We start from the raw sequence: 57,671 nt of genomic DNA on the forward strand, positions 1-57,671 counted from the left end.
CGCCGATGGCTCGCTCAGCCTCAAGCAGTAATCGGGCTCAGACAAGGCCGGCAATGACGGGTGCCAACTGCGGCTTCTCCTCAGCGATGCGATAATGCGCAGCAAGTGCGGCCGCCGCCCGCTCCGCCGCGGCCTCATCGGCGGCATGAACGAGGGCGATCGGATCGCCTGCATTGACGCGGGAGCCGAGCGGCAGGAGTTCCGAGAAGCCGACGCGGTGGTCGATGCGGTCGGCGGGATGGCGTCTTCCGCCGCCGAGATCGATGACGCCGACACCGATGCCGCGCGCATCGCAGGCGGCAAGCCAGCCGGACCGGGCGGCCGGGACCGGTTTTTCCACAGGCGCTTTGGCAAGATATCGATCGGGGTTTTCGATGAGGTCGGAAGGACCGCCGAGCATAGACACCATGCGTGCGAAGACTTCGGCCGCCTTTCCTGATGACAGGACTTGGCGCGCCATCCTCTCGCCTTCGTCAGACGAAGCGGCAACGCCCGATTTCACCAACATCTCGGCGGCGAAGGCAAGAACGACGGTATCGAGCCGCGTATCCTTTTTCCTGCCCGCCAGGAAATCCAGACAATTGCGCATCTCGACGGCATTGCCGGCGCTGTCGGCGAGTGGCTCGTTCATGTCGGTGATCAGCGCGGAAGTCTTCACGCCTGCGCCATTGGCTACCTCGACCAGCGAACGCGCCAGGATCTCTGCCTGGTCGCGATCAGGCATGAAGGCGCCATTGCCGACCTTGACGTCGAGCACCAGCGTCTGAAGCCCCGCCGCAAGTTTCTTCGAAAGGATGGAGGCAGTGATGAGAGGAATGGAATCGACGGTGGCGGTCACATCGCGCACGGCATAGAGCCTGCCGTCGGCTGGGGCCAGGGCTCCGGTCTGACCGATGATGGCGCATCCCGCCTCCTTCACCACCTTGCGGAAGAGGGCCGCATCCGGGGTGATCGTATAGCCTGGAATGGATTCGAGCTTATCCAGCGTGCCGCCGGTATGGCCGAGGCCGCGCCCCGATATCATCGGAACGGCGAGGCCGCAGGCGGCGACGATCGGCGCCAGCATCAGGGAGACATTGTCACCGACACCTCCGGTCGAATGTTTGTCGGCGATCGGGCGATCAATATCGGCCCATTCCAGCCTGTCGCCGGAGTCGGCCATCGCCAGCGTCAGGGCCACGGTTTCAGCCCGAGACATGCCCTTGAACCAGACGGCCATGGCGAATGCGCCGATCTGGCCTTCCGACAGTCGACCGGCAGCGAGCGCCTCGATGAAAGACACGATATCGGCGGCGGCGAGTTCTTCGCCGTCGCGTTTGCGCCGGATGATCTCCTGAGGGATCATTTCAATAGCTCGACGCCACAGCAGGTGCCGGCTGCGCTCCACTCAGAACCGCCAGGATATCGTCAAGCAAGCCGGAGGCGCCGAAGCGGAAGGTCGAGGGCATCGCCCAGTCCGGCGTCATGATGGTTTCGGCAAGACTCAGATAAAGCGCGGCATCGGCCACCGAGCCGATGCCGCCGGCTGGTTTGAAGCCGACCCTGCGGCCGCTCTCGCGGATCGCACGGATCATGATGTCGGCAGCTTCGAGCGTCGCGTTGACGGCAACCTTGCCGGTGGAGGTCTTGATGAAATCCGCGCCGGCTTCGATGGCAAGTTCGGAGGCACGGCGGATCACTGCAGCATCCTTCAGCTCACCGCTTTCGATGATAACCTTCAGAACGACGGGACCGGTGCATTCGGCGCGCACCGCCTTGACCATGTCGGTCACCGACTTCTCATCGCCGGCAAGCAGCTTGCGATAGGGGATGACCAGATCGATCTCGTCGGCGCCATCGGCGATCGCCTCGCGCGTTTCGGCGGCGACATCGGCCACCTCCATATCGCCGGAGGGGAAGTTGACGACGGTCGCGATGCGTACGGCATGGCCGGTGCCGAGGATATTGCGGGCATAGGCGACGAAGCGCGGCCAAATGCAGATCGCGGCACTGTTGCCGTAGGGCGTCTGCGCACGGGCGCAGAGCACATCGATCTGCGCCTCGGTGCAATCGTCCTTCAAATTGGTAAGATCGAGAAGGGAAAGGGCAACGGCCGCCGTTTCCCGGATGGAATGGCTATTCATCTTCATTTCCTCTAGAGCATGATGCCGAAAAGTGTGAGCGGTTTTCTCATGACATCATGCTCTAACTATATAATTGAGAACAGGATTCAGATTTTAGGCCGACCCGGCCTAAAATCATCCTGTTCTAGCCGCAATCATGTCTTTCAATATGGCGGCGAGACGGGCGCCGCCGATGGGCGCCATGTCCTTGGTTTCCTCATGGCTGAGCTCATTGCCGGTCATGCCTGCCCCATAGTTGGTGATAACGGAGGCGGCTGCAACCCTCAGGCCCAGCATTCTTGCAATGATGACCTCGGGCACCGTCGACATGCCGACGGCGTCGGCGCCAAGGAGGCGCGCCATGCGAATTTCGGCCGGCGTTTCGAAGCTCGGACCGGAGAACCACATGTAGACGCCTTGCGCCAGCTCGATCTTGAGCTTTGCCGCCGCCCTCTGCATCGCCGCGGCGAGGCCGACATCATAGGCATTGGTCATGCCGACGAAGCGATGATCGCTTTCCTCGCCGATCAGCGGGTTCATGCCGGAATAGTTGATATGATCGGTGACCTGCATCACCGAACCGGGCGGCATGTCATCGCGCAGCGATCCCGCGGAATTGGTCAGGATCAGCGCCTCGACGCCGAGCGCCTTCAAGACCTCAATCGGCAGGCGCATGGCGCTGGCATCGCCCTTCTCGTAATAATGCACCCGGCCGGAGAGCATCACCACAGGCACGCCGCCGAGACGGCCGGCGACCACCTCGCCGGCATGGCCGGAGACGGCGCTGACGGGAAAGCCCTGCAGATCCTTGTAAGGGACGCGGACGGCGCCCTCCAACTCTCCGACCAGCGAGCCGAGACCGGAGCCGAGGACGATGCCGTGGCGTGGCTTGATGCCGCCGAGCAATGCGGCGAGCAGGCTGACCGTCGCCTTCATCCGAGTTCCGTCTCGAAGCTGAAGGGAAGAAGCTCTTCCATCGTCATGGTCTTCTGCACGCCCGCCTCGTCGCAGAGGTAGATCTTCGTGTCCTTGGATGCGAATTCGGAGATCTTCTGGCGGCAGCCGCCGCAGGGCGGGCAGAGCGGCAGTTTCTCGGCGATGACAGCCATTTCAACGATCTTCTTGGCCCCGCCCATGATCATGGCGCTGATCGCCGTCGGCTCGGCGCACCACCCTTGCGGAAAGGAGAGGTTCTCGATGTTGGCGCCAGTATAGACCTTGCCGTCCTCGGCGCGGATTGCCGCGCCAACCGGGAATTTCGAATAGGGCGCATGGGCGAAGGCCATCGCGCCGCGGGCGGCTTCGAACAGATCATGGGACATGGTCAACGCTCCTTCGTATAGGGCACGCCGCCGGCCTTCGGCGGGATGGCGACGCCGATGAAGCCGGCAAGCAGGACACAGGTGAGGATATAGGGCAGCGCCTGGAAGACCTGCACCGGAACCTCGCCGATCAGCGGCACCGACTTGCCCTGCATGAAGTTCGCCAGCGCATCGAGGAAGCCGAAGAGCAGGCAGGCGAACATCACAGGCACCGGCTTCCACTTGGCAAAGACAAGAGCGGCGAGCGCGATATAGCCTTTGCCGGCAGACATGTCCTTGATGAAGGCGGCGGATTGGGCGATCGCGAGATAGGTGCCGGCAAAGCCGCAGAGGATGCCGGCGCACATGACGGCGCGATAGCGCAGCCAGGCGACCGAGATGCCTGCCGTATCGACCGCGCCTGGGTTTTCGCCGACGGCGCGAAGTCTGAGGCCGAAGCGGGTGCGGTAGAGCACCCACCAGGAGAAGGGCACGGCAAGGAAAGCGAGATAGGTGAGGATATTGTTGCCCGATATGACGCCGGCATAAAGCGGGCCGATGATCGGCACATCATGGATGGCATCGGCACCCGGCAGGATGATCGGCGCGAAACGCGCATCCGGCGGCAGCTGCGGCGTACGTCCGCCCTGGCCGAACCAGGCCTGGCCGAGCACGATGGTGATGCCGGCGATGAAGAAGTTGATCGCCACACCCGACACGATCTGATTGCCGCGGTTGGTGATCGAGGCAAAGCCGTGGACGAGGCTGAGCGCCACCGAGCAGGCGACGCCGGCGCAGAGCCCCAGCCAGGCCGAATCGGTGAGATAGGCGACACAGGCGGCGGCGAAAGCCGAGCCCAGCATCTTGCCCTCGAGACCGATATCGAAGATGCCGGCGCGTTCCGAAAACAGACCGGCAAGGGCGGTAAAGATCAGCGGGATCGACAGTCGGATGGTCGAGCTCAGGACGCTGATGAAGATTTCATAATAATCCATCGTCCGCTCCTCACGCTCGCACGAACTGTTGATAGAGGTGCACCATCGCCGGCCGGAACATATATTCCAGCGCACCGGCGAACAGGATCACCAAGCCCTGGATGACGAGGATCATTTCGCGGGTGATATTAGGCATCTCAAAGGAGATCCAGTCGCCGCCCTGATAGAGAATGCCGAAAAGGATTGCCGCGAAGATGATGCCGAGCGGATGATTGCGGCCCATCAGCGATACGGCGATACCGACGAAGCCGGCGCCACCGACGAACTCCACCTGAAGACGGGCGGACGAGCCCATGACGGGGTTCAGCGCCATCATGCCGGCCAGTGCGCCGGAAAGCAGCATGGCGATGATGACGATACGCGCATAGGGAATGCCGGCATAGGCCGCAGCCGTCGAGCTAACCCCCAGCGTGCGCATCTCGAAGCCGAGCTTGGTGCGCCAGATGAGGATCCAGACAAACCAGGCGGCAAAAAGGGCGATGATGAAGGAGACGTTGAAGGGTGCTGCACCCAGCTTGGCTCCGAAGATGCTCATGATCCAGCCAAGCTTCGGAAGCTGACCGCCCTCGAGGAAGGTGCGGGTTTCGGGCGCCATCTTGCCCGGCACGATCAGCACGTGCACCAGCAGATAGACCATGAGGGCAGCTGCAATGTAGTTGAACATGATCGTCGTGATGACGATGTGGCTGCCGCGCTTGGCCTGGAGGAAAGCCGGAATGAAGGCCCAAGCTGCGCCAAAGATACCAGCGCCTATGACGGCGATCGGCATCGTCACATACCAGGGCATGTAGTTGTCGAGCGCCAGCGCAACGAGCGCGCAGCCGAGGCCGCCAACATAGGCCTGGCCTTCCGAGCCGATGTTGAAGAGGCCGGCATGGATGGCAACGGCTACGGACAGACCGGTGAATATGAAACTCGTTGCATAGTAAAGTGTGAAGCCTAGGCCCTCGCCGCTGCCGAAGGCGCCCTCGATCAGCAGCGAGAGAGCGGCAAGCGGGCTTTCGCCGATCAGCCAGACGACGAAGCCTGATATCAGGAAGGCGACGATGAGGTTCAAAAGCGGGATCAGGCCGTAGTTGATCCAGTTTGGTAGCGGAACGGAAGCGGTGCTCATAAAGGCCTCACGCGGCAATGCCGGCCATCATCAGGCCGAGGGTCTGTTCACCGGCATCGGGCGTCTTCTCGCCGACGACATGGCCGGCGAACATGACAAGGATACGGTCTGAAAGGGCGCGGATCTCATCGAGTTCGACGGAGACGAGCAGGATAGCCTTGCCCGCATCGCGCATTTCGATGATCCGGCGGTGGATGAATTCGATGGCGCCGATATCGACGCCGCGTGTCGGCTGGCCGATGATCAGCATCTTCGGATCGCGTTCGATCTCGCGGGCGACGACGATTTTCTGCTGGTTGCCGCCGGAGAAATTCGCGGTCTTCAGCCGCGGGTTCGGCGGGCGGATGTCGTATTTTTCGATCTTCTCCATGGCATCCTTGCGGATCGCGTCGAGATCGAGCAGGGGGCCGCGGCTATAGCCTGGACGGCGATGGTAGCCGAGGACCGAATTTTCATATTCTTCGAACTTCAAGACCAGGCCCATGTGGTGGCGGTCTTCGGGAATATGGGCGAGGCCGAGATCGCGCAGGCGAGCGGGATCGGCCTTGTCGATCGTCTGACCGTCGAGAAGGATCTCGCCGGAGGTGGGCTTGCGAATGCCGGCGATTGCCTCCAGCAACTCGGACTGGCCGTTGCCGGCAACACCAGCGATGCCGACGATCTCGCCGGCGCGGACGTCGAAGGAGACGTTGTCGACCATGGTGACGCCGCGATTGTCCTTGACCGTGAGGTTGCGGACGGAGAGCACAGCGGCACCCGGCTTCGCCTCGCCCTTCTGCACACGCAGCAGAACGCGGCGGCCGACCATCAGCTCGGCGAGCTCCTCCACGGTCGTTTCCGCCGTCTTGCGGGTCGCGACCATTTCGCCGCGGCGCATGACGGAGACCGTATCGGTAATCGCCATGATCTCGCGCAGCTTATGGGTGATGAGGATGATCGTCTTGCCCTGGTCGCGCAGCACCTTGAGAATGCGAAAGAGGTGATCGGCCTCCGCCGGCGTCAGCACGCCTGTGGGCTCGTCGAGGATCAGGATCTCGGCGCCGCGATACATGGCCTTGAGGATTTCGACGCGTTGCTGCAGGCCGACCGGAAGCTCTTCGATGAGCGTATCGGGATCAACCTCGAGGCCATATTCCGTTTCCAGCCGTTTGAGTTCGGCGCGAGCCGATGCGACGCCCCTCGCCAGCAGCATGCCGCCTTCGGCGCCGAGCATGATGTTCTCGAGCACCGTGAAATTATCGACCAGCATGAAATGCTGGTGCACCATGCCGATGCCGACAGCGATCGCCGCCTGGCTGTCACGGATGGTAACAGGGCTGCCGTTAACGCGGATCTCGCCGCTATCGGCATGGTAAAAACCGTAGATGATCGACATCAGGGTCGATTTGCCGGCACCGTTTTCACCGATGATGCCGTGGATCGTCCCCTTGGCAACGGTGAGGTTGATGTCCTTGTTGGCATGGACGGCACCGAATTTCTTATCGATGCCGACAAGCTCGATAGCGGGCTTATCTGTCACTGCAGGCTCCAAATAAGAAAAGGGCGTATGGCGAAAATCCCCTCCGCCATACGCCCGATCTCAATCGTCGATCACTTTCGGGCGCGGATCACTTCGGGCAAGCGTTGTCCGAGGTGTAATCGTGAACCTTGATGGTTCCCGCGATGATGTCGGCCTTGGCCTTGTCGACGGCGGCCTGCATTTCGGGGGTGATCAGCGACTTGTTGTTGTCGTCCATCGCAGCGCCGACGCCGTCTTCCTTGACGCCGAGCGCCTGGACGCCGTCGGTGAACTTGTCGTTCTTGGTGTCGGTATAGGCGTTGTAGACGGCGAGATCGACGCGCTTGACCATGGAGGTCAGGACCGAGCCCGGGTGCAGATGGTTCTGGTTGGAGTCGACGCCGATCGAAAGCTTCTTGTTGTCGGCCGCAGTCTGGAGAACGCCGAGACCGGTCGCGCCGGCTGCCGCGTAAATGACGTCGGCGCCCTGGTCGATCTGGTTCTTGGTCAGCTCACCGCCGCGAACCGGGTCGTTCCAGGCCGCACCGGTGGTGCCGGTCATGTTCTGGAAGACTTCGATACTGGCCTTGGCAGCGCGCGCGCCCTGCTCGTAGCCGCACTCGAACTTGCGGATCAGCGGAATGTCCATGCCGCCGACGAAACCGACCTTGCCGGTCTTGGAGGCCATGCCGGCGAGAACGCCGACGAGGTAGGAGCCTTCTTCTTCCTTGTAGACGACGGAGCGGACGTTCGGCTTGTCGACGACGGAGTCAACGATGATGAATTTGGTATCGGGGAATTCGGCTGCGACCTTCTCGATGGCCGAGGTCCAGGCGAAGGAAACGGCAACCACGGGATTGAAACCGCGGCTTGCGAAGTTGCGGATGGCCTGTTCACCCTGGGTGTCGCCGGTCGGCTCGAAGTCGCGATAGGCGATGCCGGTCTCGGCCTTGAACTTTTCCGCGCCGTTGTAGGCCGCTTCGTTAAAGGACTTATCGAACTTCCCGCCAGTGCCGTAAACCAGCGCCGGCTTGACATCGGCGGCAAGCGCCGTCGTCGACATGGCAGCCATGGCAAGGAGGGTAAGAAGGGATTTTTTCATGAGTTGCAGCCCTGTTGTTGCTATTTGTTAGGGGTCCTCCCGCAAGCCCTTTTCGGACATGTCTGCGGAACCACCGACCTCCCCCCGGAGGCCTGGCTGCGCGCATCCTTGCATGGCTCACGGAAAAATTCACCAGAAATTTTTCGGTTGGTAAAGATTTGCAGAGATTGCCGAAAATCAACTCTTTCGGCCTGATCTTTGGACATTTCCTCCGCCTGGATGCGGATTTTCTAGCCAGTTTGGCGGAAAATGCAGAGCGCACGGAAGCGGCGGCAGCCACCCGGATCGCGCCGGCAAAACCGTCTTTCTATGCTGTGAAACGGCCGGCTACCGGCGGCTTCTTGTAGCCGATCATCCAGAGCAGCAGCGCGATCACCAGGAAAACGGCAAAGGCCGGCTGGAGCATCAGCCACTGGAAGATGAAGGTGTAGAAACGCGGATGGACATAGTAGGAAAGGGAGGATTGCAGCGAGGTCAGCGTCGCCGGGCTCACATCCTGCCAGGCATCGGAAATCGGCGTCATCACCACGGCGGAGGCCGCAACCGACTGTATCGAATCGATGGTCCCGGCAATAACGGCCGCCGCAAGCGCGACAAGACTCGCCAGACGCAACAGGAAACGCATCAATTCCTCCGACGCTCGATATGCCGGACAATTCCGGCCGGCCGCGCCATTCTCCACCTTGAGAATTACATAATCGTCGATGAGGTGAAGCACAATGGGATGGGCCGAGGGGAGTTTTATCGGAAGAAGTCAAAAAACTGTTAGATTTGGGTTGATCGGCGAAAATTCATCGGTATATATCGCGCCGTTCCGACGATTTGCTCCTATCCGGGCGCGAACGCCAAAAAAGGACAGGTGGCCGAGTGGTTTAAGGCGCACGCCTGGAACGCGTGTGTACGTGAAAGCGTACCGTGGGTTCGAATCCCACCCTGTCCGCCATTTCAGTTGATTCTCGCCAGAGCGAGATAACAACGCAAACCCCGCCGATTGCCGCACGGTTGCGGTCACACCAAATTCCGCGCTGCCACTATTTAGCAGTGGCAAGCAGATATAAGCTTGCCTGCATGTCCCGTTCCGAACGCCTCTTCGACCTTCTTCAGGCGCTGCGCCGCCACCGCCGGCCGGTGAGCGGCAAGTTGCTGGCCGACGAAATCAGCGTCAGCATTCGCACGCTCTATCGGGATATCGCCAGTCTTCAGGCGCAGGGCGCAACCATCGAGGGCGAACCGGGCGTCGGCTATATCTTGAAGCCGGGGTTCCTTCTGCCGCCGCTCATGTTTCCGCCGGAGGAGATCGAAGCGCTCGTGCTGGGTTCCCGATGGGTGGCGGACCGGGCGGACGGTCGCTTGAGCGATGCGGCGCGAAGCGCGCTGGCACGCATCGCTGCCGTGCTGCCATCTGATCTGCGCGACGAACTGGACGCTTCGGCCCTTTTGATCGGGCCGGGTGTCAAAATCCCCGCCGACGCGTTCGATCCGGCGCTTTTGCGCAAGGCGATCCGCACCGAACGAAAACTGTCCTTGTCCTATCGCGATGGAGCAGGCGCAGGGTCGGAGCGTGTGGTCTGGCCCTTCGCACTCGCCTTCTTCGATCAGGTACGCGTGCTGCTCGGCTGGTGCGAACTGCGCCAGGACTTTCGCTCTTTCCGCACGGACCGGATCGCCGACGTGCAGGTGCTCGACACGCGCTATCCCAAGCGTCGACAGGCATTGCTCAAACAGTGGCGGGACATGCAGGGAATTTCCGGTGGGAACGCATGATACTGCCAGAAACTGGCAGTGTCTCATCATAGGGTCATACCAGTCCAACAAACGACTGGAGCCTCTTGTGACCGATACCAACAACATTCTTCTCTATGTGACGAACCCCACCGCCAGCGCGCAATTTTATGCAGGGCTTTTCGGGAGCAAGCCGGTAGAGGTGAGCCCGACTTTCGTTCTGTTCGTTCTTCCATCCGGTCTCGCCTTGGGGCTGTGGGACAAGACGGGCGTGGAGCCTGCACCCACGACCTCCGGCGGCGGCTGCGAGATCGGCTTCAAGGTGAAGGGCCGCGATGCCGTCGATGCCACTCATGCGGAGTGGCGGGCGAAGGGGGCCACCATCGCCCTGCCGCCGACCGAACTTGATTTCGGCCGGAGCTTCGTCGCGGTCGATCCCGACGGACATCGTCTGCGTGTCTACGCCCTGACCGAGGAGATGTGAGCATGGCGCACGCCTGGATCGCCGTTGCCTCGGCGGAGCATGTCCGGATCGGTCGCCGCGCCGGCTTTATGCAGGTTTGTCACGGAAAGGCTGCACCGCTCAGGCGGATCAGGCCGGGCGACCGGGTGATTTATTATTCCCCGACTGTGACTTTTGGCGGCAAAGACCGTCTGCAGGCCTTTACCGCGATCGGCATGGCGCGCGATGTATCGCCCTATCAGGTGGAGATGGAAACCGGGTTCAGGCCCTGGCGGCGGGACGTCGATTGGCAGCCCGCCGAGGAAACCCCGATCCGACCTTTGCTGGGGCGGCTCTCCTTCACGCAGGCCGGCACCAATTGGGGCTATCAACTCCGCTTCGGCCTGTTCGGCATCGACGAAAGGGATGCCGACATGATTGCAGAGATGATGCAAACGCGCCGGGACAGCATCCCAAATATTGCCCCCTCGCAAAGGGCCACGGCCGAAATGAGCTTACATCAGACGATGTATTGAAATTACTCGAGCCAAGCGTTCGCCCATCGTCCTGAGCAGAGCGAAAGGGAATGGCGCCCCGCCGAAAGCGGAGGGCCCTTGGGGAAGATATCGCCATCGAAATATAAGGCTGTCAAATGCGGGGCGGGTTATCAATGTGCCGAGGAACCAAGAATATGTCGAAGGCTGACAGCGCATCGCAAGATTCCTGAATTTTTACCATGCGGCTTCACCGCGTCTTTGCACGTTTGGGTTTACCTTCTGCCAAATTCAAAAAAACAGAGGTAAAACAGGTGGAAGAACTTTCGGTAAAGTCGAAGATCATCAAATCCGTCTATTTCAGCCAGGAAGACGGGCGGCTCAGGATTTGTTTCAAGAACGGCGAGGAACGTCTGTTCGAAGGCGTTCCCTCCTCGGAAGCCCGTGCGATGACGGCAGCGCCGTCTCCCGGCCATTACTATCTCGACCGGATCAGAACGCGGTTTCGCAGACTGGCTGCCTAAATTCGAGAGGATGCCCGCCGGTCTGTGCTGAGGGGTTGAACTGGATTGAGACGAGGCCGGTGGATATTAACCTCCGGTTAACTCTCGCGTTCATAACAGTTGGATCGGCACGAGCGGAAAGCGGCAATTTGTCGGCGCTGCCGCCTTTCAAAAGATTCGGTCAGCCGGGAGGCTTGGCGGCGGACCCCAGCCAGGAAGCCAAGCCTCCCCGTCACGCCATTTCATTGATCGCGATCGAATGGCCCGAGCCGGTTCGGCTGAGCTCATCCCCGAAATAGCGAATTGGGGCTAATCCTGTGAAAAACCGGAACAGTCACATCCGGACTCGACAATGCTTCATTAGCATGATTGCATAAACCCCATGGAACGGGAGACCGGGGTGATGATGTTCGAGACTCTGCTTGAGATGCAGGAGCGCGGCGTGCGCGACCGTGCCCTTGGCCGCAGCCTGGCCGACAATCCGATGTCGAAGCCGGATGTTTTGCCGATCACCGATCTGCAGGAATGGTATTCGATGTTCGACGCCTGGCGCTTCGGCTGGTCCATCGAAGATGCGATGGCTGGTCATGCCGATGCACCGCGGGATGGCGCCGTGCCGTCCCGGACTTACACCAGGACGGTCTGATCGACCCTGTCCTCTGTGCCGAAGAATTTCAAGTAACGTTCGACCTCCGCCGGCTCTCCGGTTGCCTTCTGCGGGTTGTCGGAGAGTTTTACCGCCGGGCGGCCGTTGGCGTCGCTGACCTTGCAGACGACGGAGATCGGGTTGAGGCCTGATATTTCGGTGGGCGCGCAGCCGGCAAAATCATTGGTCAGGTTCGTGCCCCAGCCGAAGCTCATGCGCACGCGGCCTTCGAAATGTCGGTAGGTATCGATGATGGCATCGACATCGAGGCCATCGGAGAAGATCAAGAGCTTCTGGCGCGGATCGCGGCCCATCTTCTTCCACCAGTCGATGATCTTCTCGCCACCTTCGATCGGCGGGGCGCTGTCCGGGCGGAAGCCGGTCCAGTCGGCAACCCATTCCGGCGCGTCGCGCAGGAAGGCCGCGGTGCCGAAAGCATCCGGCAGGACGATCAGTAGATTGCCGCCATAGAGCTTGTTCCAATCGCGCAGGATCTTGTAGGGCGCGTTGCGCAGCTGCTCGTCGGTTTCCGCTAGGGCGGCGGCCACCATCGGCAACTCGTGGGCGTTGGTGCCTACGGCCTCGAGATCGGAATCCATCGCCAGCAATACATTGCTGGTGCCGGTAAAGGCCGGACCGATACCTTCCTTGAGCGCCTCGACGCACCAGCGCTGCCAGAGGAAGCTATGACGGCGGCGGGTGCCGAAATCCGAGATGCGCAGGCCCGGCAGCTCCTTCAACCGTTCGACCTTCGACCACATCCTCGCCTTGGCGCGGGCATAGAGGACATCGAGGGTGAAGGGGCCGAGAGCCCTCATCGCCGATCGCGAACGCAGCTCGTTGACGATGGCAAGTGCGGGGATCTCCCACATGGTGGTTTCTTTCCAGGATCCATGAAAATCCAGGACATATTGCCCGTCCTTCTTTGACAGCTCGTATTCGGGAAGCTGGAAGTTGGAAAGCCAGGCCAGGAATTCCGGCTCGAAGATCTGCGCGCGGCCGTAGAAACTGTTACCCGCAAGCCAGATCATCTCCTTCTTGGAGAGCCTCAGGGTACGGGCATGGTCTAGCTGTTCGCGCAATTCGCCTTCGTCGATCTCCTCGGCCAGGCGCACGCGCTTGGTCCGGTTGATGAGCGTGAAGGAAGCGTTCACGTCCGGATAGAGCTTCCAGATCATCTGAAGCATCAGGAGCTTATAGAAGTCGGTATCGATCAGACTGCGGACGATCGGGTCGAGTTTCCAAGCGTGATTGTAGACGCGTCTCGCGATATCAGTCTTGGCCATAATTCCTGCCCCCGTCCACTCCGGTCAGGCGCTGCCAAGTTCTCATGGGCTGCTAAGCTCCGGCCGGGCGCACGAAACCGGCTCGTGCGCCTTCTTATCGAAAAATCGGCAGAGAAAGTCCAGACAAAACAATAAACATCCCGCCGCAGCACTGCGGCGGGATGCGAGAGCTCTCACTCGAACGCCTATTGGGCCGGTGCTGGCTGTTGGGCTGGTGTTGCGGGCGCGACACCAGAAGAGGGCGGTGTCGTGTTCTCAGTCTCGGTCGGAATTGTTTTGCCGTTCTGCAGCGTCGGCGCAGGCGCCGCGTCAGGCTGCTGCGACTGGAGTTGCTGCCCTGGCTGTTGCGGCGCCACCTGGTTCGCCTCACGCTTGCCCCAGATCTCGACCGGTATCCACACCAAGAAAGCAAGCACCAGAGCGGCGAGCAGCACTATCAGGATGCGATATCCCATCCGCCCCTGCCTTGCCTTCACCGGCGGGATCTGTTCTTCCCGGTGAAGCTTGCCATCGGACTTTTCCCAGCGTGTTTCCGTCTGATGCGCCATCATCGTCTCCTTCCGCTGTCCTGGCGGCCGATCCGGCCGCAAAAACTCCACAGAGGAAACGGGTGGTCGTCTGGAAGGTTCCTGGAAAGGGCCTAATAGCCGGCCGCGCGGTCGACCACGAATTGCAGCGGCTCGCCGCGCTCGAAGCGGGCAATCTGTGCCTCAACGTGACGGAACAACGCGTTTTCTTCGGAGACGGCCGCGTCGTGTGGCGTGATGAAGACGTTCTCCAAGCCCCATAACGGATTGTCGGCGGCAAGCGGCTCCGTTTCGAAGACATCGAGGGAAGCGCCGCCAAGGGTGCCCTCACGGATCGCGGAAACGATATCGGCCTCCACCTGGCTCTTACCACGGCCGGCATTGATGAAGACCGACCGCCCGAGCGCACCATCGCGGCGGAGCTTCTTGAAGAGCCCGCCATCATAGAAACCTGTCGTCTCCGCAGTCAGCGGCAGCAGGCCGACGAGGATATCGGTCCTTGCCAGGAAGCTGTCGAGTTCGCTTGCGTCGAAGGTTTCGACGCCGTCGATGTGCTTGCGGCTGCGTGACCAGCCGATGACGTCGAAACCCATCACTTTCAGCTTGGCGACCGCATCCTGACCGAGAATGCCGAGGCCCATGACGCCAACCGTGACCTCCGCTGCCTCCGGCGCGTCGAGCTTGGCCCATTGGCGCTGCCGCTGGCTGATGTCATGGGCGTATTGCGCGCGCAGATGCATCAGGCATTGCATGACGACCCATTCGCTCATGCGGGTCGTCAGACTGCGGTCGACGAAACGGACGATCGGGATCTCGGGCAGGCCGGCCATGCCGATGATATGATCGACGCCGGCGCCACCGGAAAAGATCGCCTTGAGGTTTGGCGCCCGCTGGAAGAGGTCGGCATCCGGCTTCCAGAGAAGCGCGTATTCGACATCACCGAGATCACGCGCCCGGTTGGCGGGATCGGCGAGATTGATGCTGCCGCGATCGGCAAAGGCCGTCTTCAGCACGCGGGCGACGCCTTCGGGATTGAACTTGATATCGACGAGAACGGGAGGGCGTGCGGACATGGTCTTCTTTACTGCTGCACGGCGGGCGTCGGCACCGCCTCGATGTTGAACGCGGCGGCCATCAGCGCCCTGGTGTAATCGTGCTTCGGCGCACGGAAGATTTCCGACGACGGGCCCTGCTCCACCACCTTGCCGAAACGCATGACGATGACGTCGTTGGCGAGCGCCTTCACCACCTTCAGGTCGTGGCTGATGAAGAGATAGGCGAGATCGTGCTTCTTCTGCAGATCGCGCAGAAGATCGACCACCTGCGCCTGCACGCTCATGTCGAGCGCGGAGGTCGGCTCGTCGAGCATGACGAAGCGCGGCTTCAGCACCATGGCGCGGGCAATGGCGATGCGCTGGCGCTGGCCGCCGGAGAACTCATGCGGATAACGCCAGCGGGTCAAAGGATCGAGACCCACCTCCTCCAGCGCCCAGCAGACGCGCTGGTCGCGCTCCTCGGCGCTCAGGGAACGCTCATGCACCTTCAGCCCTTCGGCGATGATATCGCCGACCGACATGCGAGGGCTTAGCGAGCCGTAGGGATCCTGGAAGACGATCTGCAGCTGGTTGCGTAAGGGCCGCATCTCGCTGAACGAATAGCCGGCGATATCCCTGCCGACAAAAGCGATCCGCCCTTGCGAGGAGATCAGCCGGGTAAGCGCCAGGCCGAGCGTGGTCTTGCCGGAACCGGATTCACCGACAACGCCGAGCGTCTGGCCGGCGCGCAAGGAAAGATCGATGCCGTCGACCGCCTTCACATGATCGACGACGCGGCGCATGAGCCCTGATTTGATCGGGAACCAGACGCGGATATCCGACCCCTCCATCACGATCGGCTTTGACGGATCGGCAAGCGGCGGCTCGCCGCGCGGCTCGGAGGCGAGGAGGTGACGGGTATATTCGTGCTTCGGGTTGGCGAAGACGTCCTCGACGGTTCCGGTTTCGACGATCCGGCCCTTGGTCATGACGCAGACGCGATCGGCGAATTTGCGCACGATGCCGAGATCATGGGTGATGAACAGCAGCGACATGCCGTGCGTGGCCTTCAATTGCCGGAGCAGTTCGAGGATCTGCGCCTGCACGGTGACGTCGAGTGCTGTCGTCGGCTCGTCGGCGATCAGCAGTTCCGGCCGATTGGCGAGCGCCATGGCGATCATGACGCGCTGGCGCTGGCCGCCTGAGAGCTCGTGCGGATAGGCCTTCAACCGTTTCTCCGGCTCGCGGATGCCGACCTGGTTCAACAATTCCAGCACGCGCTGCCGCGCCGGCTGGCCTGACATGCCCTGGTGCAGGGCCAGGATCTCGGCGATCTGCTTCTCGATATTGTGAAGCGGATTGAGCGAGGTCATCGGCTCCTGGAAAATCATGGTGATGTCGTTGCCGCGCACTTCCCGCAACGCCCGCTCCGAGGCTTTCAGGAGATCCTTGCCCTTGAACAGGATTTCACCGGAGGGATGGCTTGCGGAGGGATAAGGCAAAAGCCGCAGGATCGAATTGGCCGAAACCGACTTGCCGGAGCCGGATTCGCCGACGAGCGCCACGACCTCGCCCTTGGCGATATCGAAGGAGATGCGATCGACGGCGAGCGAGGCCTCGCCGCCCTGATGAAAGGCAACCGAGAGATCGCGGACGGAAAGAAGCGGTTCTGTCATATTACTCATTGAAACGTCTTCCTCGGATCGAAGGCGTCGCGCACGGCTTCGCCGATGAAGATCAGCAGGGAAAGCATGATCGACATGGCGAAAAAAGCCGTCAGCCCCAGCCAGGGCGCCTGCAGATTGGTCTTGCCCTGGGCGATCATCTCGCCGAGCGAGGGGGAACCCGGCGGCATGCCGAAGCCGAGAAAGTCAAGCGAGGTCAGCGTCGTGATCGAGCCGGAGAGGATGAAGGGCAGGAAGGTGAGCGTCGCGACCATGGCGTTCGGCAGCAGGTGGCGCCACATGATGGTGCGGTTGTTGACGCCGAGCGCGCGGGCGGCGCGGACGTATTCGAAATTGCGGGCGCGCAGGAACTCGGCGCGCACGACGCCGACGAAGCTGACCCAGGAGAAGAGCAGCATGATGCCGAGCAGCACGAAGAAGCCGGGCGGCAAAATGGCGGCAATGATGAGCAGGATGTAGAGCACCGGCATCGACGACCAGATTTCGATGAAACGCTGCAGCAGCAGGTCGGTCAGCCCGCCGAAATAGCCCTGCACCGCGCCCGCCGTCACGCCTATGACAGCCGAGCAGATGGTGAGCGCCAGGCCGAACAGCACCGATATGCGGAAACCGTAGATGACGCGGGCCAGCACGTCGCGCGCCTGGTCGTCGGTGCCGAGCCAGTTGAGATTGCCGAGGGTGCAGCCGGGATCGTTCACCCCTTGGGGATAACCGGAGCAGCGCTCCTCCTTGGTCATCAGCCAGAAGGGGGCGGTCGGCGCCGAATGCGGAATGTTTGAATTGACCGAGCGGTAGGAATAACGGATCGGCGGCCAGATCATCCAGCCATTGGCATTGATTTCATCCGCGATCACCGAGGAACGGTAGTCGGTTTCGGCGAGGAAGCCGCCGAACTTCTCCTCGGGATAATCGACCAGCACGGGAAACAGGATCTCGCCCTTGTAGGAGGCGACGATCGGCCGGTCGTTCGCGAGGAATTCGGCAAACAGGCTGAGCACGAACAACAGCAGGAACAGCCACAACGACCAGTAACCGCGGCCATTCGCCCGGAAATTCTTCCAGCGGCGGATATTGGTCGGCGAGAGCAGGCCCTTGCGCGGCGGCTTGACGGGAGTTGCAGTGGCGGGATTTGCGGCGGCGTCCATCAGACATCCCTCCGCTCGAAATCGATGCGCGGATCGATCCAGGTGTAGATCAGGTCGGAAATCAGGCTGACGAAGAGGCCGAGCAGCGAGAAGATGTAGAGTGTCGCGAAAACGATCGGGTAATCCCGATTGACGACCGAGAGATAGCCGAGGCGGCCGAGGCCATCCAGCGAGAAGATGTTCTCGATCAGCAGCGACCCGGTGAAGAAGGCGGAAATGAAGGCGCCGGGAAAACCGGCGATGATGATCAGCATGGCATTGCGGAAGACATGACCGTAGAGCACCTGCCGCTCATTCAGGCCCTTGGCCCGGGCTGTGACGACATATTGCTTCTTGATCTCCTCGATGAAGGAATTCTTGGTCAGCAGCGTCGTGGTGGCGAAGGCAGCAAGAGAAAGCGAAATCAGCGGCAGGGTGAGGTGCCAGAAATAGTCGAGCGGCTTCTGCCACCATGCGAGCTGGTCGAAATTGTCGGAAACGAGACCGCGCAACGGAAACCAGTCGTAGAAGGAGCCGCCGGCGAAAAGCACGATCAGCAGGATGCCGAAGAGAAAGCTCGGCACGGCGTAACCGACGACGATGACGCCCGACGTCCAGACGTCGAAGGTCGATCCGTCCTTGACCGCCTTGCGGATGCCGAGCGGAATAGAGATGGCGTAGGAGAAGATCAGGATCCAGATGCCGAGCGAGATCGACACCGGCAGCTTTTCCTTGATGAGTTCGAGCACGGAGGTGTTGCGGAAGAAACTTTCGCCGAAATCGAAGCGGATGTAATTCCACATCATCTCGCCGAAGCGCGTCAGCGGCGGCTTGTCGAAGCCAAACTGCTTTTCGAGCTTGGCGATCAGTTCCGGATCGAGCCCCTGGGCGCCGCGGTATTTGGAGCCTTCGTCACTGCCGCCGCCTCCCAGGAGGTCGCCGCCGCCGGACAGGCGCTGGTCGGCGCTATCGGCCTGGCCGGTCAATTGGGCGATCACCTGCTCGACCGGGCCACCCGGCGCGAACTGAATGACGATGAAGGAAATCGCCATGATGCCGACGATGGTCGGTATCATCAAAAGCAGGCGGCGAATGACATAGGCGCCCATCAGCCTTCAGCCTCCGGAAATGTTCTTCTTGTCTGCCTGCCGTTCAGTCCAATGCCGCTCAATCCGCCAGCCTTCCCTTGCCGGCCCTGCCGGCTTGTCGTGATTCGCTTGTGCCATTTGGAGCCGAGGGCCCCTGCATTGCAAGCCCGCTCATTTTGCCGAGGTGGACCACCAGGCTTCGGGGAAACCCAGGCCGTAAGCCGGGAATTCGGCTGGATGCGTGATCGTGTTCCAATAGGCGATGTTATAAGTATCGCGGTAGAACAGCGGAATGACGTAGTGGTTTGCGAGCAATACCCGATCCATCGCCTTGATCGCCGCAACCTGTTCATCGCGGTTCGGCGCGAAGATGATCATGCGGATGAGCTCATCCACCGCCGGATTGGCGATGCCCGCATAGTTGCGAGAGCCCTGCTGATCAACCGAGCCGGATCCCCAATAGTCGGCCTGCTCGTTGCCAGGGTTCATCGTCTCTGCCCAGACATTCCAGATCATGTCGTAATCGAAGCTGCGTTCGCGATTGACCGCTTGCGAGGCATCGACTGTCCGCACCCGCGCATCTATGCCGATTTTCTTCAGATTGTTGGCATAGGGCACCGCCCAGCGCTCTAGTATGGGGCTCGACAACAGGATCTCGAAACTCATCGGCTGGCCGGTCTTGGTATTGACCATGCGATTGCCCTTGAGGGCCCAGCCGGCTTCCTTCAGCAGGGCAATCGCCTTGCGGAGGTTGTCGCGGCTTTTCTGTGGGTCGCCGCCGACAGGATTGGTATAGGGCGTCGTGAAGACCTCGGGCGGAACCTTATCCTTCATGCCCTGCAGTATTTCAAGTTCACGCCCCTGCGGCAGGCCGGAAGAAGCGAGCTCGGTGTTCCAGAAGTAGCTGTCGATGCGCTTGTAGGTGTTGAAGGCAACCGTGCGATTCAATTCCTCGAAGTCCAAACCGTAGTTCAGTGCCTCGCGGACCCGCTCGTCCTTAAAGAGGTCGCGCCGCATATTGGGCACGAGAGCCTGCATGATACCGGTGGCGCGCAACGGATTTGCAACTTCTTCCTTCTTGATGCGTCCTTCCTTCACAGCAGGGAAATCATATCCCGTTGCCCAGCGGGCGGCCGTTGTCTCTTGCAAATAGTCGCTATTGCCGGCGCGAAACGCTTCGAATTCGACATCCCGATCGCCGAAATAGCTATAGATAACGTTACGGAAATTGTTCTGGCCGACATTCACATTGAGGTCTTTGCCCCAATAGTCATCGCGCAGTTCATAACGGATCGTCGCACCCGGCGCGAAGGCTGCAATCTTATAAGGTCCCGAACCCATCACGGGCTCGAGCGTCGTCTTCGAGATATCGCGCGGTTTGCCGTCCGGTCCCTGCCCCTCCCACCAGTGTTTCGGCACGACCACCAACTGACCGAGAATATTCGGGAGCTCGCGGTTGTTCTTTTCGTCGAAGGTGAAGGTGACGTCGCGATCGCCGGTCTTTTCGGCCTTCACGACGTGGCGATAATAGTTCCCAGTGAGGGGATTGAGTTCCTTTGTCTTATCAAGGCTGAAGATGACGTCCTCGGGCGTTACCGGCTGACCATCCGCCCATTTCGCTTCCTTGCGCAGGCGAAAGCTCGCGCTCGATACGTCAGCGGGAAAGGACAGCCCCTCGGCAAGCAGGCCGTAGGAGACGAGGAGCTCGTCATCGGCCGGTTTCATCAAGGTGTCGTATACGAGCGCGAGGCCGACCGCTATCTGGCCTTTGGCAAGCAGCAGATTGAAGGTGTCGAAGGCGCCGCTTGCGGAAAGGCGCAGATCTCCGCCTTTTGGGGCATCAGGATTGACATAGTCGAAATGAGCGAAACCCGGCTTGTATTTCATCTCGCTGATGACCGAGCTGCCGATCTGAAACGGCTGCTCCTCAGCGATTGCCGTCAATGGCGCCAAAGCACCCGCAAGTGACAGAAACAGGCCAATTTTCGACCACAGAGCCGGCATTCACACTTTCCCCTAGTTATTGATGGATTCGACAATACGAGAAATACCGGCGAAAAACAGGAGAGAGTAGGGTTTTTACCAGGCTCGCAAAGTTTTGACCCGTGGGATTGCTGCGGCGATCCGTCACCATCGCTTCCTGCGTCTGCCCGCCAAAACATCGATTCACCTAAATCGCTTTTCACGATAGGTTCGAACGCAAATCACTTCGGCAGCGATTCAAGGAAATGGCATGGCTTTCGGCTTCGCTCAGGCTTTCAGGACATTCGGCAAACTGGCGCTTGCCGGCGCAATCGGCGTGAGCCTTGCCGCCGGCGACGTCGGCGCGGAGCAGAAGACGCCGAGCCCGGGCAGCGCCAAGGGGCGGTTCGGCGCCGTCGGTCTGCCGACGCAGGGACCGGCGCAGCCGATCGGTTTTTACGCAAAGGGCTGCATGACGGGTGCGGTGGCGCTGCCGACCGACGGGCCGACCTGGCAGGCGATGCGGCTGTCGCGCAACCGCCGCTGGGGCAATCCGGCAATGATCTCACTGCTCGAACGCCTTTCGCAGGATGGGGCCAAATATGCCGGCTGGCCGGGCATTCTCGTCGGCGACATCGCCCAGCCGCGCGGCGGCCCGATGTTCAACGGCCATGCCTCGCACCAGATCGGCCTCGATGCCGACGTCTGGTTTACGCCGATGCCCGCGCGCCGCATGACGGCGGAGGAGCGCGAGGACATGCCCTTCACCACCATGCTGCAGAAGGATAAATTCCTGACCGTCGATCCCAGAGTCTGGACGCAGTCGCGGGCGCGGCTCCTGATGCTGGCGGCAAGCTATCCCGAGGTGGAGCGCATCTTCGTCAACCCCGCGATCAAGAAGAAGATGTGCGACACCTGGACAGGCGATCGCACCAATCTCGGCAAGCTCCGGCCGGAATACGGTCATGACTCGCATTTCCACATCCGTATCAAATGCCCGCCCGGCGCTTCGGGATGTACGCCGCAGGCCCCTGTTGCCGCAGGCGACGGATGCGACAAGTCGCTCGCCTGGTGGTTCACGCCGGCGCCCTGGGCGCCGCCGAAACCGCCCAAACCCGGCGCCAAGCCGCCGAAGCCGCCACGCGAGATGATGGTCTCCGACCTGCCGAAGGCCTGCGCCGCCGTGCTCGACGCCGCTCCCGTCACCTCGATGCAGGCCGCCACCTATGGCGGGGCTTCCGCCGCAAGCGCGCTCACTGCTGTTCCCGCTGCAGAACCGGCCGCCGAGACCGACGGGGCGCTGCCTGATCTCGGCCCGGTTCCGAACGACAAGCCGGCGATACAGTGACCGAGGCCCTGGATTGCACTGTCTTTCAAATCGCAAATTCTTGGTATAGAAGCGGTCAAATCGATTGAATTGTTGGGGTGGAGATTGGGTTCATGGCCGGCGGCAAATGCCTTGCTTTGATTGCGCATGACCAGAAAAAGGACGATATGGCGGAATTCGCCCGCGCCAACAGGGACATTCTCTCCCGCTGGAAGATCGTCGCCACCGGCACAACAGGCGGGCGCGTGCTCGACGCCGCCCCCGATCTCGATGTCACCAGGTTGAAAAGCGGGCCGCTCGGCGGCGACCAGCAGATCGGCGCGCTGATCTCGACCGGCGAGGTCGACGCCCTGATTTTCTTTGTCGACCCGCTGACGCCGATGCCGCATGATGTCGACGTGAAGGCGCTGATGCGGCTGGCGATCGTCTACGACATTCCGATGGCGCTCAACCACGCGACCGCTATAAAGCTCCTTCCCACACTCGAAGCCTGATCAGCACGGAACCGGCCATGCCAAAACCGAACCACAGCTCCGCTCCGCTGCCCTTCCCGATCCTGATCGGCGATATCGGCGGTACGAATGCCCGCTTTTCCATCCTTTCCGATGCCTATGCCGAGCCGAAGCAGTTTCCGAACGTGCGTACGGCGGATTTCGTCACCATCGACGAAGCGATCCAAAAGGGCGTGCTCGACAAGACCGCGGTGCAGCCGCGCTCGGCGATCCTCGCCGTCGCCGGCCCGATCAACGACGACGCGATCCCGCTGACCAATTGCGACTGGGTGGTGCGGCCGAAGACGATGATCGAAGGCCTCGGCATGGAGGACGTGCTCGTCGTCAATGATTTCGAGGCGCAAGCGCTGGCGATCGCCGCCCTTTCGGATGAAAATCGCGAACGCATCGGCAACGCCAGCGGCGACATGATCGCTTCCCGCGTGGTGCTCGGACCCGGCACCGGCCTCGGCGTCGGCGGGCTCGTGCATGCCCGGAACAGCTGGATCCCGGTTCCCGGCGAAGGCGGCCATATCGATCTCGGGCCGCGCAGCAAGCGCGACTATGAAATCTTCCCGCATATCGAGACGATCGAAGGCCGCGTGTCGGCCGAGCAGATCCTCTGCGGCCGCGGCCTCGTCAATCTCTATAACGCCATCTGCGTCGTCGACGGCATCCAGCCGACGATGAAGGACCCTGCCGACATCACCTCGCATGCGCTTGCCGGCAGCGACAAGGCGGCTGTCGAAACCGTCTCGCTGTTTGCCACCTATCTCGGCCGCGTGGCGGGCGACATGGCGATGGTCTTCATGGCGCGCGGCGGCGTCTATCTCTCCGGCGGCATCTCGCAGAAGATCATCCCGGCGCTGAAGAAGCCGGAGTTCCGTTTGGCCTTCGAGGACAAGGCGCCACACACCGCGCTGCTTCGCACCATCCCGACCTATGTGGTGACGCATCCGCTGGCAGCCCTTGCCGGGCTTTCCTCCTATGCACGCATGCCGGGGAATTTCGGCGTCTCGACGGAAGGCCGGCGCTGGCGGCGCTGAGGCTGTCCGACGCACGGAGCATTAGGAGCGTCCTTGCTGCGCCTTGCCGGCGGAGGCGGTGCTCTAGCCAAACCAGTCCCAACTCTTTATAGAGCCGGCGAAAGCACGCGTCGTCCTTGCGCCGCGTCTAGTCCAAGACAGGAAAGCTCATTTTTGGAAGCCGCGGAAAGCAAAAAGCAGAGCGTCAACAGCGATACCGTGACCGGCATCCTTAAGCGCATCATCGCTGAAAACGGCCGCGACCATCTCTGGGGCTACGTCTTCGCCATCGCCTGCCTCGTGATCGTGGCGCTTTCGACGGCGTTCACGGCCTGGATCATGCGGTCGATCATCGACGAGGCCTTTGCCAACCGGCGCGCCGATGTCGTCTGGATCATCTGTCTTTCGATCTTCGTCGCCTTCGTGCTGCGCGGTTTTGCCGGTTACGGCCAGGCTGTGGCACTTTCCAGGGTGGGCAACGATATCGTCGCCCGATATCAGCGCCGCCTCTATACGCATCTCATGACGCTTTCCGTCGGCTTCTTCAACGAGGCGCGCTCGGCCCATATCGCCGCGCAGGTGAGCCAGAACGTCAGCGGCATTCGCGACGTGCTCAACCTGACGATCACCTCGACGGTGCGCGATCTCCTGACCTTTGTTTCGCTGATCGGGGTGATGGTCCTTCAGGACCCGCTGCTCAGCCTTGCCGTATTCGTCATGGCGCCGCCGCTGCTCTATGCGCTGCGTTACGTTTCCAAGCGGCTGCGCTCTGCAACCCGCGAGGCCGTGCATCTGAACAGCCACGTTCTCGGCGCCATGCAGGAGACGATCCAGGGTATTGCCATCGTGAAGGCCTTCACGATGGAAGAAGAGCTGGAGCGCAAGGTCAACAAGCTCATCAAGGGCGCTGAAAGCCGGGCGAACCGGATTGCCCGGCTTTCCGAACGCACCTCTCCGCTGACGGAGAGCTTCGCGGGCTTTGCCGTCGCCAGCGTGCTTGCCTATGCCGCCTACCGCTCGATCTACTACAATGTGCCGCCGGGCGCCTTCTTCTCCTTCGTGACCGCGTTGCTGCTCGCCTATGATCCGGCCCGCAGGCTTGCTCGCCTGCAGGTGCAGATGGAGCGCGCCGTCGTCAATGCCCGGATGATCTACGAATTGCTCGACATGGAGCCGCGCCAGCGCGACCTGCCGGATGCCCGGCCGCTGACGGTGACGCAGGCGCGGATCGAATTCCGCAACGTTTCCTTCGGCTACGGCAACGAGAGCGTTCTGAACAGTGTCAGCTTCACCGCCGAGGGCGGCGCGACCACCGCGCTGGTCGGCCCCTCGGGCGCCGGCAAATCCACCGTCATCAGCCTCATTCCGCGCTTCTACGATCCGGGTGAAGGCGAAATCCTGATCGACGGACAGGATATCGCCCATATCACCAAGAAGTCGCTGCGCCAGCAGCTCGCCTATGTCTCCCAGCAGCCCTACCTGTTCGAAGGCACGATCCGCGACAATATCCGCTATGGCAGGCCAGAGGCGACCGATGCCGAGGTAGAAGAGGCGGCGCGGCTTGCCTATGCGCATGATTTCATCTGCGGGCAGCCACAGGGCTACGAGACGCCGGTCGGCGAAAACGGCGTGACGCTTTCGGGCGGACAGCGCCAGCGGCTATCGATCGCGCGCGCTTTGGTGCGCAATGCGCCGATCCTGCTTCTCGACGAGGCGACCTCCGCGCTGGACACCGAATCCGAGGCCGCCGTGCAGAAGGCATTGGACGAGGCAATGACCGGACGCACCGTCGTCGTCATCGCCCACCGGCTGTCAACCGTGGTGCGCGCCGACAAGATCGTCGTCATGCAGCAGGGCCGGGTCGTCGAGGAAGGCAATCACGAGACGCTTGCGAAGGTGAGCGACGGTCTTTACGCTCGCCTCAACAATCTGCAGAGGCCTTCGGCCTCCGATTCAAACTGACCGGATACAAGAGACGGACATGAGCGATGCTGCGATGAAACTGGTGGTGGTCGGCGCAGCAGGGCGCATGGGACAGACGCTGATCCGCCTTATCCATTCCATCGAGGGCGCAACGCTGCATGCCGCGGTCGAACGCGCCGGCTCGCCCTTCATCGGCAGGGATGCCGGCGAGATCGCAGGGCTTGGCCCGACCGGGATCATTATCGGCGACGATCCGCTCCAGGCCTTCCTGCATGCCGAAGGCGTGCTCGACTTCACCTCGCCTGCAGCAACGGCAGAATTCTCGGGCCTTGCCGCCCAGGCCCGCATCGTCCATGTCATCGGTACCACCGGCTGCTCGGCAGACGACGATGCCAGGATCGCCGCTGCGGCCCGCCATGCCCGCATCGTCAAGTCGGGCAATATGAGCCTCGGCGTCAATCTGCTCAGCGTGCTTGCGGGGCAGGCGGCGCGAGCGCTCGATCCTATTGACTGGGATATCGAGATCCTGGAAATGCACCACAAACACAAGGTGGATGCGCCTTCCGGCACCGCACTCCTCCTCGGCGAGGCGGCGGCCAAAGGGCGCGGCATCGATCTTGCCTCGAAATCGGTGCGGGTGCGCGACGGCCATACCGGCGCCCGCGAAGCCGGCACGATCGGCTTTGCGACGCTGCGCGGCGGCTCCGTCATCGGCGAACATTCCGTGCTTTTCGCCGGCGAAGGCGAAATCGTCACCCTGTCGCACAGCGCGGCCGACCGTTCGATCTTTGCGCGCGGCGCCATCAAGGCGGCCCTCTGGGCGCGCGACAAGAAGCCGGGTCTGTATTCCATGCTCGACGTGCTCGGGCTTTCTTCCCAATAAGGATATTACGGAGGCATATTCATGAGTGGTACCCTCGTCCTCGTTCGCCACGGCCAGAGCGACTGGAACCTGAAGAATCTCTTCACCGGCTGGAAGGATCCCGATCTGACGGAGCTCGGCATCCAGGAAGCCAATACCGGCGGCGAGGCGCTTGCCGCTTACGGGATCAAGTTCGACGTCGCCTATACTTCGGCGCTCGTGCGCGCGCAGCACACGCTGAAGCTCATCCTCGACAAGGTCGGCCAGCCGAACCTTGAAACGATCCGCGACCAGGCGCTGAACGAGCGCGATTACGGCGATCTCTCCGGCCTCAACAAGGACGATGCGCGCGCCAAATGGGGCGAGGAACAGGTGCATGTCTGGCGCCGTTCCTATGACGTGCCGCCTCCGGGTGGCGAAAGTCTGCGCGACACCGGCGCCCGCGTGTGGCCCTACTACCTCACCGAGATCCTGCCGCGCGTGCTGAGGGGCGAGAAGGTGTTGGTCGCCGCCCACGGAAATTCGCTGCGTTCGCTTGTCATGGTTCTCGACGGGCTGACCCGCGAAGGCGTGCTCGCCCTTAACCTCGCGACCGGCGTTCCCATGGTCTACAAGCTGAACGCGGATTCCACCGTGGCGTCCAAGGAAGTGCTCGGCGACATGTCCGGCGCACACTGAAATCGGTATGGCGTGCCGGCCGGAACTGTCCGGCGCGCCACCCGCTTCAATTCTCGATGGTGAACTGCACCCGGTCGGCCGCGAAGCGGCTGATCGAATATTGCACCGGCACGCCGTCGAGATCGGTATTCATCGCCTTGGCGATCAGCAGGATCGCGCCGGGGGTGAGTTCCAGATCGGTCAGGTCGGCCGTGTTTGCATGGGCGGCCGTCACCTCGGTCGTCGCTCTTATATAGTCCGACAGGCCGAGTTCAGCGAAAGCCTTGGTGATCGATTCGTGCTTGCGATAGGCCTCGCCAATCCCCGCGAAACGGCCGGCGGGAAACCAGCTCGTCGCCTTTGACACCGGCCGCTTGTCGGCATGGCGCAATGTTTCCAGGCGGATCACTTCCTCCCCCTGCCTCAGGCCCAGCCAGCGAGCGACCTCGGCGCTCGCCTCCTCGTTCGCCTCATCGAGCAGAAGGCTGCGCATCTCACGCGCCTGATCGCCGATGCCGGCGGTGAACCGTGTACGCCGGGTGATCGGGAAATTCAGCCGCTCCTTGCGCTCGATCAGCGTGCCGCGACCTTGTACCGCACGCACGATCCCCTCTTGCGCCAGTGCCGCCAAAGCGCTGCGCACCGTATGCCGGTTGACGCCGAATTGCAGCGCCAGGACCGTTTCCGGCGGCACCATTCCCGTTTCGTCATAGGCTCCGCTGCTGATCGCCTCGCGAATGCGATCGGCGATCTGGCGCCAGAGCGCCACGCCGGTCTGTCTTTGTACCTGCTTCAATCCCGCCATGCAGCCCTACCCTGCCATTTTACCCTCACGATGTCACACGCTTGTCACGACATCAATTTAAGGCTAGGTATAGCTTGTATGGTTGTCTATATCAATAGACATTTTAAGGAAAGCGGCGATGATATCAGCGGACAGGAAAGACGCTGCGTCACAGACGGCATCCGGGCGCAAACGCGCCGCCGATCTGCTGGCGCGGGCGGAACGGAGCGAACTCTCGGCGGTCTGGGATGCATTGCCGGAAAAGCCCACGGCACATCCGGTGCGCGGGCCGGAGACCGGGCTGGTAATGGTGCGCGGCCGCATCGGCGGCGGCGGAGCGCCCTTCAATCTCGGTGAAGTGACGGTGACGCGCGCCACGGTCCGGCTCGAGTCCGGCTCCATCGGCCATGCGCAGGCGCTTGGTACGGATCGTGAAAAGGCGCGGCTTGCGGCGATCTTCGACGCGCTCTGGCAGGAGGAAGCGACGAGGGATTTCGTCGAGCAGGCGCTGCTTTCGCCGATCGCCGAACGGATCGCCGCCGCCGATCGCCGCAAGGCGGACGAGACGGCAGCGACCCGGGTCGATTTCTTCACGATGGTGCGGGGAGACAACTGATGGCTCTCAAGACAGAAGCCCTGACCGGCGGCTTTGGCGAGCCGGTCTTCCATGCCCAGAGTGTCTTCAAGATGCTGATGGACGGCATGGCTCGCTCCGGTACGATCCAGACGGTCCAGCCCGATGTCACCCCGCCGGCGCCGCTCGGCATCGCCGCAGGCGCGATCGCACTGACGCTTTGCGACCACGACACACCGGTCTGGCTTGCCTCCGCGCTGGCGAAATCCGGCGTAGCGGAATGGCTCGGCTTCCATACCGGCGCGCCGTCGACGGCTGAAAAGGCCGAGGCCCGCTTTGCCTTCATCGAGGCCGGCACAGCGCTTTGCTCTTTCGGCCTGTTTGCGTCAGGCACGCAAGAATATCCCGACCGCTCGACGACCGTCGTCATGGAGCTCGCCGAACTCGAAGGCGGGCGCAGGCTGGCGCTGATGGGGCCTGGCATTCAGAGCGTGACGGAAATGGAGCCGATCGGCCTGCCGGACACTTTCCTCAGGCTCTGGACCGAGAACCGCGCGCTGTTTCCGCGCGGCGTCGACATCGTGCTGACATCGGGCAAACGTTTCCTCTGCCTGCCGCGCACCACCAAGATCACAGCAACGGAGATCTGAGCTCATGTATGTTGCCGTCAAGGGTGGCGAGGCCGCCATCGCCAATGCCCACCGCCTGCTTGCCGACCGCCGCCGCGGCGACCGTTCGCTGTCCGCGATCGGCATCGAACAGATCGTCGCGCAGCTGGCGCTCGCCGTCGACCGCGTCATGGCCGAGGCCTCGCTTTTCGACCGCACACTCGCAGCCCTCGCCGTGCGCCAATCGCGCGGCGATATGATCGAGGCGATCTTCCTCTTGCGCGCCTATCGCACGACGCTGCCGCGCTTCGGCTATTCGAAGCCGCTCGACACGGCTGCTATGACGATCGAACGCCGCATCTCGGCGACGTACAAGGATCTGCCGGGCGGCCAGCTTCTCGGGCCCACCTTCGACTATACGCACCGCTTGCTCGATCCCTCGCTGCTTTCGGACGAGGCCGTAGAGGAGCCGGCACAGCGTTCGGCCGAGACCGGCCGCGTCATGCGCGTCTCCGAAATCCTCGGCGAGGAAGGCCTTATCGAGGCTGACGGCGACATGCCCGAAGATCACGAGATCGGCGACCTGACCCGCGAGCCGATGGAATTCCCGATGACCCGGGATCTCCGCCTGCAGGCGCTTGCCCGCGGCGACGAGGGCTTCCTGCTGGCGCTCGGTTATTCCACCCAGCGCGGCTATGGCCGCAACCACCCTTTCACCGGCGAAATCCGCATCGGCGAAGTCGAGGTGGAATTCGATGTGCCGGAACTCGGTTTCGCCGTCTCGCTCGGCGTAATCCAGATCACCGAATGCCAGATGGTCAACCAGTTCAAGGGGTCCGCCAAGGCGCCGCCGCAATTCACCCGCGGCTACGGCCTGGTGTTCGGCCAGAGCGAACGCAAGGCGATGGCGATGTCGCTGGTTGATCGCGCGCTCCGCGCCGAGGAGCTCGGCGAGGATATCACCGCGCCGGCACAGGACGAGGAATTCGTCATTTCCCATTCCGACAACGTCCAGGCGACGGGCTTCGTCGAGCACCTGAAGCTTCCGCATTATGTGGACTTCCAGGCCGAACTCGATCTCGTCCGCCGCATGCGCCGCGAATTCGAAGCTGCCCGCAACGGCGGCGAAGACATGAAGGAAGCAGCCGAATGACCGATCTCGCCAGCTACAACTTCGCCTATCTCGACGAACAGACCAAGCGGATGATCCGCCGCGCCATCCTGAAAGCGATCGCCATTCCGGGCTACCAGGTGCCCTTCGCCTCGCGCGAAATGCCGATGCCCTACGGCTGGGGCACCGGCGGCGTGCAGGTGACCGCCTCGATCATCGGACCTGATGACGTGCTCAAGGTCATCGACCAAGGCGCCGACGACACGACCAACGCCGTTTCCATCCGCGCTTTCTTCCAGAAGGTCGCCAACGTCGCGGTGACGACCCACACCAGCGATGCAACGATCATCCAGACGCGCCACCGCATTCCGGAAGAAAAGCTCGGAGCCGGCCAGGTGCTGGTCTACCAGGTGCCCATCCCCGAGCCGCTGCGCTTCCTCGAGCCGCGCGAGACCGAGACGCGCAAGATGCATGCGCTGGAGGAATACGGCCTCATGCATGTGAAGCTCTATGAGGACATCGCCCATAACGGCCGCATCTCCAGGACCTACGCTTATCCGGTGAAAGTCCACGGCCGCTATGTCATGGATCCGTCGCCGACGCCGAAATTCGACAATCCGAAGATGCACATGTCGGACGCGCTGCAGCTCTTCGGCGCCGGCCGCGAGAAGCGCATCTATGCGGTTCCGCCCTATACCGACGTCGTCAGCCTGGATTTCGAGGACTACCCCTTCGACATCCAGCGCTTCGACAAGCCCTGCGCCCTTTGCGGTGCGGAGGATGTCTATCTCGACGAGGTGATCCTCGACGACAAGGGCGGGCGCATGTTCGTCTGCTCCGACACTGATCATTGCGAAGACCGCCGCGCGCACGGGCATGCCGGCGAAATGCTGGCCCGGGAGGCTGCAGAATGAGCGATATCCCACTTCTCAAAGTCCATGACGTTTCGAAATTCTACGGCAACCGCATCGGCTGCCGCGACGTCTCCTTCGAGCTCTGGCCCGGCGAAGTGCTGGCCATCGTCGGCGAATCCGGCTCCGGCAAGACGACGCTGCTCAACTGCCTCTCGACCCGGCTGCTGCCGAGCACCGGCAGCGTCGAATATCACATGCGCGATGGCAGCTACCGCGACCTCTACCGCATGAACGAGGCCGAGCGGCGCTTCCTGATGCGCACGGACTGGGGCTTCGTGCACCAGAACCCGGCCGACGGCCTGCGGATGGCTGTTTCGGCCGGCGCCAATGTCGGCGAAAGGCTGATGGCGATCGGCGACCGGCACTACGGCAAGATCCGCGCCTCGGCGATCGACTGGCTCGAACGCGTCGAGATCGACGCCGGCCGCATCGACGACCAGCCGCGCGCCTTTTCCGGCGGCATGCGCCAGCGCCTGCAGATCGCCCGCAACCTCGTCACCGGCCCTCGCCTCGTCTTCATGGATGAACCCACAGGCGGCCTCGACGTTTCGGTGCAGGCGCGCCTGCTCGATCTCGTGCGCGGCCTCGTCAACGATCTCGGTCTTTCGGCCATCATCGTCACCCACGATCTTGCCGTCGCCCGCCTGCTCTCGCACCGCATGATGGTGATGAAGGACGGCTACGTCATCGAACACGGGCTCACCGACCGCGTGCTCGACGATCCGCACGAACCCTACACGCAGCTGCTCGTCTCCTCGATCCTGCAGGTCTGAGCAATTCAAAGTGTTACAGCGTCCTTTGCGCGTCTTTTCAGACGCGCGGCGCTGTAGGTCCGAAACCTAGAAAGAAGAAATCATGGCAACGCCCCTCGTCGTTTCCGAAGTCTCGAAGAGCTTCACCATGCACCTGCGCGACGGCATCAAGCTGCCGGTCGTCTCCGATGTCGCCTTCTCGGTCGCATCGGCCGAATGCGTCGTGCTCGGCGGCCCCTCGGGCATCGGCAAGAGCTCACTGCTCAAGATGATCTACGGCAATTACGCCGTCGACACCGGCCAAATCCTCATCCGCCATGATGGGCGCATCGTCGATCTCGCCTCTGCCGATCCGCGCACCGTGCTCAACGTCCGTCGCGATACGCTCGGCTATGTCAGCCAGTTCCTGCGCACGGTGCCGCGCGTGGCGGCGATCGACGTGGTTGCCGAGCCGCTGGTCGCGCGCGGCGAGGAGACCGCCGTGGCACGAGAAAAGGCGGGCGCCCTGCTCGCCAAACTGAACCTGCCGGAGGCGCTCTGGCAGCTTCCGCCCGCCACCTTCTCAGGCGGCGAGCAACAGCGCGTCAACATCGCCCGCGGCTTCATCACCGATCACACGATCCTGCTGCTCGATGAACCCACTGCCTCGCTCGATGCGAGGAATCGTACCGTCGTCGTCGGCATGATCGCGGAAAAGAAGCAGGCGGGTGTCGCACTTCTCGGCATCTTCCACGATGAGGAGGTGCGTGAAGCCGTCGCCGACCGCATCCTCGACGTCCAGCAGTTCTCGCCGAGAAAGATCGCCGCATGAGCCGCAAGCTGGGCATTGAGCCCTATGTCCACGAGACGGCATCCGTCAGCGATTCCACCTTCGGACGCTATACGGAGGTCTCCGAACGCTGCCGCATCAGCGAGGCCACGTTCGGCGATTATTCCTACATCATGCAGGACGGCTCGGTCTGGTGCGCGACGATCGGCAAGTTCGTCAACATCGCCGCCGCGGTGCGCATCAACGCCACCAACCATCCGACCTGGCGCGCGACGCTGCATCATTTCACCTATCGCGCCGCCGATTACTGGCCGGACGGCGACATGGAGACCGAATTCTTCGAATGGCGGCGCTCCAACCGCGTGACGATCGGCAACGACGTCTGGATCGGCCATGGGGCGACCATCCTGCCCGGCGTCAGCGTCGGCAACGGCGCGGTGATCGGGGCCGGCGCCGTCGTGTCCAAGGACGTTGCGCCCTACACGATCGTCGGCGGCGTGCCGGCCAAACTCATCCGCGAGCGCTTTCCGAAAGAGATCGGCGAACGGATGGACAGGCTTGCCTGGTGGGACTGGGAGCACGAGCGGCTGCGCCTGGCGCTAGCCGATTTCCGCAACCTGAGCGCGGAAGATTTCCTGTCCCGCTACGGTGGCTAAACCCCCGATATAGGGGCGGAGAATTGTGACAAGACTTACACAAATATGACACGCGAGCTTCATCAAGCGGGACTAATGCGATGCTGATCAAGGCCTGGATCGCAAGGAAAAAGCATGATGTTCGAGCTGAAGAATGTCACCCGTCGTTTCGGAAAAAAGCTCGCCGTCGATTCCGTCACGCTCGACATTCCTCAGGGCCAGATGGTCGGCATCATCGGCCGCTCCGGCGCCGGCAAGTCGACGCTGCTGCGCATGATCAACCGCCTTCAGGAGCCGAGCTCCGGCTCCATTCATTTCGCCGGCGTCGAGGTCTCCGGGCTTCGCGGCCGGGCGCTGCGCAACTGGCAGCGCGATTGCGCGATGATCTTCCAGCAGTTCAACCTGGTACCGCGCCTCGACGTTCTCACCAATGTCATGCTCGGCCGCCTCAATCACCGCTCAACGCTCCTGAGCCTGCTTAACATCTTCACCCGCGAGGAGCGCGTGCATGCCATCGCGGCGCTCGAACGCCTCGGCATCGAGCAGACGGCGCTGCAGCCGGCCGGCACGCTGTCCGGCGGCCAGCAGCAGCGCGTAGCGATCGCCCGCGCGCTGATGCAGAACCCGAAAATGGTGCTCGCCGACGAACCGATCGCCTCGCTTGACCCGCTGAACGCGAAGATCGTCATGGATGCGCTGCGCGATATCAACGAGCGCGAGGGCATCACCGTCATCACCAACCTCCACACGCTCGATACCGCCCGCAATTATTGTGAGCGCATCGTCGGCATGGCCGGAGGCCGCGTCGTCTTCGACGGCAAGCCCTCGGAGCTGACGGCCGAAGCGGTGAAGGAAATCTACGGGACAGACAAGGACGGCGCCGGCATCGACGAAACGATGACCTCGACGTCAATCAATATCGCTCCCGAACGTGCAGACAATCAAACCGCCGGCGCCCAACCGCTGGCGCTAGCCGGTCTCTGAGCGAGGCGGCCGCGATCGAGCGCCCGCGTCAAGGGCACACTTCTTCGTAACGGAAGGCCGGGGATACCGGTCAATAGGAGAGAACTCATGTTGAAGAAAGCACTCTTTGCGGCAACGGCGCTCTTCGCGCTCGCCGGCGCCGCCAATGCTGCAGACCTCAAGGAATTCCGCATCGGCATCCTCGGCGGCGAAAACGAAACCGACCGCCTGCGCAACTATGCCTGCCTTGCCGACCACCTGAAGCAGGAATTTGGCTTCGAGAAGGTTTCGCTCTTCCCGGCCGCCGATTATGACGGCGTTATCCAGGGCCTGCTCGGCGGCACGCTCGACTTCGCCGAACTCGGCGCTTCCGGCTACGCAGCTGTCTACATCAAGGATCCGAAGGCTGTCACGCCGATCCTGACGACGCAGCAGAAGGACGGCTCGACGGGCTACCACTCGATCGGCCTCGCTCTGAAGTCCTCCGGCATCAAGACCATCCTGGACGCCAAGGGCAAGAAGCTCGGCTACGCCGATCCGGACTCGACCTCGGGCTACCTCGTTCCGCTGACGCAGATCCCGAAGGATACGGGCATGCCGAACGACAAGTTCTTCGCTTCGACGCAGTTCAACGGCGGCCACGAGAACAACCTTCTCGCCGCCTATGACGGCAAGGTCGACGTTGCCGTCGACGATAGCTCGGGCATCGGCAATTTCAAGGACGGCTATACCTCCGGTACCTTCCGCAAGGAAGTCGACAAGGGCGCCGTCGACCCGAACAAGCTGGTTGAAGTATGGCGTTCGCCGCTGATCCCGAACGGCCCGCTCGTCGTTCGCAACGCTCTCGGCGAAGAGTGGCAGACGAAGCTTGCAGCCTTCTTCACGGCTCTGCCGGAGAAGGATCACAAGTGCTTCGCAGCTATCGAAGGCGGCGATTTCAAGGGCTACTCGCCGGTCAAGCACGACTTCTACAACACTGTCGTTGAAGTCCGTAAAGCTGCCATCGGCGGCTGATCGGCCTTTTGAATGCGGGGCGGCCGGAAACGGCCGCCCTTTATCTTTGACCGGTCGGGGCGTCCATGACTATTGCCGATACACAGCCGCACATGCAGAGCACTGAGGAGATCGGCTCCGCCTGGGATCGGATGGTCGCCAAGCGCCGCTTCTACACCGTGCTTGGCCTGGTTATCCTCATTGCGGCTTTTGTGAGCTCCGTCCGCTTCGCCGACGAAAGCAATGCCGGCCATTTCTTCGACCGCCTGCCGCATCTCTTCGATTTCCTCAGCTGGCTCATCCCCAAGGATTGGAACGACGTCTGGCGCGCGCTGTTCGACATAGCGAGCGTGAACGACAAGGGCGGCGAGGAATTTAATTTCGACAAGGGCCGCGTCTATGTCTGGGGCGCCTTCTACATTCCCGAATATTTCGAGCTGATGATCGTGACGATCAACGTGGCGCTGATCTCGACGATCATCGCCTTCGTCTTTGCCCTTCCCTTGAGCTTCTTTGCCGCGCGCAACCTGACGAGTTCCTGGCCGCTGCGCGTCTTCACCAAGCGCCTGATGGAATTTTTGCGCGCCTTCCCCGAAATCGTCATCGCCGGACTGTTCTCGGCGATCCTGTCGATCGGACCGGTCGCCGCCATCATCGCTATTACCCTGCACACGATCGGCGCGCTCGGCAAACTCTTCTACGAGGTGGCCGAGAATATCGACATGAAGCCGCATGAAGGCATGAAGGCCGTCGGCGCCAACTGGTGGGAGCGCGTGCGCTTCGCCGCACTGCCGCAGGTGCTGCCGAATTTCACCTCCTATGCGCTGCTGCGCCTGGAGATCAACGTGCGCGCCTCAACCATCATCGGCGCCGTCGGCGGCGGCGGCATCGGCGAGGAACTGAAGCTTTCGATCTCGCGCGGTTTCGGCGCCAAGACGATGGCGCTCGTTCTCCTGCTCTTCGTGACGATCGTCGCCGTCGACCAGTTCTCCGCATGGCTGCGCCGCCGCCTGGTCGGCGAGCAGGCTTTCCTTCTGCAACATTGAGGCTGCCATGACGGTGATCGACGCAAACCGTATGAACGAGATCGAAGCGCGCTATCCGGAATATTTCCACCGGTCGTTCCGCCAGCGTTTCGGCGGGTTGATGATCGTGATCGCTACGCTCCTCTACGGCTTCTACGCCGTCTGGTTCTTCGACCTGCCCAAGCTCTTTGCCGAAGCCCATTGGGAGCGCGTCGGCATCTATCTCAGCCAATGGGTGAGCTACGACGTCCAACCGGAATTCCGCATCGAGGACGACGGCACGATACAGACCCGCTACCCCCGCTTCTCGCCGCTCGGCGACAATCCGCACCCGGATTGGCTGGTCAACAATCCCGACGGCAGCATCACCGTTTCCATCAGCGGGACCGGCCGTGCGGTTACCGTTTCGAAGAGTGAGACGATCGTGACCGCGCATGGCGTCAGCGTTCCCGTCGACGTTTCGAGCGGCGCGCCGAAAGTCGTCGGGCCGGTGCCCGGCTGGATGACGGTCTATGACGACAATGTGCTCGCGGATCTCGGCTTTGCCGGCGACGTCAGCATTTCCGTCGACCGCGTGAAGATCCGCAAGCGTTTCATCGGCTGGGCGAATTTCATCTTCGACACGCAATCGTCCTTTTTCGACAAGCCGGCCGGCGAGGTAATCAGCCTCATCGTTTCCGGCCCGCGCATCAAGCCCGACCAGTCCAACCTGTCGCTCGCCTTTGACGACATCTGGAACAACAGCGAATGGCAGCACGGCGACGTCTGGACCAAGCTTTTCCAGACGATCGTCATGGCGTTCCTGGGAACACTGCTCGGCACGATCGCCGCCTTCCCGCTCGCCTTCATGGCAGCGCGCAACATCACGCCGAACCGCTTCCTGAACCAGATCCTGAAGCGCTTCTTCGATTTCCTGCGCTCGGTCGACATGCTGATCTGGGCGCTGTTCCTGACGCGCGCCTTCGGTCCCGGCCCGCTTGCCGGCAGCGGCGCGATCTTCCTTACCGAGACAGGCACACTCGGCAAGCTCTATTCCGAAGGGCTCGAAAACATCGACAACAAGCCGCGCGAAGGCATCAAATCGACCGGCGCGCAGACCGTGCTCGTCCATCGTTACGGCATTATGCCGCAGATCGTTCCGGTCATCGTCAGCCAGACGCTCTATCAATGGGAATCCAACGTGCGCGGCGCGACCATCATCGGCGCCGTCGGTGCGGGCGGCATCGGCCTCAAGCTATGGGAGGCCATGCGCACCAACGCCAATTGGGAAAACGTCGCCTACATGGTCATTCTGATCCTGATCGTCGTCTTCCTTTTCGACGCCGCCTCGAATGCGCTGCGCCACCGGTTGATGGGCACGAAGGCACACTGATCCGCTGTCAAAAGGCGATGGTGGCGCTGGCGTCATCATCATTCTGTCACGGAAATCTTTTAGCCGGGAACCTGCTTGCGGTTCGCCGCCAAATCACTGCACATTGCGCTCCCCGTTTCGACGATCCCCAGGATAAAAGCCTTGCGCTACGCTCTCTATTTTTCGCCGCCGAAGGATGATCCCCTTGTCGGCGCGGCCTCGCTTTGGCTCGGCCGCGATGCCTTCACCGGCGAGACTTATCCTGCACCGGACCATGAGAGGCTCGGCGCGGTGGAGCAGTTCGATCTGACCGCCGACCCGCGCCGCTACGGTTTTCACGCCACGATCAAGGCGCCGTTTTCGCTTGCAACTTCTGTCACCGAGAAAGATCTCATGACAGTTGCCGAGGATTTTGCCGCCCGCACGCCGGCCTTCGAGATTCCCGAGCTTGTTCTCGGCCAGCTCGGCCGTTTTTTTGCCCTCGTTCCCGGTTCTCTTCATCAACCTCTTCAGGATTTCGCCGCGAAAGTGGTAAAGTCTTTCGAGCCGTTCCGTGCGGCGCTTTCCGAGGCCGATATCGTGCGGCGCAGCCCGGAGAAGCTCAGCGACAGCCAGCGCGCCAATCTGCAGCGCTGGGGTTATCCTTACGTCATGGAGGATTTCGGCTTTCACATGACGCTGAGCGGCCAGGTGCCCGCAGAGCGAGCCGACGTCATGAAGGCGGTCCTGACCGAGCGTTTTGCCGATTTCACCGGCCGGCCGCTTTTGATTTCCGGCCTTGCCGTCTTCACCGAGGAGGCGCGCGGCGCCCCGTTCAAAGTTCATTCCTGGCTGCCGCTTGCCGGCGCCAAAAGCTGAAAGATCTGACGACATGAGCAAAGAGACCGTGTTTTCCAACGCCCGCATCGTTCTCGAGGATGACATCCTCTCGGGGTCGATCCTTATTCGCGATGGCAAGATTGCAGACATCTCCGAAGGCAATTCGATAGCCGGCGAAGATTTCGAAGGCGATTATATCATTCCCGGTCTCGTGGAATTGCATACCGACCATCTCGAGGGCCACTATCAGCCACGTCCCGGCATTCGCTGGAACAAGACGGCGGCAGTCCAGGCGCACGACGCCCAGATCGTCACCTCAGGCATCACCACGGTCTTCGACTGCCTGCGCATGGGCGCGGATGAAGACGGCGGCTTCGAACATGGCGAGATGCGGGAGATGGCCGATGCCATCCAGGCGGCGGAGAAGGAGGGAAGGCTGCGCGCCGAGCACTTGCTCCACCTGCGCTGCGAAGTCTCGGCGGACAATGTTCTCGAACATTTTGCCGATTTCGAAAACGACCGGCATGTCCGGCTCGTCTCGCTGATGGATCATGCGCCGGGCCAGCGGCAATTCCAGACGATGGATCAATATATCTTCTACTACCAGAAGAAGCGGGGCTTGAGCGACGAGGTCTTCGCTCGTTTCGTCGCCAAGCGGCAGGCGGAATCGGCGCGCAATTCAACGCCGCATCGCAACGCCATTGCGAAGGTCTGCGCCGAGCGCGGCATCACGGTCGCAAGCCACGACGACGCGACGCTTTCCCATGTCGACGAGGCGATCGACAACGGCGTGCGCCTTGCCGAATTCCCGACCAGTTTCGACGCCGCCCGGGCATCGCACGAGCATGGTATGAGCGTGCTGATGGGCGCGCCGAACATCGTGCGCGGCAAATCCCATTCCGGCAATATCGCCGCGCGCGATCTCGCCGAGATGGGCGTGCTCGACGTGCTTTCCTCCGACTACGTGCCGCTCAGCCTGCTGCATGCGCCCTTCATTCTCGCCGACGAAGTCGAGAGCATCACGCTGCCGAAGGCGATCGCCATGGTGACGTCGACGCCCGCCCGCACCGTCAGCCTCGATGATCGCGGCAGGATCGCGACAGGGCTGCGCGCCGATCTCGTCCGCGTTCATCGTTCGCATGGCGTGCCGGTGACACGCTCCGTCTGGCGCCAAGGACGCCGTGTCGCATGACGCCGCACGAACCCCATGCCGCAGCCGGGGCCGAGCGCGGCATCATGGTCGTCGTTGTCGGGCCGAGCGGCGCCGGCAAGGACACGCTGATGAACCTCGCCGCCCGGCGCTTTGCCGGCCGTGAAAACGTTCATTTCACCCGCCGTGTAATTACCCGCCACCGTGACGCCGGCGGCGAAGACCATCTTTCCGTCTCCCTCCAAGGGTTTGCCGCCATGGAGCAGTCGGGCTCCTTCGCCGTCTGGTGGGAAGCACACGGCCTCAAATACGGCATTCCGGCCGAGGTCTCGGTGGCGCTGTCGAGAGGCCATATCGTCGTCGCCAACGGCTCGCGCTCGGCGCTCCACCGTTTCCAGGCGGCCTTCCCGCGCCTCAAGGTCATCAATGTCACCGCCAGCCCCGAAGTGCTCGCCGGCCGGCTGGAGGCGCGCGGGCGCGAGACGCATGAGGATATCATGGCCAGGCTCGCCCGCGGACCGCTGACGGTTCGCGGCGAATACGACGTGACGGATCTCGACAATAGCGGCTCGCTCGAAGAGGCCGAACAGAAGATGATCAAGATCTTGGACGGGCTGCTGGCCGAGGTGCGCTAGCCGGGATTGGGAGGAAGGGTATGCGCGCCATCCGGGTGGTCGACTACGATCCTTCCTGGCCGCAACGCTTTGCCGAAATCAGTGCTGAGGTTTCCGCGCTGCTCGGCGGCCTCCTGCTTTCCATCGATCATATCGGCAGTACATCGGTGCCCGGCCTGGCAGCCAAACGGAAGATTGACGTTGATGCCGTCATCTCCGAAGAAGCCCTGCCGGCGGCGATCGAAATCATGCGTGCTGCAGATTTCATCTTCCATGGCGACACGGGAGAAAATCGATGGGCCTTCACGCGCGCTCATCAAGATTACGGGTTCAGGCTCTATCTGTGCGGACCCGATAATAGCGCACATCGGGAGCGCATCCTTTTTCGCGACTATCTCCGGAAACACTCCGAGAGGGCCAAGGCCTATGCCGACCTGAAACGCCGGCTGGCGGCGGAGGCAAATGGCGACTGGGATTTCTACACCGGCGGAAAGACCGGATTTGTCGCCGAGACAATCCGGCTGGCCGTCCTGAAGACATGAATGGAGTACGGGCGCTCAGGCGCGCCCGCGATCAGTCGCCGTCGCCACGCCCCGATACGATCTCGCGCTTGCCGACGTGATTGGCCGGGCCGACGAGGCCTTCCTTTTCCATGCGTTCCACCAATGAGGCGGCTCTGTTGTAGCCGATGCCGAGGCGGCGTTGGATATAGGAAGTGGAGCATTTCTTGTCGCGCATGACGACCTTGACCGCCTGCTCGTAGAGTTCGTTTCCATCTTCGGAAGCCATGGCGCTCTTGTCGAAGACGGCGCCGGCTTCCTCCTCTTCCGTCTCTTCCTCCTCGTCGGCGGTGACGGTGTCGAGATATTCGGGGCGGCCCTGCGTCTTCAGATGGGCAACGACCTTTTCGACCTCGGTATCCGAGACGAAGGGGCCGTGGACGCGGGCAATGCGCCCGCCGCCCTGCATGTGCAGCATATCGCCCTGGCCGAGCAGCTGTTCTGCGCCTTGCTCGCCGAGGATCGTGCGGCTGTCGATCTTCGATGTCACCTGGAAGGAGATGCGGGTCGGGAAGTTCGCCTTGATCGTGCCGGTGATGACGTCGACCGACGGACGCTGTGTCGCCATGATCAAATGGATGCCGGCGGCGCGGGCCATCTGCGCAAGGCGCTGGATCGCGCCTTCAATTTCCTTGCCGGCCACCATCATCAGGTCGGCCATCTCGTCGACGATGACGACGATATAGGGCATCGGCGTCAGATCCAGCGGCTGGCTTTCCTCGATCGGAACGCCGGTGCCCTTGTCGAAACCGACCTGGACCATGACGTTGATGGTCTCGCCCTTTTCGCGGGCCTGCGCCACGCGGTCGTTGTAGCCGTCGATATTGCGCACGCCGAGGCGCGACATTTTGCGGTAGCGTTCCTCCATCTCGCGGACGGCCCATTTGAGCGCCATCACCGCCTTCTTCGGGTCTGTGACGACAGGGGTGAGGAGGTGCGGAATGCCGTCATAGACGGAGAGTTCGAGCATCTTCGGATCGACCATGATCAGGCGGCACTGTTCCGGCGTCATGCGGTAGAGCAGCGACAGGATCATCGTGTTGATGGCGACCGATTTGCCCGAGCCGGTGGTGCCGGCGACGAGCAGGTGCGGCATCTTGGCAAGCTCCGCAATGACAGGCTCGCCGCCGATGGTCTTGCCGAGGCCGAGCGCCAGCTTATAGCCGCTCTTTTCGAAATCCTGGCTCTCGATCATCTCGCGGAAATAGACGGTTTCACGCATGACGTTCGGCAATTCGATGCCGATGACATTGCGGCCTGGCACGACGGCGACGCGGGCCGAAAGCGCCGACATCGAGCGGGCGATGTCGTCGGCAAGACCGATGACGCGGGACGACTTCACGCCCGGTGCCGGCTCGAATTCATAGAGGGTGACGACCGGGCCTGGGCGGACATGGATGATCTCGCCCTTGATGCCGAAATCCTCGAGCACGCTTTCCAAAAGACCGGCATTCTGCTCCAGCGTCTCCTGCGACATGATCTCGCCGATACGTTCCGGCGGCTCCTGCAAAAGGGCGCGCGGCGGGAATTCGTAGCCTGACGGGCCGATCTTCTCAGGCCTTGCCGCACGGCGCGGCGAGGGCAGAACCGCGGCGACGGGAGGCGTCGGCCGGGGCGCAGGGGCTGCCTGAGGAACCGGCGCGATCGGCGCTTCGGCAACAGGCGCGGGCCTTTCCAGCGATATTGCGGCCGGCGGGCGCACGGCAGCCCGCACAGATGTTGAGGCAGGCGGCTGAACCGGGCGGGATGCGACGGGAGCGGATTTCGGCGCGCCCGGACGCCATTCCATGACGCGGAACAATGAGGTGATCGATTCGGGCGCCGTCTCGATCTTCGGCAGGACGATCGCGGGCACACGAACCGGCTCGGCTTCCTCGAAGGCCATGACTTCCCAGAAGGCGAAATCCGAAATCGCAGAAAGTTCGGAAGCGGCACGCAGGCTCGGCGCATCGGCCCGATCGGAGAGCGGCGGCTGCTGCGGCTCGATCGTATGGACAGGGGCTGCGGGAATCTCGTCCGGCTCGGGCAGGTAGATATCGAACGGCACGTCGACGGTGACCGGCTCGATTCGTATCGCCTGCTGTGCAATCTGCGAATCATCGCGACCCGGCTCGTTCGGCGCGCGGCGCTTGCTGATCAGCGTCTCCGGCGTGCGGGTGAAGCGAACGTTCGGCGCCAGGGAGAAATTGCTCTGCCAGACCGGCGCAGCCGGCTTTTCGCCTGCGATTTCCTCCGGAAGTTCCGTTTCAAGTCCGCCGGAAAAATCCGCGGCATCCGTCAAGTTGGTTCTGGGAAAACGCATGCGTCCGCTACTCACTCATGCTTGGCAAATTACGACCCTACCGGGATAGAAAAGGAAGGTTAATAAGTTCCTTCTTGCCGTATCGTTCCGATACGGGTCTCGGAGGTAATTTGCTGCCATTTCAATGATTTGCGTGAGGCAGAAAAATCTTTTCCGTTTTAAGGGACGGGGTTAATGCGCCTCGTCCCAATTGGTGGCGGCGCGCGCATCGACCCTCAGCGGCACGCGCATTTCGAGCGCCGGCATGGTGGCGTTTTCCATGACCGAGACGATGATCGGCATTGCCTTTTCGACATCCTCGTCCTCGACTTCGAAGATGAGTTCGTCATGCACCTGCAGCAGCATGCGGACGCGCTCTGCAAGGCCGGCTTCAACAAGCGCCGGCTCCATCTTGATCATCGCCCGGCGGATAACGTCGGCAGCCGAGCCCTGGATCGGCGCGTTGATCGCGGCGCGCTCGTTGAAGGCGCGCACTGATGGATTGGAAGAGCGGATTTCCGGATAGTTGATTCGCCGGCCGAAGATCGTCTCGACATAACCCTTGTCGCGCGCCATGGCCTTGCGGCTTTCCATATAGTCGCGAATGCCGGGGAATCGCTCGAAATACTTCTTGATGTAGTCGCCGGCTTCCGAACGCTCGATCGAGAGCTGGTTGGCGAGCCCGAAGGCCGAGATGCCGTAGATGATGCCGAAATTGATCGCCTTGGCGCGGCGGCGCACCTCGCCCGGCATGCCTTCGACAGGCACGCCGAACATTTCCGAAGCGGTCATGGCATGGATGTCGACGCCATCCTCGAAGGCCTTGGTCAGCTGCGGGATCTCGGCCACATGGGCAAGAACGCGCAGTTCGATCTGGCTGTAGTCGGCCGAGATCAACTTGTAGCCTGGTGTCGAGATGAAGGCCGTGCGGATCTTGCGGCCTTCCGATGTGCGCACCGGAATGTTCTGCAGGTTCGGCTCGGAGGAGGACAGGCGCCCCGTCGTCGTCGATGCCAGCGAGTAGGAGGTGTGGACCCGCTTGGTCTCCGGGTGGACGTAGCCGGGGAGTGCGTCGGTATAGGTGGATTTCAGTTTGGTGAGCTGGCGCCAGTCGACGATCTTGCGCGGCAGCTCGAAACCGGCGGCGGCGAGATCCTCGAGCACCTGCGCGGAGGTGGACCATTGCCCCGTTTTCGTCTTGCTGCCGCCGGCAAGGCCCATCTTGCCGAACAGGATGTCGCCCAGCTGTTTCGGCGAGCCGATGTTGAACCGTTCGCCGGCCAGCACGTAGATCTCGTCCTCCAGCCTCGCGGCACCCTGGGCCAGCTCGCCGGAGAGGCGCGACAGGATCTGCCGGTCGACGGTGATGCCGCGCGCTTCCATGCGTGCCAGCACCGGCAGCAGCGGCCGTTCCAGCCGTTCATAGACGCTGGTCAGCCCTGCCGCCGCCAGCCTCGGCTTCAGCACCAGCCAGAGGCGCAGCGTCACTTCGGCGTCTTCGGCGGCATAATGGGTGGCACGGTCGATATCGACCAGATCGAAGGTAACATTTGCCTTGCCGCTGCCGGCCACGTCCTTATAGGCGATCGGCGTATGGCCGAGGAATTTCTCCGAGAGCGGATCCATGCCGTGTGCGCCGGTGCCGGCGTCGAGCACATAGGAAATCAGCATCGTGTCGTCGAAACTCTTCGTCTCGATGCCGTAGCGCTTCATCAGCAGGTAATCGTATTTCAGGTTCTGGGCCACTTTCAGAACCGATTCGTCCTCCAGCAGCGCCTTCAGCCGCGGCAGAGCATCGCGCATCGGGATCTGGTTTTCGACAAGGCCGCCGCCGAGCAGATCGCCGACGCCGTTCTTATGGGTAAGCGGAATATAGGCGGCGCGGATCTTCGTGCCCGTGGGATCGGCCATATTGTCGGCGATCGCCATCGAGAAGCCGACAAGCTCGGCCTGCATCGCATCGAGCGACGTGGTCTCGGTATCGAAAGCGACGAGGCCGGTATCGCGCGCATCGGCAATCCAGCGGTCGAGCGTCGCCAGATCGCGGATCGCAACGTAGGCCGAATGATCGAAAGGCAGGCTCGCAAAGGCTTCGGCCCGCGCCTTGGCAAGATCGGCAGGTGCGAAGGCGCCTTCGACCGCAGCCTTCGCTTTTGCGCGCGGCGGCACGGGCACAGCGTCGCCAGAAACTTCGGGGATGCCGCCGGCAACCGGTTCCGGCTCCGCCACATCGAGATCGGGGCCGTGGGCCGCCTCACCCCATTCGATACGGACGACCGCCGGCTCGATGGCGCTTGCATCACAATCGCAGACTTCCGCGACGCGGCGCGTCAGCGTCGTGAATTCCATCGTCTTGAGGAAGCCGATCAGCTTCGGGCCATTCTGCGGTTCCAGCACCAGCGCGTCGAGGTCGAGATCCAGCGGCACATCGGTGCGCAGCCGCACAAGCTCACGCGAGAGCTTGGCCATGTCGATATTGGCGAGGATCGTCTCGCGGCGCTTGACCTGCTTGATCTCGGTAGCGCGTTCGAGCAGCGTATCGAGATCGCCGTACTCCTCGAGAAGCTGGGCAGCGGTTTTCGGGCCGATGCCGGGAATGCCGGGAACGTTGTCGACGGAATCGCCGGTCATCGCCTGCAGGTCGATCATCTTTTCCGGCGGCACGCCCCATTTCTCGATGACATCGGGAATGCCGATCTGCTTGTCCTTCATGCTGTCATACATGTGGACATTGGAGGTGACGAGCTGCATCAGATCCTTGTCGGACGAGACGATGGTGACATCGGCGCCGGTCGCTTCCGCCTGGCGGGCGTAGGTGGCGATGATATCGTCCGCTTCGAAGCCCTCGGTCTCGATGCAGGGCAGGTTGAAAGCGCGGGTCGCTTCTCGGATCAGGCCGAATTGCGGAATGAGTTCTTCCGGAGGCGCGGATCGGTTCGCCTTGTAGGCGTCGTAGAGATCCTTGCGAAACGTCTTCGAGGAATAATCGAAAATCACGGCGAGATGGGTTGGCGTCACGCCGACATCGGTATTGCGCGCATCCCTCAGAAGCTTCCACAGCATGTTGCAGAAACCGGAAACGGCGCCGACCGGCAGGCCGTCGGTCTTGCGCGTCAGCGGCGGCAATGCATGAAACGCCCGAAAAATGAATCCGGAACCATCGACTAGGAAGAGGTGATCGCCTTTTTTCATGCGTCCATGGATAGCGCGGGCACGGGACGAGGTCCATATAAAGTTCGGCGCGCGAAACGGATTATGGCGTTCGAACCGCGAGGACCCCGCTCACCAAACTGTTACCGATTTGTAACGCGCCTTCTCCCTTGAAAAACCACATTCGCAGCCACAAGTTCATGTCACCGGCGCTTGATCGCGCCGCGGGTCTGATTACCGGCTTGTCCCCCGCCGCATCAGGCTTGGACAAAGGCCTTATCCCCCTCTCCGGGCCTTTGTCCCCATTTTAAGGTCGCCATGGCCAACCTCCAGGCCATGGCGACTTTGTTTTCTCGCGATAGTCGAAATTCGATCGCAGCCTGCATGTTTTGGAGCGTTGTCTGCGATTTGCTGCATTGTCTCCGTCAAGCTTTTGAGCCAACTTGCAATCATGGGATTTAACCGCATGGATTCGGGAGCCTACCTTGCCAGCCAGTTGGCGAAGGGTTTTGCCCGCTCGCTGCACCAGCGCGCGGTCGGGCTCGGTTTTTCTCCGGGCCAGTTTCCCATTTTACTGGAGCTCTGGGCAGAGGACGGGCTGACCCAGAAACAGCTTCTCGAGCGGGTCGATATCGAGCAGGCGACCATGGCCAATACGCTTTCGCGCATGGTCCGCGACGGGCTGATCGAACGCCGGCCGCATCCATCCGACAAACGGGCGCAACTGATCTTCCTGACGCCGAGGGCCCGCGCCATGGAGGCCGAGGCGATCGAGACCGCGCGCGAGGCCGACCTTGCGCTGTTCAAGGGTTTTCGGGTTTTCGAACGCGAGCTGACGCTCGAATATATCCGCCGGCTCCTGGAAAACGCCAAGGCGCTCTGACTACTGTATAATTCAAAGTGTTACAGCGTCCTTTGCGCGTCTGAAAAGACGCGCGGCGCTGTAAGATCACTCGCGGACAAGGTGCGCGCGTCGCAACGGCAGCACGCCGGTTTCGAGTTGTTCGGACAGAAGGCTTTCGCAGGCGGCGAGCTTGACGCTCGGCTCGATATCCGGCTTGCCGAGCAGAAGCCCCTGCACTTGCGTGCAGCCCTCCTCGACGACGATCCGGCGCTGCATTTCGGTTTCCACACCCTCCGTCACAACAGGCATGCCGAGGCTATGACCAAGGCCGATGATGGCGCGCACGATCGAGCGCGCCGCCGCATCATGTTCCAGCACGCCGGTGAAACTGCGATCGACCTTGATCTTGTCAAAAGGGAATGAACGCAGGTTGGAAAGCGAGGAGAAACCGGTGCCGAAATCATCCATGACGATGTGCACGCCGAGCTTGTGCAGCCGCAGCAGCGTCGTCATCACCCGGTCGCGATCACGGATGAGCGCTGCCTCAGTGATCTCGATTTCCAGTCGGTCGGGCGCAAGTCCGGTTTCGGCAAGGATCGCCTCGATCCGCTCACAAAGGTTCGGCAGCATGAATTGCACGGGCGAAAGATTGACGGCAATCCGCAACGGCAACGGCCAGCGCACGGCCTCCCTGCAGGCCTGCTGCAAGACCCATTCGCCGAGTTGGACGATCGAGCCGCTTTCCTCGGCGATCGGGATGAAGATATCGGGCTCGGTCAAACCGTGGCCCGGCCGGTTCCAGCGCATCAAAGCCTCGTAGCCGCCGATCTCGCCGCTTTGCGCATCGAGGATCGGCTGATAGCTGACATAAATCTGGTTGCGGATGATGGCATGGCGCAGTTCGCTTTCGATCTGGCGACGGTTCCTTGCCGCCTTGTCCATTTCCGCATCGAAGAAACACACCTTGCCGCGACCGTCATGCTTGACGCGGTAGAGCGCAGTATCGGCATTGTTGCAGAGATCTTCGGCAGCAGTTCCATCCGCGGGATAGAGCGCAATGCCGACGCTGACGCCGACGGCTGTGGGATCACGCGCCGTGTCCATCTCGGCGGCGAACTCGTCGAGGATCGCCGTTGCAAGTTTTTGCGCCGCAGCCGGCTGCTGCCCGGCGGGCTGGATGATGGCGAATTCATCGCCGCCGAGGCGGGCGATCGTATCGCTTTCATCGGCCACGCGGCGCAGGATCGAGGCGACCTTGCCGAGAATGCGGTCGCCTTCGGCATGACCGAAGATATCGTTGACGGACTTGAAGCGATCGAGGTCGAGATAGAAGAGGGCAACCTGGCTATTCTTTCGTTCGGCCATCTGCAACGCTTGTCGGATGCGGGTATCGAACAGCGACCTGTTCGGCAGATCGGTGAGCACATCGTGGTGGGCGAGATGTTCGATCATCTCCTCGGCCTGCCTGCGCTCGGTGAGATCACGCACTGCAAGCACCTCGCAATTGTGCCCGCGATAGACGATCCTGCTTGAGGTCACTTCGACGGCGATCTCCCTGCCTTTCCTGGTGTTGAGCAGCGTCTCGCCGGGCCCGTTCTGTCCTGTCCCCTGGGTAGCGGTCAAAACGGCCGAGGGCGCCTTGCCGGCAAGGTCGGCAAGCTTCCAGCCGGAAAGCCCCTGGAAACGTTCATTGGCATCGATGATCCGGCCATCGCGCAGGATCAACAGCCCTTCCTGTGAGGCATTCGCGAGCCCCCTCAGATCCGTCAGATGGCTTTCGATAAAGACCACCGCGAGCGCAATCAGAATGAGCGTCATCGCTGCCACCACGACGATCGTGGCAAGCAGGCTGGCATCGAGCACCGTTGCAGGAACCTGATTGCCGGGATCCGGCACGAGCGTGATGCTGGCCATCGAGATGAAATGGAGAGCGCAGATCGCGAGGACGAAAGTGATTGACGAGGCGACGAGCCGCCTCGCTCCCCTCAATTGGAAAAAGGCATAGAAGGCGGCGCTCGACAGCAGCGCTCCCGCGAGAACCGCACTCAGCGTCATGACGGGATCGTAGAGGATTACCGCCTGCGTTTCGATCGCCTGCATGCCGGTCAGGTGCATGGAGGCGATGCCGAACGCCATCAGCACGCCGCCGAAGATGGGAGAAAACCTGCCGCGGCTTTCTGAAGCGACGAGGATCGCCACCCACGAACCGACAACCGACAGGAGGAAGGAAAGCGCCGTCAGACCCAGCTGGTAGCCGATCGGCACGCCGCCGTCATAGGCCAGCATCGCGATGAAGTGCGTTGCCCATACGCCGGTGCCGAAGGCGAAAGCCGAGGCGCCGATCCAGAGTTTGCGCCGCCCGGCATCGCATTCCTGGGCGCGGGAAAGCGGCAGCATCGCCGACATCGCGCCGACCAGGCAGACCGCAGCGGCCGCAAGCACCAGCCGCCAATCATGATTGTCCCGAATACATGTAATGACCGAAAACATCCGAACCTCGAACAGCTGAATTCGGTCAGGCTATTTAGGTTGTACTAAATAACTGTAAATTGAATTAGAATTCTCTTCTATATTATCCAGCAAATCTTCCTGCTATCGGTCTATGCTCCGCTGGCCTTTCGCGCCGCCGATTTTTTGTTTTTCCGCCTCGCCTGCCTTTCTGGTTTGGTCTATCGTCCGGCCGAATTTCAAAAAGGAGTCGAAAATGACCGATATCAATCAGGTGCTTGCGCGCGCGGACCAAAACCTTCCATCGAGCCTCGACAAGCTGTTCGAACTTCTGCGCATCCAGTCGATTTCCACCGATCCCGCCTACAAAGCCGAATGCCGCAAGGCTGCGGAATGGCTCGTCGCCTATCTTGAAGGGCTCGGATTTACAGCCTCGGTGCGCGACACGCCCGGCCATCCGATGGTGGTCGCCCACCATGCCGGTGCTTCGGCCGATGCGCCACACGTCCTCTTCTACGGCCATTACGACGTTCAGCCGGTCGATCCGGTCGAGCTCTGGGAAAACGATCCTTTTGAGCCGTCGATCAAGGATGTCGGCGAGGGCCGCAAGATCCTGACCGGCCGCGGCACGTCCGACGACAAGGGCCAGTTGATGACCTTCGTCGAAGCCTGCCGCGCCTACAAGGAGATCAACGGCGCGCTTCCCTGCCGCATCACCATCCTCTTCGAGGGCGAAGAGGAATCCGGTTCGCCGTCGCTCAAGCCCTTCCTCGAAGCCAATGCCGCCGAACTCAAAGCTGATTATGCGCTCGTCTGCGATACCGGCATGTGGGACCGCGACACGCCGGCGATCGCCGCAGCGCTGCGCGGCCTCGTCGGCGAGGAAGTCGTCGTGACGGCCGCCGACCGCGACCTGCATTCCGGTCTTTTCGGCGGCGCTGCTGCCAATCCGATTCATATTCTCGTCGAGGCTCTTGCCGGCCTGCACGACGAGACCGGCCGCATTACGCTCGACGGTTTCTACGACGGCGTCGAGGAAACGCCCGACAACATCAAGGCGTCATGGGAAACGCTCGGCAAGACCGCGGAAAGTTTCCTCGGCGAGGTCGGCCTTTCCATTCCATCCGGCGAAAAGGGCCGCTCGGTGCTCGAGCTCACCTGGGCGCGGCCGACCGCTGAAATCAACGGCATCTGGGGCGGATATACCGGTGAAGGCTTCAAGACGGTGATCGCTGCCAAGGCTTCGGCCAAGGTTTCGTTCCGCCTTGTCGGCACGCAGGACCCGGACGCCATCCGCCAGGCTTTCCGCAGCTATATCAGCTCGAAGATTCCGGCCGACTGCTCGGTCGAATTCCATCCGCATGGCGGCTCGCCGGCGATCCATCTCTCCTATGACTCACCTGTCCTGACCAAGGCGAAAACCGCGCTTTCCGACGAGTGGCCGAAACCCGCCATCGTCATCGGGATGGGCGGCTCGATCCCGATCGTCGGGGATTTCCAGAAAATGCTCGGTATGGAATCGCTGCTCGTCGGCTTCGGCCTCAGCGATGACCGCATCCATTCGCCGAACGAGAAATATGAACTCGTCTCCTACCACAAGGGCATCCGCTCCTGGGTGCGAATCCTTCAGGCGCTCGCTGCCTGAGAGGGAAAAGGGCGCGCCTTCAAACGGGATGCGCCCTTGCGAAAATCGCGACAACAAAAAGGCCGGTTCAAACCGGCCTTTCGTCGTCCGCTCGTCTCAGTGCCAGTTCATCCGTGGTCAAGGAGAAAGCGGTATTGCAATGAGACTGCCCCCGAAAGGTTAACGAGGCGTTAACGGCGCCAACTCTCTGCCGGAAACATTGCTTGGAGCTTCAAGGCGCTGACAGAAATTTCGCCGTTCAAGCTACATTCATCGAGTGCGGCATATAAGCCATTGAAAGATAAGATGAATGATAGCAGCAGCTACCGCTGCGGGCGAACGTTCTATCTTTTGTTTCAGGGGTATGCGGCCGAGGAAACGCGGCCAAGCGCTGCCTGAAAAACGTGCCAACAAGGACTGAGAAGCGTGAGAAACCTCTTTGTAAAAATTGCAGCAGCCGGCCTGTTCATGCTGGCGCCTGCCCTAGCGCAGGCTGCCGAGGGCTACTCGACGGCGAACGTCAACATGCGCGCGGGTCCGAGCACCCGATATCCTGCCGTCGCAATCATACCCGCAGGTTCTTCCGTCGAGATCCGCGGATGCCTTTCCGACCTCAACTGGTGCGACGTCGAATTCTACGGCGGCCGCGGCTGGGTTTCCGGCCAATATGTGCAGGCTCTCTACCAGCAGCGCCGCATCTATGTCGGTCCGCAATATTACCGTCCGCTCGGCATTCCGGTTATCCGCTTCAGCGTCGACAATTACTGGGACCGCTACTACCGCAACCGCGATTTCTATCGCGAGCGTGACCGCTGGAGCCGAGGCCCGGACTATTACTACCGCGACCGCGACAACCGGGATCGCGATCGAGACCGTGATCGGGACAACCGGGATCGCGACCGGAACTGGCGTGAGCGGGATCGCGACCGAGATTGGCGCGACCGCGATGGTGACCGGGACCGGCGCGGCGACAATCAAAGAGATGATCGGCAAAGGGACGATTGGCAAAGGTACGATCGGCAAGGGGATGACTGGAGAGGCGATGATCGCAGACCGGACCGCAGGGTTTTTGATTGCCGCCCCGGCGATCCCTCCTGCGACGAATGAAACAGAAGAGGACGGCCGGGCCGTCCTCTTTGGAGGTTTCCCAGCCACGACAACCGCCTAGAGCATTTCCGTTTTTCTCCGAATCACGGAAATGCTCTATCTCTTTGTTTTCACGCAATTCCGGACGCAAAACCGCTACGCACTTTTGCTGGAATTGCTCTAAGAAAAAACCCGGCGCTCCCACGTAGGGATGCACCGGGCCTGATGTCGATCGGCGCGTGTTGAGGGGAGACGGCCGATCATTCGCGGGACGTGAGGGGGTTGTCCCGCTTCTCCATAAACATTCACGAAGCCTATTGGTTCCACCGACCGGACAGAAGATCTGCGGCGCAGGATCCCGGAACTCTCGACGATTGCGAGGCCCGTTAGTATTGAAGCGCCTTTCCGGCCTTTAACACCCCGTTAAATCGCCGCAATTACAGTTCAAGCGGATGATCACGTCGCCGACTGCATAATTCCTGAGATCGGGATCGATTTATGGGCAAAATTATGCGGCACTCCAGAGTGCTACAGCGCCGTTGTGCGAAGTCGGGCTTCGCGATCGAACATGGGATGCGACCACTCCGCGATGGCAGGCAGAGGCAGATCAGGCGACAGAATCGAACCGTCTTTCAGCGGCCGCCCGGCACGCGACGATGACGAATTCTCGCTCGATGCGGACGATCGCGTCGTTGGAAGCAGATCGGCGCCGCGTGGCGGTTCCAAGCCCCCGCCGCAGCGGGCCGCCCCCCGGCGGCAGCGCGAGCCGCGGGAGCGCGAAGGCGGCGGCATTTTCGGCTTCCTTCGCCGCGTGATCTACTGGTGCCTCGTGCTTTTCATCTGGGCCGGCATCGGCGTTGCCGGGCTTGTGCTCTATTACGGCTCGCGCATGCCGAGCGCCAGCACGTGGGCGATCCCGGAACGGCCGCCCAACGTCAAGATCACTGCCGTCGACGGCAGCGTCATCGCCAACCGCGGCGCCACCGGCGGCGAGGCGTTGTCGCTCGAAAACATGTCACCCTATATTCCGGAAGCCGTCATTGCCATCGAAGACAGGCGCTTCTATTCGCATTTCGGCGTCGATCCGCTCGGCCTCGGCCGGGCGATCGTGACCAACTTCACGGCCGGCCATATGGTGCAGGGCGGCTCGACGCTGACGCAGCAGCTTGCCAAGAACCTCTTCCTCTCCCCCGAGAGAACGCTGGAACGTAAGGTGCAGGAGGTGCTGCTCGCGCTCTGGCTCGAGCAGAAATATACCAAGGACCAGATCCTTGCGATGTATCTCAACCGCGTGTTCTTCGGGTCGAACGCCTATGGCGTCGAGGCGGCGTCTCGCCGCTACTTCAATAAATCGGCACGCGACGTGAACCTTGGCGAGGCCGCGGTTCTGGCCGGCCTGCTGAAGGCGCCATCGCGGCTTTCGCCGGCCCGCGACGCAGACGCTGCGAATGCCCGCGCACAGCTCGTGCTCGCGGCAATGCGCGAGCAGGGTTTCATCACCGATTCCGAGGTGAAGACCGCGATGTCGCAGACCCCGGCTTCCGCCAAGAGCTATTGGTCGGGGGCCGGGCACTATGTCGCCGATATGGTGATGGACGAGTTGCCGGGCCTGATCGGCGACGTCAAGGAAGACGTCATCGTCGATACGACCATCGACAAGTCGCTGGAAAAGAAGGCCGAACAATCGCTGGTCGACGTGCTCGACAAGGAAGGCGGCAAGCTCGACGCCTCGCAGGCCGCCCTCGTCTCGATCGACGGCACCGGAGCGATCCGCGCACTCGTCGGCGGCAGGGATTACGCAGCGAGCCAGTTCAACCGCGCCGTCAAGGCAAAGCGCCAGCCGGGTTCCTCGTTCAAGCCCTTCGTTTATGCCGCAGCGCTGGAAAAGGGGCTGACGCCCTATTCGGTGTTCAACGACGCGCCGATCCGCATCGGCGGCTGGACTCCCGAGAATTACGAGAAGAAATACAATGGCGAAGTGACGCTTGCGACCGCACTTGCCAAATCGCTGAACACCGTCGCTGCGCAGCTGGTGATGTATGACGGGCCGGACCAGGTGATCAAACTCGCCCACCGGCTCGGCATCGAAAGCGAGCTGCAGCCGAACGCCTCGATCGCGCTCGGCACGTCCGAGGTCTCGCTGATGGAACTCACCGCCTCCTACGCCGCCTTCATGAACGGTGGCTACAAGGCGACCCCGCACGTCATCCGCAGGGTGACGACCGCCGAGGGCAAGGTTCTCTACGAAAACACCTATGACAGCCCGCCGCGCGTGCTCTCCGAGCAGATCGCCGCCGAGATGGATACGATGATGATGGGCGTCATAGAGAACGGCACCGGCAAGAGCGCCAAGATCCCGGGCTGGCAGGCGGCGGGAAAGACCGGCACGACGCAGAATTCACGCGACGCGCTCTTCGTCGGTTTCACCAGCAACCTCACCACCGGGGTCTGGTTCGGCAATGACGACGGCAAATCGATGAAGAAGGTGACCGGCGGCGGCTTGCCCGCAAAGGCCTGGAAGGAATTCATGGTCGCCGCCCATAAGGGCCTTTCGCCGGCGCCGCTCTTCGGCAACGGCCAGCTGATCGGCGATCCGAACAGCGGCCAGCCGATGGCGCAGGCGGCACCCGACGGCGGACAGCCGGTGACGGCCGAAGTGCCGCCGTCGACGACGATTGGCGGGATCATTTCCGGCGTCTTCGGCGGCGACGCCAATGCCAACCGCTATCCGCAGGCGCCTGTCCGGCAACAGGCGGCAACATCAGGAAACGGCCCGGTTCCTCCAGCCGACGTCGCCGAGGACGATGGTTCCGGTTATGGAAGCGTCGTGCCGCCCGGCGAAGTCGGGGCAGCGCAGACGACGTCTTCCGTCCGGCCGCGGCGCACGACCCTGCTCGATCTGATCATGGGCCAGTGAGATCCTTGCTGCACGCCCTGCGCAAGCCCGATCCTCTAAAACATGTCGCGATTTTTCAGATTCGCCTGCCCGCTTTCGGCGTTGGTTTTGCGCGTGCCCCGATCGCAAAACCGCCGCATGGTTTTGCGCGACATGCTCTGGAAATCAGCCGCTTTCCTGATATGGGGAGACCTTGTTCCCGAGTACTGTCAAAATTGAAGGCAACACATTCGTTTTGCTGGATTCCGGGCCATTTCTCGCCTTGCAGTCCAGAAAACCGCTCCTTATATACGCCGCATCACCGCAATCACGATTGCGTAATCTTAAGTAGACCCATCCCGTAAGGGGCTGTCAGGGAAATGCCTTCTCGGGGTTCCGACAGCTTGCTTCAAGGAGAGAATGACATGGCAAAAGTAATTGGTATCGACCTTGGAACGACGAATTCCTGCGTCGCAGTCATGGACGGCAAGGACGCGAAGGTCATCGAGAATGCGGAAGGTGCGCGCACGACCCCTTCCATGGTGGCATTTTCCGATGATGGCGAACGCCTCGTCGGCCAGCCGGCCAAGCGCCAGGCAGTCACCAATCCGACGAACACGCTCTTTGCGGTCAAGCGCCTAATCGGCCGCCGCTACGAAGACCCGACCGTCGAGAAGGACAAGCACCTCGTTCCCTTCACCATCGTCAAGGGCGACAATGGCGACGCCTGGGTCGAAGCCAATGGCAAGGGCTACTCGCCCGCACAGATTTCCGCGATGATCCTTCAGAAGATGAAGGAAACCGCTGAATCCTATCTCGGCGAAAAGGTCGAGAAAGCCGTCATCACCGTTCCCGCATACTTCAACGACGCGCAGCGCCAGGCAACCAAGGATGCCGGCCGCATTGCAGGTCTTGAAGTGCTGCGCATCATCAACGAGCCGACTGCTGCTGCTCTCGCCTACGGCCTCGACAAGAAGGACGGCAAGACGATCGCCGTCTACGACCTTGGCGGCGGCACCTTCGATATTTCGATCCTCGAAATCGGCGACGGCGTCTTCGAAGTGAAGTCCACCAACGGCGATACCTTCCTCGGCGGTGAAGACTTCGACATGCGTCTCGTCGAATATCTCGTTGCCGAGTTCAAGAAGGACAACGGCATCGACCTGAAGAACGACAAGCTCGCCCTGCAGCGCCTCAAGGAAGCATCCGAAAAGGCAAAGATCGAGCTGTCCTCTTCGCAGCAGACGGAAATCAACCTGCCGTTCATCACGGCTGACGCCTCCGGCCCGAAGCACCTGACGCTGAAGCTGACCCGCGCCAAGCTCGAAAGCCTGGTCGACGATCTCGTCCAGCGCACGATCGCTCCGTGCAAGGCAGCTCTCAAGGATGCCGGCGTCACCGCTGCCGAAATCGACGAAGTCGTTCTCGTCGGCGGCATGAGCCGCATGCCGAAGGTGCAGGAAGTCGTCAAGCAGCTGTTCGGCAAGGAGCCGCACAAGGGCGTCAACCCGGATGAAGTCGTCGCTCTCGGCGCCGCCATCCAGGCCGGCGTTCTCCAGGGCGACGTCAAGGACGTTCTGCTTCTCGACGTCACTCCGCTGTCTCTCGGTATCGAAACGCTGGGCGGCGTCTTCACTCGTCTGATCGAACGCAACACGACGATCCCGACGAAGAAGAGCCAGACCTTCTCGACCGCAGACGACAACCAGCAGGCCGTCACCATCCGCGTCTCGCAGGGCGAGCGTGAAATGGCTGCCGACAACAAGCTGCTCGGCCAGTTCGACCTCGTCGGCCTGCCGCCGTCGCCGCGCGGCGTTCCGCAGATCGAAGTTACCTTCGACATCGACGCGAACGGCATCGTGCAGGTTTCGGCCAAGGACAAGGGTACCGGCAAGGAACAGCAGATCCGCATCCAGGCTTCCGGTGGTCTTTCGGACGCCGACATCGAGAAGATGGTCAAGGACGCTGAATCGCACGCTGCCGAAGACAAGAAGCGCCGCGAAGGTGTGGAAGCCAAGAACCAGGCCGAAAGCCTGATCCACTCCACGGAAAAGTCGCTGAAGGATTACGGTGACAAGGTTTCGGAAGCCGATCGTACCGCGATCTCGGATGCAATCGCTGCTCTGAAGTCCGCGACCGAAGCAACCGATGCCGACGCCGAAGACATCAAGGCCAAGACCCAGACCCTCATGGAAGTTTCCATGAAGCTCGGCCAGGCGATCTATGAAGCACAGCAGGCCGAAGGCGGCGCTGCTGCCGATGCCTCCGCGGAAGGCGGCGACAATGTCGTCGATGCCGACTACGAGGAAATCAAGGACGACGACCGCAAGAAGTCCGCGTAATCCGCGGCGGCGTGGTTATGCTTCAACACCTGATCCGGCTGCTCACCATGGCAGCCGGAAATCCATTTCCGGGGTTTAATCCTTAATGGCAAAAGCGGACTTTTACGAAACTCTGGGTGTAGCCAAGTCGGCGGACGAGAAAGAGCTGAAGAGCGCCTTCCGCAAACTGGCGATGAAATACCATCCGGACAAAAACCCGGATGACAAGGACGCGGAACGGAAGTTCAAGGAAATCAACGAAGCCTACGAGATGCTCAAGGACCCGCAGAAGCGGGCGGCCTATGATCGTTATGGTCATGCGGCCTTCGAGCAGGGCGGCATGGGCGGCGGTGGCGGCGGATTTGCCGGCGGCGGCTTCTCCGATATCTTCGAGGATATTTTCGGCGAGATGATGGGCGGCGGACGCGCCCGCCAGCGCTCGTCGGGCGGCCGCGAGCGCGGCGCCGATCTTCGCTACAACATGGAAATAACGCTGGAAGAAGCCTTCTC

Annotated in this window: 53 protein-coding genes and 1 tRNA gene (2 of these 54 running past the window's edge); 34 read left to right on the forward strand and 20 right to left on the reverse strand. The window is 61.8% G+C overall.

Translation table 11 applies throughout. The features are described 5' to 3' along the window. Positions 1-31: the end of a TIGR02281 family clan AA aspartic protease gene (locus tag EFB14_RS22215; RefSeq protein ID WP_125846641.1), read on the forward strand. The gene continues 539 nt to the left of window position 1, outside the view; only the last 31 of its 570 coding nucleotides appear in the window; the start codon falls outside the window, past its left edge; its stop codon occupies positions 29-31. Between the two features lie 6 nt (positions 32-37). Here the strand turns inward: EFB14_RS22215 and deoA are convergent, their stop codons facing one another. The 9 genes from deoA to EFB14_RS22260 form a co-directional block, all read right to left on the reverse strand. Continuing rightward, entirely contained in the window at positions 38-1,345 is a 1,308-nt protein-coding gene (gene deoA / locus EFB14_RS22220; RefSeq protein WP_126828904.1) for a thymidine phosphorylase, read from the reverse strand. A gap of 1 nt (position 1,346) precedes the next feature. Further along, positions 1,347-2,123: a deoxyribose-phosphate aldolase gene (gene deoC / locus EFB14_RS22225; protein ID WP_126828905.1), complete on the reverse strand. Its 777-nt coding sequence runs from the start codon at positions 2,121-2,123 to the stop codon at positions 1,347-1,349. 114 nt (positions 2,124-2,237) lie between these two features. Continuing rightward, positions 2,238-3,038 (reverse strand): purine-nucleoside phosphorylase, encoded by an 801-nt coding sequence (locus EFB14_RS22230; RefSeq protein WP_126828906.1) that lies wholly within the window; start codon positions 3,036-3,038, stop codon positions 2,238-2,240. Beyond that, complete coding sequence (locus EFB14_RS22235; protein ID WP_003589240.1) at positions 3,035-3,424, reverse strand: cytidine deaminase; 390 nt, start codon at positions 3,422-3,424, stop codon at positions 3,035-3,037. The genes EFB14_RS22230 and EFB14_RS22235 overlap by 4 nt, the downstream gene beginning before the upstream one ends. Before the next feature lie 2 nt (positions 3,425-3,426). Continuing rightward, positions 3,427-4,398 carry an ABC transporter permease gene (locus EFB14_RS22240; RefSeq protein ID WP_125846645.1) on the reverse strand — a complete coding sequence of 324 codons (972 nt, stop codon included), beginning with the start codon at positions 4,396-4,398 and terminating at the stop codon, positions 3,427-3,429. A 10-nt stretch (positions 4,399-4,408) separates the two neighbouring features. Beyond that, on the reverse strand, positions 4,409-5,512 hold the full coding sequence (locus tag EFB14_RS22245) for an ABC transporter permease (protein WP_126828907.1): 1,104 nt from the start codon (positions 5,510-5,512) through the stop codon (positions 4,409-4,411). A 7-nt stretch (positions 5,513-5,519) separates the two neighbouring features. Next, positions 5,520-7,031, reverse strand: a complete 1,512-nt coding sequence (locus EFB14_RS22250; protein ID WP_126828908.1) for an ABC transporter ATP-binding protein — start codon at positions 7,029-7,031, stop codon at positions 5,520-5,522. Positions 7,032-7,119: 88 nt separating this feature from the next. Further along, positions 7,120-8,112, reverse strand: coding sequence for a BMP family lipoprotein (locus tag EFB14_RS22255; protein ID WP_126828909.1), 993 nt, complete (start codon positions 8,110-8,112; stop codon positions 7,120-7,122). Positions 8,113-8,419: 307 nt separating this feature from the next. After that, positions 8,420-8,737, reverse strand: a complete 318-nt coding sequence (locus EFB14_RS22260; protein WP_126828910.1) for a hypothetical protein — start codon at positions 8,735-8,737, stop codon at positions 8,420-8,422. A 228-nt stretch (positions 8,738-8,965) separates the two neighbouring features. Here EFB14_RS22260 and EFB14_RS22265 point away from each other — a divergent pair. The 6 genes from EFB14_RS22265 (at position 8,966) to EFB14_RS22290 (ending at position 11,919) form a co-directional block, all read left to right on the forward strand. Next, positions 8,966-9,055: transfer RNA gene (locus EFB14_RS22265), tRNA-Ser, on the forward strand. 125 nt (positions 9,056-9,180) lie between these two features. After that, positions 9,181-9,876: a helix-turn-helix transcriptional regulator gene (locus EFB14_RS22270; protein WP_126829037.1), complete on the forward strand. Its 696-nt coding sequence runs from the start codon at positions 9,181-9,183 to the stop codon at positions 9,874-9,876. Positions 9,877-9,943: 67 nt separating this feature from the next. Beyond that, on the forward strand, positions 9,944-10,318 hold the full coding sequence (locus EFB14_RS22275) for a VOC family protein (protein ID WP_126828911.1): 375 nt from the start codon (positions 9,944-9,946) through the stop codon (positions 10,316-10,318). A 2-nt stretch (positions 10,319-10,320) separates the two neighbouring features. Next, on the forward strand, positions 10,321-10,812 hold the full coding sequence (locus EFB14_RS22280) for an EVE domain-containing protein (RefSeq protein ID WP_126828912.1): 492 nt from the start codon (positions 10,321-10,323) through the stop codon (positions 10,810-10,812). Positions 10,813-11,084: 272 nt separating this feature from the next. Beyond that, positions 11,085-11,294 carry a KTSC domain-containing protein gene (locus EFB14_RS22285; RefSeq protein WP_064693370.1) on the forward strand — a complete coding sequence of 70 codons (210 nt, stop codon included), beginning with the start codon at positions 11,085-11,087 and terminating at the stop codon, positions 11,292-11,294. 385 nt (positions 11,295-11,679) lie between these two features. Further along, positions 11,680-11,919, forward strand: a complete 240-nt coding sequence (locus EFB14_RS22290) for a CrpP-related protein (RefSeq protein WP_125846772.1) — start codon at positions 11,680-11,682, stop codon at positions 11,917-11,919. Here the strand turns inward: EFB14_RS22290 and pncB are convergent. From pncB to EFB14_RS22325, 7 genes are all read right to left on the reverse strand, one after another. After that, positions 11,901-13,205: a nicotinate phosphoribosyltransferase gene (pncB, locus tag EFB14_RS22295; RefSeq protein ID WP_125846654.1), complete on the reverse strand. Its 1,305-nt coding sequence runs from the start codon at positions 13,203-13,205 to the stop codon at positions 11,901-11,903. The genes EFB14_RS22290 and pncB overlap by 19 nt on opposite strands. A 185-nt stretch (positions 13,206-13,390) precedes the next feature. Beyond that, positions 13,391-13,756: a hypothetical protein gene (locus EFB14_RS22300; protein ID WP_183604897.1), complete on the reverse strand. Its 366-nt coding sequence runs from the start codon at positions 13,754-13,756 to the stop codon at positions 13,391-13,393. 89 nt (positions 13,757-13,845) lie between these two features. After that, the gene (locus EFB14_RS22305) at positions 13,846-14,805 is read right to left on the reverse strand and encodes a 2-hydroxyacid dehydrogenase (protein WP_126828913.1); all 960 of its coding nucleotides are present in this window, start codon (positions 14,803-14,805) and stop codon (positions 13,846-13,848) included. A gap of 8 nt (positions 14,806-14,813) precedes the next feature. Continuing rightward, entirely contained in the window at positions 14,814-16,451 is a 1,638-nt protein-coding gene (locus tag EFB14_RS22310; RefSeq protein WP_126828914.1) for an ABC transporter ATP-binding protein, read from the reverse strand. Continuing rightward, positions 16,448-17,596, reverse strand: coding sequence for an ABC transporter permease (locus tag EFB14_RS22315; protein ID WP_125846658.1), 1,149 nt, complete (start codon positions 17,594-17,596; stop codon positions 16,448-16,450). The genes EFB14_RS22310 and EFB14_RS22315 overlap by 4 nt, the downstream gene beginning before the upstream one ends. Beyond that, positions 17,596-18,684 (reverse strand): microcin C ABC transporter permease YejB, encoded by a 1,089-nt coding sequence (locus tag EFB14_RS22320; protein WP_125846659.1) that lies wholly within the window; start codon positions 18,682-18,684, stop codon positions 17,596-17,598. The genes EFB14_RS22315 and EFB14_RS22320 overlap by 1 nt, the downstream gene beginning before the upstream one ends. A 150-nt stretch (positions 18,685-18,834) precedes the next feature. Continuing rightward, positions 18,835-20,667, reverse strand: a complete 1,833-nt coding sequence (locus EFB14_RS22325) for an extracellular solute-binding protein (protein ID WP_126828915.1) — start codon at positions 20,665-20,667, stop codon at positions 18,835-18,837. Between the two features lie 229 nt (positions 20,668-20,896). Between EFB14_RS22325 and mepA the strand changes: the two genes are divergently transcribed. The 6 genes from mepA to EFB14_RS22355 all read left to right on the forward strand — a co-directional run bounded on the left by mepA (position 20,897) and on the right by EFB14_RS22355 (position 26,931). After that, positions 20,897-21,973: a penicillin-insensitive murein endopeptidase gene (gene mepA / locus EFB14_RS22330; protein WP_126828916.1), complete on the forward strand. Its 1,077-nt coding sequence runs from the start codon at positions 20,897-20,899 to the stop codon at positions 21,971-21,973. Positions 21,974-22,065: 92 nt separating this feature from the next. Further along, positions 22,066-22,446, forward strand: a complete 381-nt coding sequence (locus EFB14_RS22335; RefSeq protein ID WP_008536683.1) for a methylglyoxal synthase — start codon at positions 22,066-22,068, stop codon at positions 22,444-22,446. A 17-nt stretch (positions 22,447-22,463) separates the two neighbouring features. Then, positions 22,464-23,489, forward strand: coding sequence for a glucokinase (locus EFB14_RS22340; protein ID WP_125846663.1), 1,026 nt, complete (start codon positions 22,464-22,466; stop codon positions 23,487-23,489). Between the two features lie 153 nt (positions 23,490-23,642). Next, positions 23,643-25,430: an ABC transporter ATP-binding protein gene (locus EFB14_RS22345; protein ID WP_125846664.1), complete on the forward strand. Its 1,788-nt coding sequence runs from the start codon at positions 23,643-23,645 to the stop codon at positions 25,428-25,430. A gap of 19 nt (positions 25,431-25,449) precedes the next feature. Further along, positions 25,450-26,274, forward strand: coding sequence for a 4-hydroxy-tetrahydrodipicolinate reductase (gene dapB / locus EFB14_RS22350; protein WP_126828917.1), 825 nt, complete (start codon positions 25,450-25,452; stop codon positions 26,272-26,274). A 21-nt stretch (positions 26,275-26,295) separates the two neighbouring features. Further along, positions 26,296-26,931: a 2,3-bisphosphoglycerate-dependent phosphoglycerate mutase gene (locus EFB14_RS22355; RefSeq protein ID WP_125846666.1), complete on the forward strand. Its 636-nt coding sequence runs from the start codon at positions 26,296-26,298 to the stop codon at positions 26,929-26,931. 46 nt (positions 26,932-26,977) lie between these two features. Here EFB14_RS22355 and phnF read toward each other — a convergent pair whose 3' ends face one another. Continuing rightward, positions 26,978-27,715, reverse strand: a complete 738-nt coding sequence (phnF, locus tag EFB14_RS22360) for a phosphonate metabolism transcriptional regulator PhnF (protein WP_125846667.1) — start codon at positions 27,713-27,715, stop codon at positions 26,978-26,980. Between the two features lie 118 nt (positions 27,716-27,833). On the opposite strand from phnF, the gene phnG reads away from it, so the two are divergent. The 15 genes from phnG to EFB14_RS22435 all read left to right on the forward strand — a co-directional run bounded on the left by phnG (position 27,834) and on the right by EFB14_RS22435 (position 40,514). Beyond that, positions 27,834-28,310, forward strand: coding sequence for a phosphonate C-P lyase system protein PhnG (gene phnG / locus EFB14_RS22365; protein WP_125846668.1), 477 nt, complete (start codon positions 27,834-27,836; stop codon positions 28,308-28,310). After that, positions 28,310-28,918, forward strand: a complete 609-nt coding sequence (gene phnH, locus EFB14_RS22370) for a phosphonate C-P lyase system protein PhnH (protein ID WP_126828918.1) — start codon at positions 28,310-28,312, stop codon at positions 28,916-28,918. The genes phnG and phnH overlap by 1 nt, the downstream gene beginning before the upstream one ends. Before the next feature lie 4 nt (positions 28,919-28,922). Next, positions 28,923-30,029: a carbon-phosphorus lyase complex subunit gene (locus EFB14_RS22375; protein ID WP_126828919.1), complete on the forward strand. Its 1,107-nt coding sequence runs from the start codon at positions 28,923-28,925 to the stop codon at positions 30,027-30,029. After that, positions 30,026-30,901, forward strand: coding sequence for an alpha-D-ribose 1-methylphosphonate 5-phosphate C-P-lyase PhnJ (locus tag EFB14_RS22380; RefSeq protein ID WP_125846671.1), 876 nt, complete (start codon positions 30,026-30,028; stop codon positions 30,899-30,901). Before EFB14_RS22375 ends, EFB14_RS22380 begins: the two co-directional genes overlap by 4 nt. Further along, positions 30,898-31,674, forward strand: a complete 777-nt coding sequence (gene phnK, locus EFB14_RS22385) for a phosphonate C-P lyase system protein PhnK (RefSeq protein WP_126828920.1) — start codon at positions 30,898-30,900, stop codon at positions 31,672-31,674. The genes EFB14_RS22380 and phnK overlap by 4 nt, the downstream gene beginning before the upstream one ends. A gap of 82 nt (positions 31,675-31,756) precedes the next feature. Then, positions 31,757-32,464 (forward strand): phosphonate C-P lyase system protein PhnL, encoded by a 708-nt coding sequence (gene phnL, locus EFB14_RS22390; RefSeq protein WP_125846673.1) that lies wholly within the window; start codon positions 31,757-31,759, stop codon positions 32,462-32,464. Next, positions 32,461-33,078: a DapH/DapD/GlmU-related protein gene (locus tag EFB14_RS22395; RefSeq protein ID WP_125846674.1), complete on the forward strand. Its 618-nt coding sequence runs from the start codon at positions 32,461-32,463 to the stop codon at positions 33,076-33,078. The genes phnL and EFB14_RS22395 overlap by 4 nt, the downstream gene beginning before the upstream one ends. 117 nt (positions 33,079-33,195) lie before the next feature. Next, a complete protein-coding gene (phnC, locus tag EFB14_RS22400) occupies positions 33,196-34,041 on the forward strand; it encodes a phosphonate ABC transporter ATP-binding protein (RefSeq protein WP_126829039.1) in 846 nt (281 codons plus the stop codon). 87 nt (positions 34,042-34,128) lie between these two features. Further along, entirely contained in the window at positions 34,129-35,034 is a 906-nt protein-coding gene (gene phnD, locus EFB14_RS22405; RefSeq protein ID WP_126828921.1) for a phosphonate ABC transporter substrate-binding protein, read from the forward strand. Positions 35,035-35,099: 65 nt separating this feature from the next. Beyond that, a complete protein-coding gene (phnE, locus tag EFB14_RS22410) occupies positions 35,100-36,059 on the forward strand; it encodes a phosphonate ABC transporter, permease protein PhnE (protein WP_125846676.1) in 960 nt (319 codons plus the stop codon). 7 nt (positions 36,060-36,066) lie between these two features. After that, the gene (gene phnE, locus EFB14_RS22415) at positions 36,067-37,410 is read left to right on the forward strand and encodes a phosphonate ABC transporter, permease protein PhnE (protein ID WP_126828922.1); all 1,344 of its coding nucleotides are present in this window, start codon (positions 36,067-36,069) and stop codon (positions 37,408-37,410) included. Between the two features lie 141 nt (positions 37,411-37,551). Continuing rightward, the gene (locus EFB14_RS22420; RefSeq protein ID WP_126828923.1) at positions 37,552-38,247 is read left to right on the forward strand and encodes a DUF1045 domain-containing protein; all 696 of its coding nucleotides are present in this window, start codon (positions 37,552-37,554) and stop codon (positions 38,245-38,247) included. A gap of 13 nt (positions 38,248-38,260) precedes the next feature. Next, positions 38,261-39,400, forward strand: a complete 1,140-nt coding sequence (locus EFB14_RS22425) for an alpha-D-ribose 1-methylphosphonate 5-triphosphate diphosphatase (protein ID WP_126828924.1) — start codon at positions 38,261-38,263, stop codon at positions 39,398-39,400. Then, entirely contained in the window at positions 39,397-39,993 is a 597-nt protein-coding gene (gene phnN, locus EFB14_RS22430; protein WP_126828925.1) for a phosphonate metabolism protein/1,5-bisphosphokinase (PRPP-forming) PhnN, read from the forward strand. Before EFB14_RS22425 ends, phnN begins: the two co-directional genes overlap by 4 nt. Before the next feature lie 20 nt (positions 39,994-40,013). After that, positions 40,014-40,514 carry a GrpB family protein gene (locus EFB14_RS22435; RefSeq protein WP_126828926.1) on the forward strand — a complete coding sequence of 167 codons (501 nt, stop codon included), beginning with the start codon at positions 40,014-40,016 and terminating at the stop codon, positions 40,512-40,514. Positions 40,515-40,545: 31 nt separating this feature from the next. Here the strand turns inward: EFB14_RS22435 and EFB14_RS22440 are convergent, their stop codons facing one another. After that, positions 40,546-42,834, reverse strand: a complete 2,289-nt coding sequence (locus tag EFB14_RS22440) for a DNA translocase FtsK (protein ID WP_126828927.1) — start codon at positions 42,832-42,834, stop codon at positions 40,546-40,548. A gap of 171 nt (positions 42,835-43,005) precedes the next feature. Beyond that, positions 43,006-46,005 carry a DNA polymerase I gene (gene polA / locus EFB14_RS22445; RefSeq protein ID WP_126828928.1) on the reverse strand — a complete coding sequence of 1,000 codons (3,000 nt, stop codon included), beginning with the start codon at positions 46,003-46,005 and terminating at the stop codon, positions 43,006-43,008. 424 nt (positions 46,006-46,429) lie between these two features. Between polA and EFB14_RS22450 the strand changes: the two genes are divergently transcribed. After that, positions 46,430-46,846, forward strand: coding sequence for a MarR family winged helix-turn-helix transcriptional regulator (locus EFB14_RS22450; protein ID WP_126828929.1), 417 nt, complete (start codon positions 46,430-46,432; stop codon positions 46,844-46,846). Between the two features lie 66 nt (positions 46,847-46,912). Here the strand turns inward: EFB14_RS22450 and EFB14_RS22455 are convergent, their stop codons facing one another. Continuing rightward, positions 46,913-49,297: a bifunctional diguanylate cyclase/phosphodiesterase gene (locus EFB14_RS22455; protein WP_126828930.1), complete on the reverse strand. Its 2,385-nt coding sequence runs from the start codon at positions 49,295-49,297 to the stop codon at positions 46,913-46,915. 214 nt (positions 49,298-49,511) lie between these two features. On the opposite strand from EFB14_RS22455, the gene EFB14_RS22460 reads away from it, so the two are divergent. The 5 genes from EFB14_RS22460 to dnaJ form a co-directional block, all read left to right on the forward strand. Then, positions 49,512-50,900: a dipeptidase gene (locus EFB14_RS22460; protein WP_126828931.1), complete on the forward strand. Its 1,389-nt coding sequence runs from the start codon at positions 49,512-49,514 to the stop codon at positions 50,898-50,900. Positions 50,901-51,305: 405 nt separating this feature from the next. Continuing rightward, on the forward strand, positions 51,306-51,986 hold the full coding sequence (locus tag EFB14_RS22465; protein WP_126828932.1) for an SH3 domain-containing protein: 681 nt from the start codon (positions 51,306-51,308) through the stop codon (positions 51,984-51,986). A 568-nt stretch (positions 51,987-52,554) separates the two neighbouring features. Then, positions 52,555-54,882, forward strand: a complete 2,328-nt coding sequence (locus EFB14_RS22470) for a transglycosylase domain-containing protein (protein WP_126828933.1) — start codon at positions 52,555-52,557, stop codon at positions 54,880-54,882. 383 nt (positions 54,883-55,265) lie between these two features. After that, a complete protein-coding gene (dnaK, locus tag EFB14_RS22475) occupies positions 55,266-57,182 on the forward strand; it encodes a molecular chaperone DnaK (protein WP_125846689.1) in 1,917 nt (638 codons plus the stop codon). A gap of 85 nt (positions 57,183-57,267) precedes the next feature. Beyond that, positions 57,268-57,671, forward strand: the start of a protein-coding gene (dnaJ, locus tag EFB14_RS22480) for a molecular chaperone DnaJ (protein ID WP_126828934.1). The gene runs 724 nt beyond the window's last position; only the first 404 of its 1,128 coding nucleotides appear in the window; its start codon is at positions 57,268-57,270; the stop codon falls past the right edge of the window.

The organism is Rhizobium fabae, assembly GCF_003985135.1.
Taxonomy (GTDB): domain Bacteria; phylum Pseudomonadota; class Alphaproteobacteria; order Rhizobiales; family Rhizobiaceae; genus Rhizobium; species Rhizobium pisi.

Bases quoted from the DNA above. Each gene is read 5' to 3' on its own strand.
- deoA (WP_126828904.1), bottom strand. From the start codon at position 1,345: ATGATCCCTCAGGAGATCATCCGGCGCAAACGCGACGGCGAAGAACTC.
- deoC (WP_126828905.1), bottom strand. From the start codon at position 2,123: ATGAATAGCCATTCCATCCGGGAAACGGCGGCCGTTGCCCTTTCCCTT.
- EFB14_RS22230 (WP_126828906.1), bottom strand. From the start codon at position 3,038: ATGAAGGCGACGGTCAGCCTGCTCGCCGCATTGCTCGGCGGCATCAAG.
- EFB14_RS22235 (WP_003589240.1), bottom strand. From the start codon at position 3,424: ATGTCCCATGATCTGTTCGAAGCCGCCCGCGGCGCGATGGCCTTCGCC.
- EFB14_RS22240 (WP_125846645.1), bottom strand. From the start codon at position 4,398: ATGGATTATTATGAAATCTTCATCAGCGTCCTGAGCTCGACCATCCGA.
- EFB14_RS22245 (WP_126828907.1), bottom strand. From the start codon at position 5,512: ATGAGCACCGCTTCCGTTCCGCTACCAAACTGGATCAACTACGGCCTG.
- EFB14_RS22255 (WP_126828909.1), bottom strand. From the start codon at position 8,112: ATGAAAAAATCCCTTCTTACCCTCCTTGCCATGGCTGCCATGTCGACG.
- EFB14_RS22260 (WP_126828910.1), bottom strand. From the start codon at position 8,737: ATGCGTTTCCTGTTGCGTCTGGCGAGTCTTGTCGCGCTTGCGGCGGCC.
- EFB14_RS22270 (WP_126829037.1), top strand. From the start codon at position 9,181: ATGTCCCGTTCCGAACGCCTCTTCGACCTTCTTCAGGCGCTGCGCCGC.
- EFB14_RS22280 (WP_126828912.1), top strand. From the start codon at position 10,321: ATGGCGCACGCCTGGATCGCCGTTGCCTCGGCGGAGCATGTCCGGATC.
- EFB14_RS22290 (WP_125846772.1), top strand. From the start codon at position 11,680: ATGTTCGAGACTCTGCTTGAGATGCAGGAGCGCGGCGTGCGCGACCGT.
- pncB (WP_125846654.1), bottom strand. From the start codon at position 13,205: ATGGCCAAGACTGATATCGCGAGACGCGTCTACAATCACGCTTGGAAA.
- EFB14_RS22300 (WP_183604897.1), bottom strand. From the start codon at position 13,756: ATGATGGCGCATCAGACGGAAACACGCTGGGAAAAGTCCGATGGCAAG.
- EFB14_RS22305 (WP_126828913.1), bottom strand. From the start codon at position 14,805: ATGTCCGCACGCCCTCCCGTTCTCGTCGATATCAAGTTCAATCCCGAA.
- EFB14_RS22310 (WP_126828914.1), bottom strand. From the start codon at position 16,451: ATGAGTAATATGACAGAACCGCTTCTTTCCGTCCGCGATCTCTCGGTT.
- EFB14_RS22315 (WP_125846658.1), bottom strand. From the start codon at position 17,596: ATGGACGCCGCCGCAAATCCCGCCACTGCAACTCCCGTCAAGCCGCCG.
- EFB14_RS22320 (WP_125846659.1), bottom strand. From the start codon at position 18,684: ATGGGCGCCTATGTCATTCGCCGCCTGCTTTTGATGATACCGACCATC.
- EFB14_RS22325 (WP_126828915.1), bottom strand. From the start codon at position 20,667: ATGCCGGCTCTGTGGTCGAAAATTGGCCTGTTTCTGTCACTTGCGGGT.
- mepA (WP_126828916.1), top strand. From the start codon at position 20,897: ATGGCTTTCGGCTTCGCTCAGGCTTTCAGGACATTCGGCAAACTGGCG.
- EFB14_RS22335 (WP_008536683.1), top strand. From the start codon at position 22,066: ATGGCCGGCGGCAAATGCCTTGCTTTGATTGCGCATGACCAGAAAAAG.
- EFB14_RS22340 (WP_125846663.1), top strand. From the start codon at position 22,464: ATGCCAAAACCGAACCACAGCTCCGCTCCGCTGCCCTTCCCGATCCTG.
- dapB (WP_126828917.1), top strand. From the start codon at position 25,450: ATGAGCGATGCTGCGATGAAACTGGTGGTGGTCGGCGCAGCAGGGCGC.
- EFB14_RS22355 (WP_125846666.1), top strand. From the start codon at position 26,296: ATGAGTGGTACCCTCGTCCTCGTTCGCCACGGCCAGAGCGACTGGAAC.
- phnF (WP_125846667.1), bottom strand. From the start codon at position 27,715: ATGGCGGGATTGAAGCAGGTACAAAGACAGACCGGCGTGGCGCTCTGG.
- phnG (WP_125846668.1), top strand. From the start codon at position 27,834: ATGATATCAGCGGACAGGAAAGACGCTGCGTCACAGACGGCATCCGGG.
- phnH (WP_126828918.1), top strand. From the start codon at position 28,310: ATGGCTCTCAAGACAGAAGCCCTGACCGGCGGCTTTGGCGAGCCGGTC.
- EFB14_RS22375 (WP_126828919.1), top strand. From the start codon at position 28,923: ATGTATGTTGCCGTCAAGGGTGGCGAGGCCGCCATCGCCAATGCCCAC.
- EFB14_RS22380 (WP_125846671.1), top strand. From the start codon at position 30,026: ATGACCGATCTCGCCAGCTACAACTTCGCCTATCTCGACGAACAGACC.
- phnK (WP_126828920.1), top strand. From the start codon at position 30,898: ATGAGCGATATCCCACTTCTCAAAGTCCATGACGTTTCGAAATTCTAC.
- phnL (WP_125846673.1), top strand. From the start codon at position 31,757: ATGGCAACGCCCCTCGTCGTTTCCGAAGTCTCGAAGAGCTTCACCATG.
- EFB14_RS22395 (WP_125846674.1), top strand. From the start codon at position 32,461: ATGAGCCGCAAGCTGGGCATTGAGCCCTATGTCCACGAGACGGCATCC.
- phnC (WP_126829039.1), top strand. From the start codon at position 33,196: ATGTTCGAGCTGAAGAATGTCACCCGTCGTTTCGGAAAAAAGCTCGCC.
- phnD (WP_126828921.1), top strand. From the start codon at position 34,129: ATGTTGAAGAAAGCACTCTTTGCGGCAACGGCGCTCTTCGCGCTCGCC.
- phnE (WP_125846676.1), top strand. From the start codon at position 35,100: ATGACTATTGCCGATACACAGCCGCACATGCAGAGCACTGAGGAGATC.
- phnE (WP_126828922.1), top strand. From the start codon at position 36,067: ATGACGGTGATCGACGCAAACCGTATGAACGAGATCGAAGCGCGCTAT.
- EFB14_RS22425 (WP_126828924.1), top strand. From the start codon at position 38,261: ATGAGCAAAGAGACCGTGTTTTCCAACGCCCGCATCGTTCTCGAGGAT.
- phnN (WP_126828925.1), top strand. From the start codon at position 39,397: ATGACGCCGCACGAACCCCATGCCGCAGCCGGGGCCGAGCGCGGCATC.
- EFB14_RS22435 (WP_126828926.1), top strand. From the start codon at position 40,014: ATGCGCGCCATCCGGGTGGTCGACTACGATCCTTCCTGGCCGCAACGC.
- EFB14_RS22440 (WP_126828927.1), bottom strand. From the start codon at position 42,834: ATGCGTTTTCCCAGAACCAACTTGACGGATGCCGCGGATTTTTCCGGC.
- polA (WP_126828928.1), bottom strand. From the start codon at position 46,005: ATGAAAAAAGGCGATCACCTCTTCCTAGTCGATGGTTCCGGATTCATT.
- EFB14_RS22450 (WP_126828929.1), top strand. From the start codon at position 46,430: ATGGATTCGGGAGCCTACCTTGCCAGCCAGTTGGCGAAGGGTTTTGCC.
- EFB14_RS22455 (WP_126828930.1), bottom strand. From the start codon at position 49,297: ATGTTTTCGGTCATTACATGTATTCGGGACAATCATGATTGGCGGCTG.
- EFB14_RS22460 (WP_126828931.1), top strand. From the start codon at position 49,512: ATGACCGATATCAATCAGGTGCTTGCGCGCGCGGACCAAAACCTTCCA.
- EFB14_RS22470 (WP_126828933.1), top strand. From the start codon at position 52,555: ATGGCAGGCAGAGGCAGATCAGGCGACAGAATCGAACCGTCTTTCAGC.
- dnaK (WP_125846689.1), top strand. From the start codon at position 55,266: ATGGCAAAAGTAATTGGTATCGACCTTGGAACGACGAATTCCTGCGTC.